Here is a 55529-nt window from a genome sequence, read left to right as displayed (position 1 = left end):
GCGATCGGACTCGTGGAGGTGGCCTCGGCGTCGTCCGTGGAATCGGTGGCGGCAGGAAACAATCCGTACGATCTTCCCCTGAAGCAGGCCATGTGGACCGTGGCCGGCGTGGCGATCATGCTGGTGCTGGCGCGCATGTCCGTGCGGCGGATCCGTTGGCTGGGCTGGCCGCTGCTGATCGGTTCCCTGTTTGCCCTGCTGCTGGTGTTCACGCCGCTGGGCATGTCCGTGAATGGCAACCGGAACTGGCTGAGCGTGGGAGGCTTTACCGCGCAGCCGTCCGAGTTCGCCAAGCTGTCGCTGATTGTTTGGGGTGCCGGGATCCTGGACCGGAAGCAGGCCCTGCTGGGGCAGTGGAAGCATGCGGTCATCCCGCTGGGACCGGCCGGAGCACTGATTATGGGCGTCGTGGCGCTGGGGCACGACCTTGGCACCACCATGATCATCATGATGATCCTTGCCGCCACCATGTTCTACGGCGGCGTGCGGATGAAGGTGTTCTCCGTGGCCGGCCTGATCTGCGCGGCGGGCGCCCTGGTACTCGCAGCCACCAGCGGCAACAGGATGGGCCGGATCTCCTCCTGGCTGGGCATGGGCTCCGACGAGGACGCGCAGGGCATGGGCTACCAGGCGCAGCACGGCGCCTACGCCCTGGCCTCCGGCAGCTGGTTCGGCGTGGGCCTGGGGCAGAGCCGGCAGAAATGGAACTGGATCCCGGAAGCCCACAACGACTTCATCTTCTCAATCCTCGGCGAGGAACTGGGCCTGGCCGGTTCGCTCCTGGTGCTGGGCCTGTTCGCCATCCTGGCCATTGCCGTGTTCAAGACCATTGCCCGCACCACGGACACGTTCTCGAGGACCGTGGCCTGCAGCGTGATCACGTGGATCCTGGGCCAGGCCGTGATCAACATCGCCATGGTCAGCGGGCTGCTGCCCGTGATCGGCGTGCCGCTTCCGTTCATCTCCTACGGCGGTTCAGCCATGGTCTCCTCCCTGGCCGGGATTGGGGTGATCCTTGCCGTGACCCGTCCGGAAGGAACTGTTCCCCCCGTGCGCCGCGGCGCCCGCCTGGGCCGGGCCCGCTCGCGCGGTGCCAGGCAGAACGGTGCCGGACAGAACCGTGGCGGGCAGAATGGTGCCGTGGCTGATCGTGCGGTGAAGCAGGTCCGGGAGCATGCCCACCAGCGCTAGTGCCGCCGGGAGCGTTCCCGCGGCGCCCATGACCGCCATCCGCTTCATCCTGGCCTTCGGGATCATCAGCGCGCTGATGGACATGGTGTACGAGGGCGCACGGAGTGTTACCGGCCCGTTCCTCGGTGCGCTGGGCGCGTCCGCACTCCTGGTCAGCGTGGTCACCGGCGCCGGGGAGGCTGTGGCCCTGGTCCTTCGCCTGGTGTTCGGGCGGCTGGCGGACAGGCCCGGGCTGCGGTGGGCACTGGCGATCAGCGGGTACGCGCTGACGGCCGTGTCCGTGCCGTTGCTGGGACTCACTGACGCGCTCTGGGTTGCCTGCCTCCTGGTCCTGGCGGAACGGCTGGGCAAGGCCGTCCGGAGCCCGGCGAAGGACACCATGCTGGCCGAGGCAGGTTCGGCGCTGGGCCAGGGCAAGGCGTTCGCACTGCACGAGGCGCTGGACCAGGTGGGAGCGCTGCTGGGGCCGCTGCTGGTGGGGGTGGCCCTGGCGTTGTCGGGCAGTTATGGTCCGGGGTTCCTGCTGCTTGCTGTTCCAGGCCTGGCGGCCATGCTGATTCTCTTCCGGCTGCGGCGAAGGGTCCCGGATCCGGCCGTTTACGAGGCGGCGGACGCATCACCGGCCACCGCGCTCCCTGCTCCTGGCGGACCCGGTCCCGCTTCCGTGAAGGCTGTTCCCATGCCCCGGCAGTACTGGCTGTATGCCGCGTTCAGCAGCCTGACCATGTTCGGCTATGCAACGTTCGGGCTGTTGTCCTTCCACCTGGTGGCCACCGGGCTCCTCCCGCCGGCGGTGGTCCCTGTCCTCTACGCCGCGGCCATGGGGGTGGACGCCGTGGCCGCCCTGGCCTCCGGTTGGCTCTTTGACCGGGTGGGGCTGAAAGTCCTTCTGGTCCTGCCCGTCCTGGCGGCTGCGGTGCCGTGGCTGGGCTTCAGCAACAACACGGCGCTCGCGGTCACGGGCGTGCTGGTGTGGGGAGCGGCCATGGGCGTCCAGGAAAGCACCATGCGGGCAGGCGTGGCGGGCCTGGCCCCGGCGGCACGGCGGGGGAGTGCCTATGGAATGTTCACTGCGTGCTACGGCCTCGCCTGGCTGGCCGGGAGCTTCCTCATCGGTGTGCTGTACGAGTACTCAATCCCTGCCCTGGCCATCACCGTCACGGCAGTGCAGGCAGCCGCCATGGTGATCTTCGCCGTCGTCCGTCCTCATGCCGTGCGCCCCGGGCTGCAGTCTTCGGGGAACGAACCTTCCTAGGCGACCGCTCCGGCGACCTCGGGGCATTCAGCGCAGCGGACGTCCGCAACCAGGGAACCGGCGTCGTCCTTTTGGAAGTGGGTGACGTGATTGGTGGTCCTGCCGCAGGTGGGGCAGAAGCTCTGGCTTTGTTTAGTCCACATGCATGAATAATACGGAACACCGTGATAAAGGAAAGATTGCCCACCTAAACCATGTGGATTTCCGCATGCCCGTGACCGGATCTTGACCAAAGCTGCTGGCGATTCTTCAGCGAACACTGAGTTTCGCCGCGTAGTTTGGGCGCATCAGGCAGTACGGAGGCAGGACGGAAGGAGCGCAGGACAATGACCATCACAGATTACATCGTGGCTCTCGGCGGCATGCTGGCTTCACTCGGATGTGCAGGACTCGTGGCGGCCGGACTTATCAAGGCGCGGTCGCGGCACCAGGCATAACTCCCGCGGACAACAAGGAAGCTCGCTGCAGTTCCTAGGCAATCGCCGGGGGTTCGAAACGGGTTCTGGGCGCACCACTGGGCATCGCCTTCAGGATGCCGTCTGCCACGCTGCGCACCTTCAGGTTGCGGTTCCGTGAGGTACCGGCGAGCCTGCTGAAGGCTTCGGCGTAGGAGCAGCGGTTTTGCGCCATCAGCACGCCGCAGGCAACGTCGATGCTGGTCCTGCTCTCCAGTACCTGCTTGAGGTTGTCACCCGCACGGATCACGCCGTGCACGTCGAGGGCCAGTTTCAGGCTCTGCGATGCCACATCGCCGAACCATGACGCGTCAGCGAGGATCCTGGCGGGGAAACCGTAGTCGGGTGGGCCCAGGAAAACCAGGGCCGCGGACGAGCCGGGCTGTAGTTCCAAGGGGAGGGCAAGGGCTGCGCCGAGGCCGTGCTCCAGTAACCGCTTCCGGTAGGCCTGCCAGCGTGCGCCTGCCTGGCCGATCACTGTCGGAGCGGCCAAGGCGGAGCCCAGTGCCGTGGGGCCGTCCACGTGCTCGTCCTCCGAGGCTGCAAGGGCGGCGGTGCCCGCCGTGCTTCCGGCCGTGACGGTACAGGACCGTTGCCGGTGCAGCACGGCTGCGCACTCAACCGCCGTGCCCGAAGTGTTGCTCATCCAGCGGGCCGCTGCGCCGGCGAGTTTTTGCAGGGACTCTGCCTCGCCGTCGGCCCCTGTCACTAAATCCAGCAGGAACCCTTGCCGGTCGGGCCCCTTATTATCTGCCGGGCCAAAAGCCACCCTGCACCCCCATCTGCGATTGCCCCGTGGCCGTACTGCCTTGGGGGTTGCACAAAAACCTATTGGGCCCGCGCGGCAGCGGCACGAGTAGCCGGTACTCTACTTTTCCTGCAGGCCCTCCGCGGGTACCCGTTCGGCCGTTGACCCGTGGAGCCACCGCCGCGGCAAGTGGGCTACGATGGGTTTGTTAGACGGCCAAGCAAGTAGGATATCGAAGGAATTCGCATGAACCCGCACGGTGCAAGCGAAGGCAACTGGTACCCACCCCGCGAGGGCGCGCAGCCCGGTGCTGTTGACGTCATTAACGCCCTTAGGGAGTTCCGGACCTCTGAAAGTGCCATGAGAAGGCGCACCCGCTCCTCCGCCGCGATGGGGGAGACCGACCTGTTGGCGCTTCGGTACCTGATCGATGCGGAAGCTGCCGGCGTTGGCATCCGCCCCACCCAACTTGCGGCCCGCCTGGGCATCACCTCCGCGTCCATGACCAGCCTCGTTGACCGCCTGGTGGCAGCCGGCCATGTGACGCGCGAGCCCCACCCCTCCGACCGGCGGGCTGTCATCATCCGGCCCACGCCCGGTGCCGACGAGGAGGTGCGGCACAACCTTAACCAGATGCACAAGCGCATGCTTGAGGCCGCCGAGTCGCTTTCGGTGGAGGAGATCAAAGCGGTGATGCACTTCCTGGGTTGCATGCGCGAGGCTGTGGATGCGGTGATACCCGGTGACGTGGTGGGCTTGCGCTAGACAAGCGGCTAATCCTAGTTAGACTAGCTACATTGTTTAGAAACTATCGGATGGCGGATCGCATGACTGCAGTACTTGAACCTCAGGCAGCGGGACAACGGATCCACGTCCAGGCCGATGACGTATTTCAACTCCAGCCGACTGAACCCAGTGCGTTCGATGAATCCCCGGTGTCCGCGCTGCTGGACGGTCCGGCGCCGGCCATTGACCTTGACGGTCCGGCCGCACCCTTCCATTGCGGCGTGGCAATGACCTCCGGCCCGGTTCCGATCGCGTCCCTGGGGTGGGCGCCGCTTGAGCTCGGTGCATCGGAATGGTCCTGTACCTGCGGCTACACGGAGGACGGCAGCCCGGCCGGCGACCCCCTGGAAGCAGTCCGGCTGGCTTCGGCACGGGTGGAGAGCCTTCAGTGGGAGCTCGACGCTGCGCAGGAGCAGTTCGGGAATGCAGTCAGGAACGCCTCGAAGCACGGCGCGGGGGAGGGGGCCCTGGGCAGGGCTGCCGGCCTGAGCGCGGTGGAGCTCCGGGAATTCCTGGATGGCGGATCACCGCTGATGTAAGTTTTGGGCCCCGCGGGGGCCCGGGGGCTCCGCACAGCCCCGAAGTGCAGCCATCCGTCTGTTCAGATGCAGCTGCACTTCGGGTTGTTGGAGCGGTGGAAGAAGTGGTTGGCGGCCTGCTCTGGCCCGAAGCGTGGGCGCGGCGAGCGGCCGGGAGTCCTATGCGGCGAGGCGGGACGGCGCGGTGCGTGGATGTCGGCGGTCGGCCAGCACGCTGATGGTGCATGGTGCCTGGTCCGGATCGATCATTGCTGGCAGCTGCCCGCTCTCGGAAGCGGCGTGGAGCATATCCAGCGCTTCCGGATCCACCCAGGCGCTGGAGATATCGAGCTCCAGGTCCAGGCCTCCCCTGAGGGAGTTGGCGCGCTTTGCCACTACGTAGAGGGCGTTGATGCTGTGGATGGTGATATGCCCCTTTGCAATCACCTGGGCCTTGCTGTGGTCCAGATCGATCCGGACCACGATGTTCAGCTTAGAGTTCAAGATGTAAAGCCTTCCCCGGCATTGGCTGCGACGCTGCAGCTTCTTGCATGGCCTGTTTGCTTAAGCCTCAATTAGATTAGGCAACCGATGTGATGTGCGCAACACGGTGACGTTTATTACATCGACCGCAGTTTCCTATCACTTTGGGGTTCGCCAGTTGGCAGCCCGGACCGCTGCTTGGCCGTGGCCCGCCAAGCAATGAAACAATCGGACGGGGTGATCAGGGCACGCACAGAAACTACTGACCACACCACTCCTGCCCGCGCAGCCCGCGGACGCACCGCAGTACCGCCACCGAAGGACACGCAATGAGCAAAGAACAGCTGATCATCATCGGCTCCGGCCCCTCCGGCTACACCGCCGCCATCTACGCCGCCCGTGCCGGACTGAACCCCCTGGTCCTGGCCGGTTCCGTCACCGCCGGCGGCGCGCTGATGAACACCACCGAGGTGGAAAACTTCCCGGGTTTCCCGGCCGGCGTCCAGGGCCCCGAACTGATGGATGGGCTGCAGCAGCAGGCGGAAAAGTTCGGCGCGCGCATTGAGTACGACGACGCCACGTCCGTCGACCTGAAAGGTCCCGTCAAGCGCGTGGTCACCGGCGGCGGGGAGACCTACGAGGCCCAGGCCGTCATCCTGGCCACCGGCTCCGCCTACAAGGAACTCGGCCTGCCGGAGGAGAAGAAGTTCAGCGGGCACGGCGTCTCCTGGTGCGCCACCTGCGACGGATTCTTCTTCCGCGAGCAGGACATCATTGTGGTGGGCGGCGGCGACTCCGCCATGGAGGAGGCAACCTTCCTGACCCGCTTCGGAAAGTCCGTCACCGTCGTCGTCCGCAAGGGCGAACTGCGCGCCTCCCGCATCATGGCGCAGCGCGCCAAGGACAACCCCAAGATCCGCTTCGCCTGGAACTCCGCCGTCACCGCCATTCACGGCGACGGCAAAGTCAGCGGCGTCACCCTGACGGACACCCGCACCGGTGAGACCCGGCACCAGGACGCCACCGGCATCTTCGTGGCCATCGGCCACCTGCCGCGCACGGAACTCGTGGCAGGCCAAGTGGACCTGGACGACGAAGGCTACATCAAGGTGGACGCGCCCACCACGTGCACCAACCGGCCCGGCGTCTTCGCCTGCGGCGATGCCGTGGACCACCGCTACCGGCAGGCCATCACCGCCGCCGGCACCGGCTGCGCCGCTGCCCTGGACGCCGAACGCTTCCTGGCCGCGCTTGAGGATGCCGCAAGCATCGCCACGGCGCTGGTGGAGGAGCCGACCCACAGCTGAACAGTGTGCAGCGGGAACGCTCCCCAGGTCAGACGACTTCGGGGAGCCTTCCCGTTAATACGGAAACGGGGGCCGATGACCAGCGCTCGCGTTCCGGCTCGTACGAGATCACCATGGACGCGTCGCTTTCGCGCGCCTCGTCGATGGCCAGCAGCAGGGCGTCCTCCATGTGCCTGGCATATTCCAACCGCTCGGGCAGCGAACCCTGCAGCCCGCCGTCGTCAATCAGTACGTGGCCCTTGCCGTCCACGATGACCTTCAGTGAATACCCGCGGTCCTCGTGCAGGGACCCCCGGGTGGATGAAATCTCGGTGACTCGGTCTGACCGGACCAGCCCGTTGCCCAGCGTGCGGATCCATACTTCACCCATGAACTGACCTCCCCTTGGATTGGGACGCGCTTCAGCACCCCATAAGGCGAACGCTACTCCTCGCCGGGCCCTTTGTGACCCCCACAATTTTGGGGAGCCTGCCATGGAATGTGACATATGGCCGGCAAGTAAAGTTATGGTGGGTGCCTTGCTTTCGGCTGGGTTCGGCTGACTTGAGAAGGACAATATGTGGTCAAAACTGGATACGTATCTCTTTCCGCTCCAGCCCTCTGCCCAATGTCCTTCGGGGACCTTTAAATTGCACGTCCCCTCCGGAAAGATGGAGTGGTCCGAAGGCATGTACGGCATCCACGGGCTCAAGAAGGGCGATGTGGTGCCTACCTGGGAACTGTTCATGGCCCACAAGCACCCGCTGGACCGGGAGCCGGTCCGTGCCCTCTGGACGAACCTCCTGGACGGCGGAGGCCAAGGGGCCCTGCTCCACCGGGTCATAGACGCCCGGGGCAGGGAACGGCGTGTCTTCTCCGCGGTCCAGGCCGTTGCAGAGCCGTCGGGGCAGGTGGAGTATGTCCGCGGACTCATGGTGGACGTGACCCAGAGCCTGCGCATCGAATCCCAGCACGCGGCGGAGGAAGCGATCGAAGGTGCGTACGGGCACAAGGCCCTCATTGAGCAGGCCAAAGGCATCGTCATGGCTCTGCGGGGTGTGGACGGCCAGGCGGCCTTCCAGGTCCTGGCCACGAGAAGCCAGCACGCCAACACCAAGCTGCATATCGTCGCAGAGGAACTGGTCAACGCGGCCGCGGACGGCAAGGCCGCCGAACTACTGGCCGGTTACTGAGCCCGGCTCTGGGGACCTTCGGCACTTCCGGGCAGGCTACCCTCCGGGCCACGCTGGTGGGCATGGCGGACAGGACCATCAGCCGCAGCGGCAGCATTGGCTCTGCCATAGTCAACGCCCTGCTGCTGTACGGGATCAACGTCTGGCCCGGGTGGCGGGTGCTGCCGTTCCTGACGGCGGACATGCCCCGCGCCCTGGACCTCATCAATGCCTCCTTGATCGCGGGCATCATCGTGAACCTGGTCTGCGCGGTGATTCGTGCCAGGGCACTGCTGGCACTGGGAAACCTGGTGGTCATGGGCGTCGGCGTGGCCGCCATGATGCGTCTCTGGGAGGTATTCCCGTTCGACTTCGGCACCAGCTGGTCCGGCTGGCCCGTTGTGGTAAGGGTGCTCCTGGTTCTTGGGATCGTGGGCTCGGTCATCGGCGCCATTGTTGAGCTGGTCAACCTGTTCCGTGCCCTTGCCGGGCTCGAGTCGCGGGCCCGCTAAGACACCGGAGGCGCCGCGGACAGCCGGCCATGCGGGGGTGCGGATCGGGCGGTCATAGGATAAATCTGATGACTTCCCCGGATGACCCCGAGCCCTTCAACCTGCGCAGCATTGCGGTGGCCGCCTTCGGCCCCACACTGCTTTTCGGAATCGGGCAGGGCGCCATCCTCCCGGTGGTGGCACTGTCTGCCCGCGACCTGGGCGCCTCGGTGGCGGTGGCAGCCCTGATCGTCACCCTGATCGGGCTGGGGTCCTGGTTCTTCAACCTGCCCGCCTCCCTGGTGACCCTGCGCTTCGGCGAACGCTGGTCCATCGTGGGCGCCGCCGTCGCCGCCGGCCTGGCCCTGGCCACCGCCGCCACTTCCTCCCTCGCCCCGAACGGACTATGGCTCCTCGCCGTGGCGATGACCGTCGTCGGGATGTCCGGCGCGGTCTTTGGCCTGGCGCGGCAAAAGTACCTCACCGAGGCCGTGCCGGTGGCATTCCGCGCCCGCGCGCTGTCCACGCTGGGCGGCGTGAACCGGATCGGTGTGTTCATTGGCCCCTTTGCGGGGGCAGCGGTGATGCAGTTCTTCGGCATCGCCGGCGCCTACTGGGTGGGGGTGGTGGCCATGGCGGCCGCCGCGCTGCTGTCCCTGACCATCCCGGACCTTACGACGCCGGAGGTCCGCCTGGGTGCGGACGCAGGCCCCCAGCCCACGCTCCGCAGCGTCGCGGTGTCCCATGCCGGCGTGTTCCTTTCGCTGGGGATGGGCATCCTGCTGCTCAGCGCCTTGCGGTCCTCCCGGCAGGTGGTGATCCCGCTCTGGTCCGACCACCTGGGCATGGATGCCACCTCAGCGTCCCTGATCTACGGGCTGTCCGGCGCCATCGACATGCTGGTGTTCTACCCGGCGGGAAAACTCATGGACCGCAAGGGCCGGCAGTGGGTGGCGGTTCCATCCACGCTGCTCATGGGGACAGCGCTGCTCCTCATTCCGCTGACCGGCTCCTTTGTGGGGCTGCTGCTGGCTGCGCTGCTGATCGGGTTTGGCAATGGCATCAGTTCCGGGCTGGTGATGACCCTGGGCGCCGACTTCTCACCGGACCGCGGCCGGGGACAGTTCCTGGGCCTCTGGCGATTCATGGCGGACGCAGGCTCCACCGGGGGACCGGTGCTCCTCTCCGGGGTGACGGCCCTCGCCTCCCTGGGTCCTGGGATCGCCGCCACGGGCGTCCTGGGCTTCGCCGCGGCGGCCGTGTTCGCCGTCGTGATTCCCCGCCTGAAGCACCGCCGCAACTACTGAGGCGTGTTTGCGGGCCCGGTTGGTGGGTAGGCGCCCCGCCGAGGTTATTCTCGACTCATGAGTGATCCCGGCGCCGCTGCCCGCATCAGTCCGCTGCAGAAGGCTGTGTGGTGGGCGCAGGACTATGTGTACGCCGCGGGCTGGCAGGTCCGCGGGTTCCTCTCGCGCGTGCAGCCGGCGTCCTTCCGCAACGGCACCCGCCCGCCTGTGGTGATCATCCCCGGCGTGTACGAAAACTGGCAGTTCATGATGCCGCTCATCCAGGCCATCCACGACGCCGGGCATCCGGTGCATGTGGTCACGGTGCTCCAGCGCAACAAACTGAAGGTGCCGGACGCCGCCAAACTGGTGGCACAGCACCTGGAGGAGGCGGGGCTGCGCGATGCCATCCTGGTGGCGCACAGCAAGGGCGGCCTGATCGGCAAGTACACCATGCTGTCCCTGGATCCCGAGCACCGGATCGACCGGATGATCGCTGTGTGCTCGCCCTTTTCCGGCTCGCGTTACGCCCGGTACATGCTGCTGCCCAGCCTCCGGATCTTCTCGCCGCGGAACGCCCTGACCCTCCAGATGTCCCGCGAGCTGGCCATCAACAGCCGCATCACGTCGCTCTACGGACCGTTCGATCCGCACATTCCGGAGGGGAGCGTCCTGCCCGGGGCCACCAACATCGAGCTGCCGGTGGCCGGGCATTTCCGCATCCTCGGCGACCCCGCGACCGCCCGCATCATTGTGGAGCAGCTGAACCTTCCGGCCTGACGTCCCCGGGCAGTTGCGTTGTCCCTGATCCGCGTGGCGCTTTGGCGGCGATGCACCGGGCTATGAAGGCTGCGTCCCTGCCCACGCCGTGCACCATGGAGGATGCCAGCGACTGCTGGAACGTGGCTCCCAGGAAGTACAGTCCCGCCTGGGCTTTGGCCACCCCGCGGGCGTCGTCCGGCTCGCCTTCCGGGCCGAACACGGGCAGGTCAATCCACGCCAGGTCCGGCCGGAAGCCGGTGCACCAGATGACGTTGGCGATGTCCGGTGTCCGTCCGTCCGCCAGCAGTGGCCGGCCGTCCCGGACGCCTTCCGTCCTGGGGACGCGTTCGACGCCGGCACGCACCAGGTCCCGGTTCTTCACCCTGACCAGTGGCCCGCTGTGGGCAAGGATCTGCGGGCGGGCCTTCCGGCCGGCGGGAGTGTTGAGGTTGAGGACGTGGGAGAACGCGAAGAAGACAACGAGGGTGAGGGGTCGGGCCGCCACGGCGTCGATGGGCCAGGGGATCTCGCCGGGGTGCCGGCCGGAGAGGTAGGTTGTGCGGCTGCGGGCAAGCTCCAGGGCGATGTCCGCGCCGGAGTTGCCGGCCCCAACCACCAGGACGGGGCCCGGCGCGAGGTCCTTCGGGTTCTTGTAGCTTCCCGCCGTGAGTTGCTTGATGTCCGGGGTGAGCTGCCGTGCGAAGGCCGGCACCTTGGGTGTTCTGTCCCAGCCGGGTGCCACCACCACGTTGTCGGCTTCCAGGTATAGGCCGCCGGCTTCGATGGCGAAGCTGTTTCCATTGTGGCTGAGGCGGTTGACCCGAACGTTGTTCCGGACCGGCAGCTCAAACTTCTCCGCGTAGCTGCTGAGATACTCGGCAAACTCTTCACGCGACGGGTATGACCAGGGCGGGGCAGGGTAGCGGCTTCCGGGAAGGGCATCGTACCGGGCAGGGGTGAAGAGCCTGAGGGAATCCCAGCGGGTGCGCCAACTGTCTCCGGTCCGTGGGTTCTCATCGAGGATGACGAACGAACGCTTGGCGCGGGACAAGTGGTGGCCCATGGCCAGGCCTGCCTGGCCGCCGCCGATCACCACGGTGTCGAAGTGCTCTGACATGATGCCCTGCCCTTCCGTCCCCAGTTCCGCTGCGTTGACGCCGTGCGTTGCTGTCCGGGGCTTCCTGCTACAATTCATCCGAATAGTGTTCGGATGAATTAAGGCTAGGCCCGGCGATGAGTGAAGTCAATGCCCCCGCACGCCGCTACCACTCGCCCCGGCGGAAGGAGCAGGCGGCCGCCACCCGCGACGCCGTGCTGGCCGCGGCCCGCGAGCTCTTTGTGGGGGAGGGGTACCGGGCCACTACCGTGGCGGGCATTGCGCGTAGGGCCGGAGTCGCCGTCGACACCATCTATGCGACCATCGGTCGGAAGCCGGACCTGCTGCGGGAGGTGGTGGAAACGGCCATCTCGGGCACCGGCCAGGCCGTGCCCGCTGAACAACGGGACTACGTGGTCCGCCTGCGGGAGGCGAAGGCAGCGTCCGAGAAAATCTCGATCTACGCCCACGCGCTGGCCGGCATCCAGCCCCGCCTGGCGCCGGTCTATTTGGCGCTGCGCGACGCCGCCGGCACTGATCCCGACTGCGCTGCGCTGTGGACCGAGATTTCCGACCGCCGGGCCGCAAACATGCTGCTGTTTGTTAGGGACCTCGCCGCCACCGGGGAGTTGCGAACGGACCGCCCCGCGGCCGAACTTGCCGATGCGGTCTGGAGCATGAATGGGCCCGAGTACTGGGTGCTCCTGGTGGACCAGCGGGGGTGGGGTCCCCTGCAGTTCGCTGAGTGGCTGGCCGATGCCTGGTGCAGGCTGCTCCTGGCAGGGGACCGGTCCTAGGGGGCTGCCCGACGGCTAGGAATCAGCAGGCCCAAGGCGGCCTGTGTGGGCGGCCTGCTCATCCACGCCGGGGTTCTCCCGGCGGGGTTCCTTCAGCTCGATGAAGAGGCAGTGGGTCGGGGAAGAGCCGGTGTTCGTGCCGGAATGTTCCTGCGCGTCGAGCCAGCGTGCCTGTCCCGCCTGCAGTTCTACGTCCGCTTCCCGGTCCCCTGACCGGAGGCGGCGGGCGAAGGAACTGAGTGTGACCATCACGCTGTCAGGGTGGGAATGGGTGCCGGTGGTGTCTCCAGGACCGTCGCTGTACTCGAGGACGCGGACCCGGTCGTTTTCGAAGACGAGCCGGTAGTGCTGCGGATTCACTGCAATGGGATCGGCCACGGGGAACCCCTATGTGAGTCTTTTATGGGTCATCCGTACCATAACGGTACGTCTGTATCATAAGTCCTGTGTCCGTACGCCACAATGAAAAATATCTGGAGACCGGCAGGACCCGGCAGAAGTCGCGCACCCGGGATGAACTGGTCTCCTCGCTCCGGGACCTCTTGAAGGACGGGCAGGATCCGTCGGTTGCCGAAGTCGCCGCCATTGCCGGGATTTCGCGGACGACTGCCTACCGGTACTTCCCGGACAAGGAAGCCCTCCTGCACGCGGCCCTCCCAGAGACCGGGTTGACGTCGCTGCTTGGTGAGGAGCCGCCGTCGGACGTCCGTGCCCGCCTGGTGCGCACCCTGGACGCGCACTTCGAGTTCATCCGGGCCTGGGAACCGCAGTTGCGGGCATCGCTGCGGCTGTCCCTTACCCCGGGGACCGCCCGCCCCACTCTTCGCGGGGGCCGGGCTGTGGGCTGGTACCGCGACGCCCTGTCTCCGCTGGAAGCCGCCGGATCCGGGATCGACATCGCCGCCCTTGCCGTGCGGCTCCGTGCGGTTGCCGGGATTGAACCCTACGTCTGGCTGCGGGATGTGGCGGGTCTCCGGCCGGACCAGGCGTTCAGTGCCATGCGTGCCAACGCCCTGGACATTCTTGACGCCGAGATGGGCCGGCAACAGTAGCTGCCGCGGTGCCCCGGCAGGCGAGGCGCCAAGATGGCCATTTGGGATATAAGCGCAGGTCAGCCAGGTGTTGAACTTTCAAATAACTTGATCTTTTGTTGATGTTTTTCCTCCCCGCTTCCTGAGGTTGGCCCGGCAAAGTGGTCCTCAGTTAGATCACCGCACACCAACCAAGTCTGAGGGGACACATCATGAAGAACAGCACTCTGATCAAGGGCACCGCTGCCATCGCCGTGGGCGCAGCACTGCTGCTGGGCGGCGGCGGAACCCTGGCCGCTTGGAACGCGGCCGACGCCGCGGCTCCCGGTACGATCAGCTCCGGTGATTTGAACGTCAAAGCAAGCACTGGAAAATGGATTGACCGTGCGGGCAACGTTATCAACAACATCGGTGCCTACCGTGTGGTTCCGGGCGATAAGTTGACTTACACGCAGGACCTGACGGTTACGCTCATTGGCGACAAGATGGCCGCAAACATTGTAGTCAGCGGTGCTAATGCCGCTAACAACTTCACCCCGGCCAATGTGACAATTACCGGTCCTGCCCTCAAAGTCGGTGGCGCGGTTGTCGCAAATCCCCTTACAGCCACCAGCGGAACCTCAACCAGGACTGTCACGGCTACTACGACCTTTGAATTCAAGGCGACCACCTCGGATCGAAACGATGTCAACACCAGCTACAACCTGGGAGATGTTAGCTACACGCTGACCCAGGTCGTGTCGGCCCCTGGACTGGCTGACCCCACCCCCCAGCCGTAGTCCCATGCAGGCGGGTGGCAGGTGAAAAGCCACCACCCGCCTGAATAATTAGGCGACAGGACCATAACCAGGAGGGACCATGCGCACCAAGCGCAGGCTGCAGGCGGCGGCACTGACCGCCCTGGCAGTGGTCCTGGGCCTGTTCACAGTGCAGGGAACCTATGCACTGTGGAGTGCGGCGGCGTCGGCCTCCCCGGGGACCATCACGTCCGCATCGTTCGATATGGCCCTCCAGGCGGTCAACACAGGTGCGACGACCAACATGACCCTCTCGGACGGGAAACCGGCAACTTTGACCCTGTCGCCGGCGGGGGTCCTCGGGCCGGGCACATCGGTTTACGGGGGCTTGGTGGTCACCAACAACACCAATGCCGGCGGCCAATTCAACACCGCCATCACCGCAAGCCAACCGAGCGTGGCGAACCTCAACGGGGGAGCCCTTGCCACCTACATCATCGTCAACGCAAAGGTGGCAGCGTCACCCACCGAATGCAGCTCCGCCACCGGCTACACGGCGATTGGTGCGGCCGGCCTCGTCTCGCCCACAGTCGCCAAGGCAGGGTCAACCGTCTTCTGTTTCCAGGTCAGCCTCGTGTCCGGCACCCCATCAACAGTGAACGGACAACCACTGAAAGGACAAGCAGTGACTATCCAAACCACGCTCAGCGCGCGTCAGCTCTGCGGGGTACCCAATGTCTGCTGCCCTGACCGAACGCCTGCTCGGCGGCGCAGCTGAACCCTCAAAGCAGTGGACCGGGACTGCGGTAACCACCTCAGCAAGAGGAAGCAAACGCAAAGCCGCCTGGGCCGCCGTCGGACGCTTCCTGAGCATGGCCGCCATGCTGGTGGCACTGTTCGCCGCCGTGGTGCTGATTGTGGTGCCGGTGGCGACGGGTTCGCACACCTACACGATCCTGACCAAGTCCATGGCGCAGAAGTATCCGCCCGGCACCTTCATGGTGATGAAGCCGGTGCCGTTTGAAGAGCTCAAGTACGGCGACGTCATCACGTTCCAGCTGTACTCCGGCCGGCCGGAGGTGGAAACACACCGGATTGTGGGCTTCGGTTCCACCCAGCAGGGCGAAAAGACGCTGATCACCAAGGGCGATAACAACGGTGCCATCGATGCCAACCCCGTCCGCGCCATCCAGGTCAAGGGCATGCTGTTCTACGCCGTCCCGTATGTGGGTTTCGTGGCAAACTTCCTGGGGAACTCCGACCGGGGGACGTGGACCGTCATCGCAGCCGTCGCCTTGATCGGCTACGGGGCCATCACGGTGTACAAGTCCGTTCGCAAGACCCGCAAGCGCGATATCCCGGCTGCCGAGGCTGGGTAAATGGCACGGTTCCGGGACCTCCCAGGTGCGGCGCTCGCCGTCGGGGCCTTCGTGCTCACGGTGCTGCTGGGTGTTGGCGGCGCCTCGGCGTCGGCACTCTGGCAACAGGGCGCGACGGCAACGATGACGGTTACTGCCTCCGGAACCTGGCCGCCACCCGTGTTCAACACCCCCGTCTGCAGCAACGTAGACAACGCGAACAAGTACGTATCCCTGGCCTACTCGGGATTCTCCGAGGCTCCAACGAAACTCACCTTCTCGGCAGCCGGAACCGACGGGGTCTACGGGGCAAGTTCGGACCTGGCTGGCCCCTTCGGTACTTCCGGGAGCGTATCGCTCTTTGGAGACTCCGCGATCTTCACCCAGGTCACCACCACCCCGGCGACGGTCAGGATCGTGGCCACGTTCGCAGGCGGTGCCCAGGCCACCGCATACGTGAAGGTGAGCCTGGAGATCGGCACGGCAAACAAGAAGATCTACTGTGCCTGAGCTTTCCACCCGCCAGCTTGGCGGAAGAAGGTGCCGCTGCATCCCCCCATGCAGTGGCACCGTCTCCTGCCGAGCTGGCAATTTGGGTGTTTGGGGAGGATGCGGGTCGCGGATGCATCTCCGCGTCGAGGGGACCGGGCGCGCCGGGGACGGATATCGGGCCGGGGGCCAGCGGAAGGTGTGTGCCGCCGTCGTGCCTTCCCTCGTGTCCGTACGCCGGTGGAGTGGGGCGATCCGTACACTGGCACCATGTCATGCCGAATCAGTGAACTGGTCCTGAACTGCGACGACCCGGAACTGCTTGCGCGGTTCTGGAGTGACGTCCTTGGTTATGTCGAGCTGGACAGGGAGGACGGGATGATTGAGATCGGTCCGGCCGACGCCGGGTTCGGAGGTCTTCAGCCCACGATGATCCTGAGTGCCAGCAGCAACCCGCGGGTGGGGCGGCTTCCCCTGCACATCGACGTCAACCCGGTGGACCGGGACCAGGACGCCGAACTGGAACGGCTGCTGGCCCTTGGTGCCCGGCCGGCCGACGTGGGGCAGACCGGGGACGAACAGTGGCACGTCCTGCAGGACCCCGAAGGAAACGAATTCTGCCTCCTGCGCAAGCGCCTCGATCCCTGAGGCAGGACGGGCCCGCGCTGAAACGGAAAGGGCGGGAGGGGAGTGCCGGGCGGCGCCCACTTCAAAACGCCGCCCTGGCACCTGCAACTATTCACCGCGCCGATCAAGCTGCGGGACGCCAATGCATCAAGGTTGCCGCAAGACTTCCCGGCAGGACGCCTGATCGTGCCAACGCGGGGGCGCCATCTCAAAGGCGTTCCTCCGTAGAGCGCAATGTGCCTGACTGCGGGACACGGGCCGGGCGTGCCCGCCCACAGGAGTCCGGGGCCCACCAATAACTTAGGGCCCATCACCCTTACGGGCCGGGCGCGGAACCGCTACATTGTAGCTACGCTTGCGGGCGCTTACCATCCGAGCCTGTCTGCTACAAGGGGGATCGACGTGGAACTCTTCAGCGACAAACCCGCGCTGGCCGCGGCCGCCCTCACCCGGCTCGTCGCCGCGGATGCCCGGAGCCAGGGCAGCCCCGCGGGCCGCCTCCAGGCCTACCTCAGTGACCTCGTGGTGCGTAACGGACCCAGCATCGTTGAGCAGCTGGCCATTGAGCTGGCACGCCAGCACCTGGCCACGCTGGACCGCCTGGCCCAGGCCACCGGCAAACCCGCTGCACGGTACCTGGACGAACTGGAACTCGCCGCGGCCATGCAGGAAAGCATCGGCCGTGACAGTGCCCAGCTGGACACCACCGATCCCGGGGAGGGCAACTGACACGTGTGCCCGGTGGGGGAGGAGGCGCCCGGGTGGGCGTTTACCCCCTGGGCGCCCCCTGCCGCCGTGCGGCGTACGCGAACAGGGACGTGGTGGCCACCGTGGCCAGGTATCCCGCGATCACGATCAGCGAGATGCCGGCCCAGAAGTAGTTGGTGGTGCTGGTTTCCTGCCACGGGCTGGGCGCAATCCGGATGAGTGAATACACCGCAACCCCGGCCGAACCCAGCCCGATCAGCACCGGCAGCGTGAGCCAGATCCGGGCCGAGCCGAGGTGGTCGCCGAACCCGTCCCACTCGTTCCAGGACCCGCGCCGGAGGATCAGCCAGCCCGCCGGAATCATGAAGGCCCCCACCAGCAGGAACGCCGCTACCACGTCCGCGGGCCGGTGCCACTGGTTGATCAGGGTGGACACCCCGGACGCTATGGCAAAGGAGCCGCCAACGAAGCCGGCCATGGGTCGCCAGCGCGGCGACGCCATGAGGAACACCGCGGCGGCAGCGGACGCCGCCAGCGTGGTGTGGCCGGAAGGCAACGAGTTCAGTTCCAGGGTCAGCACGCCTTTGTCCGGGCGCGGCGGCAGCAGGTCCTTGAGCACCTGGGTCGCCACGTTCGCGCCAATGCACGCGGCCACGGCAATCCCGGCCTCCGCCCAGTGCCGCCGGATCACGGTGACAAACAGGACCACGACGGCGGCCATCACCAGGGAGATGGTGGGCAGCCAGTCAAGGAACTGGGTGGCGGCCTTGCCCGCGGGCCCGTGGATCTCCACCGCTTCCACCAGCGCGGACTCATCGATGAACTGGCCCGTGGTGGTCTGGACGAAGAAGTAATAGGTGGCAACCAGCCCGGCAATGCACGCCACCGTGGACAGCACAAACAGGAACGCCGAGCCCGGGGCAGGCCGTGCCGGAGTCCTGATGGAGAGTTGCCGTGAGGAAGTCATCGCGATTAAGGGTGACACAAAAAGCTGGAAGGCCGCTCAGGCGGTGGGCTTGACAGGGTCCAGCCGCGGGACGGCGGCGGCGGCCACCAGCAGTGCCAGCGCGCCCAGCCCGAACGGCAGGGCGGTGGCTGTGGCAATGGCGCCCACCAGCAGTGGTCCGCCGGCGTCGCCCAGTTCGCGCCCCAGCTCGGCCGAGCCCATGGTCCGGCCCATCCGCTCCGGCGGCGTGGTGTCCGCCAGGTGCGCGAACCCCAGCGGGGTGGCAACGCCGATGCCCGAGCCAACCAGTGCAGCCGCAAGGAAGATGGTGACCACTCCCGGGGCGGCCGCCACCAAAGCGATGCCCGCGGCAATCAGCAGCAGGCCCGTCGTCGTGCCCTTGTTGTCGGTGACGGCGTGCCGGTCCCGCAGACGGCCGATCCACGGCTGGGTGAGCACCGAGCCCAGTGCCACCACGCTCACTGCCGCCGTGCCGGCGAAGGCGTCCAGGCCGTGGCGGGTGGCCAGCGCGGGGAGGAAGCCGACGGCGGCACCCAGGGCACCCGTCGAGGCGGCAAGCACCAGCGTGGGGACCAGGAAACGGCGCTCGCCCACCTGCCGGGCCAGGTCCATCACGGTATACCGCTTGCGCGGCAGCGGCGCCAGGTGCGGCACCGACACCAGCACCCAGACGGCCGTGGCCGCCGCCAGCGCTGACAGCGTGCCGAACAGCAGGGAGAACCCGCCGGCCAGGATCAGGCCGGCGCCCAGCGGCGGCCCAATGATGTAGCCAAGGCTCTTCCAGGACCCGTACCGGCCAAAGTAGGTCCCGGCCTTTCCGCCGCGGGCCATCCTTGCCACCATGGCGGACGACGACGGCGAGAAGGCCGACGCTGCGGCCCCCTGTCCCAGCCGGGCCAGGGCCAGGATGAACGGATCGGCGGCGCCGAGGCCAATCAGCGACAGTGCCGCGAAGGCGAACAGGCCGCCGACGATGACAGGTTTGGCGCCGATGCGGTCGCTGAGGGCGCCGAAGACCGGCTTGAGGAACACCTCCGCCACGTCGTAGAGGGCCAGCAGGATACCGAGGTTCAGCAGGGTCAGGCCGATGTTTTCGCTCTGCGCGCCCAGCGCCGCCGCGATGCTGTGGGCGCCGAAAGCCGTGACGAAGCCCGCCGCATACAGCGGTGCCGTCGACGAGCGGGTGGCCTGCGCGCCTGGCACGGATCTGTCGGGGGTCATAGCTGGGACTTTAGTACCTTCACAAAGTTGTGAAAACTTCTAAGACTTGGACCATGAATACCGTTGTCCAAACAGTGGGGTTGCACAAACACTTCGGCCACGTCAGGGCCCTCGACGGGTTGGACCTGGAAGTCCAGCGCGGGGAGATCCACGGATTCCTTGGCCCGAACGGCGCGGGAAAGTCCACCACCCTGCGCGTCCTCCTGGGCCTGGCGCGGGCAACCTCCGGCTCTGCCACCGTCCTGGGATACGAGCCCTGGACCCAGGCCGTGGAACTGCACCGCCGCCTGGCCTACGTGCCCGGCGACGTCCGGCTCTGGCCCAACCTCTCCGGCGGTGAAACCATCGACCTGCTCTCGCGGCTGCGCGGCGGCGCGGCGGACGGTGCCGCGTACCGCCGGCGGAAGGACCACCTGTGCCAGGTGTTCGACTTTGATCCGGCGAAGAAGGGCCGCGCCTACTCCAAGGGCAACCGGCAGAAGGTTGCGCTGATCGCCGCCCTCGCCACCGAAGCCGAGCTCTACCTGCTGGACGAGCCCACCAGCGGCCTTGACCCGCTCATGGAGGAAGTGTTCCGCCGGGAGCTGCTCGCCGCCGTCGACCGCGGGGCCACCGTGCTGCTGTCCAGCCACATCCTCTCCGAGGTGGAGGTGCTGTGCCAGCGCGTGAGCATCATCCGGGCAGGCAGGATTGTCGACGGCGGCACGCTGGACTCGCTGCGGCACCTCACCAGGTCGGAAGTTTCCTTCGCCGCGGACGGGCTGGACCCGGAGGCCCTGGCCCGGCTGGGTGCGGTGCATGACCTGGCGCTCGACGCCGGACGGGTCCGGTTCAGCGCGGACTCGGACCGGATCGCAGAGGTCCTTCCCGCCCTGGGCGCCCTGGGCGTGCAAGGTTTGACGATCGTCCCGCCGTCCCTGGAAGAGCTCTTCCTGCGGCACTACGGGGATACTTCGCTGGGCGCTGAAACCGGGGCCGAAACGCCTTCCGAATCCACCCACGGCTCCCGGCGGCACCTGCTGGGCGCGAGGGGGCGGAGCTGACATGGGCGTCCTCCTGGTCCTCTGGGGCCAGCGGATCCGCCGGGACCGCTGGCAGCTGCTGAGCTGGGTGGTGGCTATCGGTGCGTTTGCCATGTTCGCGGCCGCCGCCGTCACCCAGACCTACGGCAACGTGGCGAGCCGGACCGAGATCCTGCAGGTGGCCATTGCCACGCCCGCCATCCTGATGCTGCGCGGCCTGCCCCGGGGCGCAGACCAGGGCGCCTTCACGTTCTTCCTGATCTACGCGTTCATCGCCCTGCTGGCAGGCCTGATGAGCACCTTCCTGGCGGTACGCCACTCCCGGGCCGACGAGGAAAGCGGCGGCGCGGAAATGGTGGCCGCCACACCTGCCGGACGGCTGCTGCCCAACACCGCCACCCTGCTGCACGGCATCACGGCCAACATCCTGGTGGCGCTCGCAGTCTTTGCCGGGTTCATGTCGCAGGGCCTGGAGCCCCAGGGTTCCCTGCTCGCCGGCGCCGCGACGGGCGCCGTCGGCTTCGCTTTCCTGGGCGTGGGGCTGCTGGTGGCCCAGTTCATGGGGACTTCCGGCGGAGCGAACGGCGTCTCCGCCGCGCTGGTGGTCCTGGCCTACGTCCTGCGCGGGATCGGGGACGCCACGGGGACGCCCGGCGCCAGCGGGACCACGATGACCGAAGGGGCGGCCAGCTGGTTCTCACCCATCGGCTGGGGCCAGCAGACCTTTGCGTACTCGGGCAACCGTGGCTGGCCGTTGCTGCTGCCGGTGGGGCTGGGCGCAGGCTGCCTCGCGGGGGCGTGGCTCCTCTTGGGCACGCGCGACAGCGGGGCCAGCGTCTGGGAAGCGCTGCCGGGACGGGCAGCCGCCCGGCGGGGCCTGAGCAGTCCGGTGGCCCTTGCCCTGCGGCTGCAGGCGGGATCCATCATCGGTTGGGGCTTCAGCGGCCTGGCCCTGGGCCTGCTGGCGGGGTCGCTCGGAAAGGCGATTGCCGCCGTCGACACCCCGGACACCAACATCACGGCGATGCTGCGCGCGATGCTCCAGTCGCAGGGAACCTCACTCACCCAGCTCATGGTGTCGGTGCTGTTCTCCATGGCCGGGGTCCTGGCTGCCGCGTGCGCCCTGCAGGCGGTGATCAGGCTGCGGCAGGAGGAAGCGGCAGGGACCGCTGAACTCCTGCTGTCCGCCCCGGTGGGACGGGTCCGGTGGCTGGCCGGCTACCTGCTGCTCGGCGGGGCCGCCGTGGTGCTGGTGGTGGGCCTGGCCGGAGTGGGCGCGTGGGCCACTCTCACCGGCACCGGCGATGAATCCATGCCTGCCGACGCCCTCTGGCAGACCGCCGCCGCCCAGCTGCCGGCGGCACTGATCTACCTGTCGGTTCCGGCACTGGTGTTTGTCCTGTGGCCCGCCGCCACCATCGCCGCCAGCTGGGCCTTGCTGGCCCTTGGGGTGATGCTGGGAATCTTCGGGGCCATGCTGGGCATTGACCAAAGCCTGCGCGACCTCTCGCCGTTCGCCCACACACCAGTGCCCCGCGGCGACGCGACGGACTGGAGCGGAGCATGGTGGATGCTGTTGATTTCCGCCATTGCCGCCGCGCTGGCCGTTGCGGTGATGCGGCGGCGGGAGGTGGGTTCGGCATGAGCGCCGGCCCTGAGGTGGCAGCTGCCAGGGACACGCTGGCCACCGCGGCGTCCACCGCCGCCGCGGCCGAACGGACTGCGGCCGCGTTCGCCGCAGCAGGGTTCCCCAAGATGCCCGCCAGGACGCTGCTGGCGCTGGTGTCCTCCGAACAGGGGAGCCTCACGGCCGCCGAACTCGCGGACCGGCTGGGCGCCAGCGCCGCCGCGGTATCCGGCGCCGTCCGGTACCTGCAGACCGTGGGCTTTGTGCACCGGATCTCGCAGCCCGGCAGCCGCCGCGACCTCTATGCCCTGCACGAGGACGAGTGGTACGTGGTGTCCATGCGCAACAGTCCCGTCTACGAGAAGCTCGCGGCACTGACCGATGCGACAGCGGAAACACTCCCGGAGGGCTCCCCGGCACGCGCCAGGGTGGCCGAGATGGCCAGGTTCTACCGCTTCCTGAAAGCGCGGATGCCGGCACTTTTGGACGAATGGGAGCGCGAGCGGGAGGGGGAGCGGTGACCATCATCGACAACGCCGTCTACGTGAACGGGCTGCGCACCGAGGACCCGGAAGACCTTGACGAGACGTACTTCCTGCTCCGCCAGCGCGAGGGGATGGCGTGGATCGGCCTCTACCGGCCGGACGCGGAAGAACTGCAGTCCGTGGGCGAGGAATTCGACCTCAACGCCCTGGCCATCGAGGACGCGCTCGCCGGCCACCAGCGGGCCAAGCTGGAGCATTACGGGGAGTGCCTGTTCCTGGTCCTCCGGCCGGCCCGGTACCGGGATGACGTCGAGAAGGTGGACTTCGGCGAGATCCACGTCTTTGTCGGCGATGAGTACGTGGTCACCGTCCGGCATGCCGAGTCGCCGGACCTGGCCAAGGTCCGCCGGCGCATGGAGGCCATGCCGGAGTTCCTGGCTCTGGGACCCGATGCCGTGCTGTACGGCATCCTGGACCAGGTGGTGGACGAATACGAGCCCGTAGTGGCCGGCCTGGAAAACGACATTGACGAAATCGAGGACGACCTCTTCGGCGCAGACCCCGATGTGTCCCGCAGGATCTACGAGTTGTCCCGCCAGGTCATCACCTTCCAGCGGGCCACGAGTCCCCTCGCGGGAATCCTGCAGGCCCTCATGGCCGGAACCCCGGACCGCGATCAGGCCACCGAACTCAGGGACCATTACCGGGACGTCCTGGACCACGTCATCCGGCTCAACGAACGGGTGGCTTCGTTCCGCGCCTTGCTCCAGAACGCGCTCGCCGTCAACGCCGCCCTGGTGGCGCAGCGGCAAAATGACGAGATGCAGCGCATGACCGAGTCCAGCTTTGAACAGAACGAGCAGGTCAAGCGCATCTCCTCCTGGGCCGCCATCCTGTTCGCCCCCACCCTGGTGGCATCCATCTACGGCATGAATTTTGCCAACATGCCCGAGCTGGCCTGGACCTACGGCTACCCGTATGCGCTGGGCCTGATGGTGGCCATGGGCCTGGTCCTCTACCTGGCGTTCAAGCACAACAAGTGGATCTGAGCCGCCTTTCCTGAAACGGACTTCCCAGATTCATGCCCTACCATGGGCTACGAATCCTAAGCTTGCTTAGTAGTGGGGGGCTTGGCAGCCGATCTCGAGCGGAGAAGACCGGATGAGCAAGGCCGAAACCACCGTGCCACCCCAGGTTGAGGGCACGGCCCCTGGCGCAGCACCCAGGTCCCTCCTGCGCCGTTTCAGTTCACTCCTCGGCCCCGGCCTGGTGACCGGTGCCGCGGACGATGACCCATCGGGGATTGCCACCTATGCAAAGGCCGGCGCCACCTTCTCCAACGGCATGCTGTGGACCGCGCCGGTGGTCCTGCCCATGATGATGGCGGTCCAGGAGATCTGCGACCGTACCGCGCTGGCTACCGGCGAAAGCCTGGGCAGGCTGGCCCGGCGCAAGTTCACCCGCCGCCCGCGGGTGGTGATCGCCGTGCTCATCATCGCCCTGCTGGTGGGCAACATCCTCAATGCCGCAGCGGACCTCATGGCAATCGGACAGGGCATGCAAATGCTTGGTGCCGGCCCTGACCACCTCTGGAGTGCTGTAGCGGGAATCGGGATTGCCGTGGCGCTCATCAGCGGTTCGTTTGCTTTCATTGCGAGGGTCTTCAAATGGCTGTGCCTCACCCTGCTGGCGTACGTCGCGGTGCTGTTCGTGGCCAACGTGGATTGGCCCGACGTCCTTGAAGGCATGCTGGGCATGAAGTTCAGTTTCGCCCCTGAATACCTTGGCCTGGTGGTTGCCGTGCTGGGCACCACCATCTCGCCGTACCTGTTCTTCTGGCAGAGCGCCCACCGGGTCCAGGAACTGCGGGCCGAGGACCACGGCGGTGACGAGGCCGTGGGCCTGAAGGACCGGCCGGACGCTGCCGCCGCCGCCCACACCCTCCGGAAGGCCCGGGCCGACGTCTTCATCGGCATGGTCTTCTCGGTCCTGGTGATGTTCTCCATCATGGCGGCCACGGCAGCAACCCTGGGCAGGGACGGCACCGAGGTGACTACGGCAGCCGACGTGGCCAAGGCGCTGGACCCTGTTGTGGGGCCGGCCGCCACCATCCTGTTCGCCGCCGGGTTCATCGGCACCGGCATCCTCGGCGTTCCGGTACTCGCAGCCTCCGGGGCAGCGGGGCTGGCCGGCCTGCTCGGCAGGGATTGGGGCCTGGACCTCAGCCCGCGGCGCGCCCCCTTGTTCTACACGCTGCTGGGGGTGGGCATTGTGGCCGGCGTCCTCATCAGCTTCTTCTCCTCCGACCCCATCGGACTCCTGGTCTTCAGCGCCACCGTCAACGGCATTGCCGCCGCCCCGTTTCTGGTGGTCACCATGCTGATCTCACGGGACAAAGCCATCATGGGCGAGTACCGCAACGGCAGGCTCGCAGCCACGCTGGGCTGGTTCACCGCCGCAGTCATGGTGGTGGCAGGCGCCGTGGGCGTCTGGACGACCCTCACCGGAGCGTAGCCCGACCGCCTCACGGTACTGCCGCCGTCGTACCCGCCCCTTTGAAACCCGTACCGCGACCCTACTGACCGATCCAACGAAAGGAACAACAGCATGGACCACAACGAAGCGCCGTTGCTGGACGCACTGGACAGCTATCACAAGTTGGACCGCTACGGCTTCACCCCGCCCGGCCACCGGCAGGGCCGCGGCGCGGATCCCCGCGTCCGGGACATTCTCGGGGCCGACACCTTCCGCGCGGACGTCCTCGCCTCGGCAGGGCTGGACGACCGCTCCTCTTCCGGCGGATACCTGAAGAAGGCAGAGCAGCTGATGGCTGATGCCGTGGGCGCCGACCAGGCCTTCTTCTCCACCTGCGGCAGCTCGTTGTCCGTAAAGGCAGCCGTCATTGCCGTGGCCGCCGGCAAAGGTGATTTGCTGGTCAGCCGCGATGCCCACAAATCCATCACGGCCGGACTGGTGTTCTCCGGCATCCAGCCGCGCTGGATCCGCCCGCGCTGGGACCCCAACCTGCATATTGCCCACCCGCCGTCACCTGCGGATGTGGAGGAGATGTGGGAACGCTACCCGGACGCGGCCGGCGCCCTGATCGTCAGCCCCACGCCTTACGGCACCTGCGCGGACATCGCCGCCATCGCGAAGATCTGCCACGACCGCGGGAAGCCCCTGATCGTTGATGAGGCCTGGGGTGCACACCTGCCGTTCCACGCGGACCTGCCCACCTGGGCAATGAGCGCCGGAGCCGACGTCTGCGTGGTGTCGGTGCACAAGATGGGGGCCGGTTTTGAGCAGGGTTCCGTCTACCACGTCCAGGGGGACCTGGTGGACGCCGCGCACCTGTCCCAGTGCGCGGACCTGCTGATGACCACCAGCCCCAACGCCATCCTGTACTCGGCCATCGACGGCTGGCGCCGCCAGATGGTGCAGCACGGGACAGAACTCCTTGGCAATGCCCTGGGCCTGGCCAGGAGGCTGCGCAGCGACATCGACGCGCTCCCCGGGATCCATGTGCTCGAGGACGAGCTCCTCGCCGAGGAATCCTCGCACGACCTGGACCGGCTGCAGATCCTCATGGACCTTTCGGGACTGGGGATCAGCGGCTACCAGGCGGCGGACTGGCTGCGGGAAAACTGCCGGATCGACATGGGGCTCAGCGACCACCGCCGCATCATGGCCACCATGTCCATGGCCGACGACGACGCCTCGGCGGAGCGGCTGCTGGGGGCGTTGCGGGCCCTTATCGACGCCGCCCCGTCACTTCCGGCCCCGCCGGAGGTTTCCGTGCCCTCGCCGTCGGACCTGGAACTGGAAACGGTTGCCCTTCCCCGGGACGCCTTCTTCGGTCCCCGCGAGGATGTGCCCGCCCGGGAAGCTGTGGGACGGGTCGCTGCCGAGCAGATCACGCCCTACCCGCCCGGCATCCCGGTGGTTGTTCCCGGCGAAAGGATCAACGAAGCCGTCATTGAGTACCTGGAATCGGGGCTAAAGGCCGGGATGGTCCTGCCCGATCCCGCCGACCCGTCGCTGGGCACCATCCGGGTGGTGCGGGAGTGACCAGGCCGTACCCGGCCTGCGGCGTACAGTAAACGGCATGCCCAACCCCGGTCTCCCGCCCGCTCCTGCCAACCCGCCCCAAGCAGTTCCCCCGCTGGCGGAACTGCTGGCCGGAGCACGCGTGGTCAGCCTGCCCATGCGGGTGAAGTTCCGCGGGATCATGCAGCGCGAATCCCTCCTGCTCCAGGGTCCCGCGGGCTGGGGCGAGTTCTGCCCGTTCCCGGAGTACGGCGACGCCGAAGCCTCCCGCTGGCTGGCTGCCGCCATCGAGGCGGGGTGGCAGGGTTTCCCGGCCCCGCTGCGGACGTCGGTTCCGGTCAATGCCACGGTCCCTGCCGTCGCCGCCCACCGGGTGCCGGACGTGCTGGCACGGTTCGGGCGGGTGGACGCCGTCAAGGTCAAGGTGGCCGAGCAGGGGCAGTCACTGGACGACGACGTTGCGCGGCTTCACGCCGTCCGCGCCGCTTTGCCGGATGCCGCCGTCCGCGTGGATGCCAACGGCGGGTGGGATGTTCCGGGCGCCGTGGAGGCACTGACGCGGCTGGCGCCGGTGGGGCTCGAGTACGCAGAGCAGCCGGTGCCGTCCATCGAGGGCCTGGCCGAGGTCCGGACCCGGCTCCGTGACGCGGGAACCCCGGTGCTGATTGCCGCGGACGAGAGTGTCCGCAAGGAGACCGACCCCCTCCGCGTGGCCCGGGCGGGTGCGGCGGACCTGATCGTGGTCAAGGTGGCACCGCTTGGGGGAGTGCGGCGCGCCCTGGACATCGTGGCACAGGCCGGACTTCCCGCCGTCGTCAGTTCCGCACTGGACACCTCCGTGGGCATCCGGGCCGGGCTGGCGCTGGCCGCCGCCCTGCCGGACCTGCCGTACGCCTGCGGCCTGGGCACGGTGTCGCTGTTCGAATCGGATATCACGCTGGACCCCTTGGTGGCCGACGACGGCGCCATCCGCCTCCGCGACGTGGCCGCCGACGCCGGGCTGCTGGAGCGGTTTGCGGCTCCCGCTGAGCGGAGGGACTGGTGGCTGGACCGGCTCCGCCGCGTCCACGCCCTCCTCACCCCGTCGATTGCCGAGTAGGTAGGGTGTCGCCGTGCGCGGGGAGAAGCTGACAATGCGGGTGGGCTGGCTCTGCCTTGCTGCCGTCAGCGCCGGCATCCTGGTGTTCGGTGTGGTGGTTGCCCTGTTTCCGCCGGCCGGAGATGCCGGTCTGTACCGGGCGGACGGGCTGGCTTCGGCGGGACTGGGCCTTTTCGGTGTGCTGATCGTGCTGGTGCCCTTCCGGCGGCGCGAACGGTGGGCCTGGTACGCGCTCTGGTTCTACCCGTTCTTCTGGGCGGCACATCTCATAGGAAACCTCCCTCCGGGCGACGACCACATCCACCAGGTGCTCTTCATCGCCCTTTCGCTGACCGGGCTCCTGCTGCCCGCCCGCGCCTTCTTCCCGGCACGGAGCAGCCAATGAGGGATTTGGCAACGTTCCTGCAGGTCACGGGCGATTAACCCGAACTTCATCAAATGGATGGGTTCCGGTAGGAAGGGGCTGGAAGGGTGGGCGGGCACCCCAAAAGACATTCCTTCGGAAGGTTCCCCATGTCTGAAACTGCCCGCAAGTTCACCCTCCTGCCCATGCTCGGCCATACCAAGGGCAAGCGCAGCCCTGTCACCTGTGCGCTCAAGTGCGACAACGCCTGCGCCGGCGACGTCTGCAATACCAGCTCCAACAGCTACTTCCGCGACATCGCCTCCGCCACCATGTCCCGCCGCGCCGCCCTGGGCCTTGGCGCCGCCGGTGCGCTCGCCGTCGCCCTCGGTTCAGCCGTGAGCTCCGCTGAACCTGCCTCCGCCGCGGGCCTGTCCAAGGCCGCCAAGGAAGGCTTCGGAAACTCCAAGCTTCAGTTCACGGCCATCAAGCCGGTCGACAAGGCCGTCGACGCCTTCACCGTGCCGGAGGGCTTCACCTGGCAGCCGATCATCCGCTGGGGCGACCCGCTGTTCAGCGATTCCCCCGAGTTCGACCTGAACAACCAGACGGCCGCGGCCCAGGCCCGCCAGTTCGGCTACAACAACGACTACACGGACATCGTGGAGATCCCGGGCAGCAAGGGCCGCCGCGCGGTGTTGTTCACCAACCACGAGTACACCAACGAAAACATCATGGTGCCGGCCGGCTATGACCCCGTGGAAACCCGTGCCATCGGCCGCGCCGCCCACGGCCTGGCTGTGGTGGAGCTGGAGCGCAAGAACACCACCAAGCCGTGGAGCTACGTCAAGGGCGCGCCGCTGAACCGCCGCTACCTCTCTGACACCACCTACGAACTGACCGGCCCCGTTGCCGGCTCGGCGCTGGTGAAAACCGTGGCCGACCCGTCCGGCCGCGCCATCAAGGGCACGTTCGGCAACTGCTCCGGCGGCACCACCCCCTGGGGCACCATCCTCTCCGGCGAGGAAAACTTCAACGGCTACTTCGTCGCCGGCGGCACGTCAGCCGGCGACAAGCGCTACGGCCTCACCGCCAAGCCCACCGCACGCAAGTGGGAACTCGATGACCCCCGCTTCGACACGCGCAATGCCGGGTACGAGAACGAGGCCAACCGCTTCGGCTGGATCGTCGAAGTCGACCCGTTCGATCCCACATCCACCCCCAAGAAGCGCTCCGCCATGGGCCGCTTCAAGCACGAGGGCGCCAACGTGATCGTGGCCGAATCCGGCCACGTGGTGGCGTACATGGGCGACGACGAGAAGTTCGACTACCTCTACAAGTTCGTCTCCAAGGGCAAGTACGTGGAAGGCGACCGCAGGAACAACATGAACCTGCTCTCCGAGGGCGACCTCTACGTTGCCAGGTTCACCGGCAACTCGCCCGCCGCGGAGATCACCGGGACCGGGGCGCTTCCGTCCGACGGCGCGTTTGACGGGACCGGCGAATGGCTGCCCCTGGTGGTCGGCGGAAAGTCGGCAGTCCCCGGCATGTCCGTCGAAGAGGTCCTGGTGTACACCCGCCTGGCCGCGGACAAAGTGGGCCCCACCAAGATGGACCGTTGCGAGGACGTCCAGCCCAGCCTGCACACCGGCAAGGTCTACGTGGTCTGCACCAACAACTCCGACCGCGGCACCGGCACCAAGGAAGGCGCCACGGAGGTCAACCCGCGCACGCAGAACCGCGACGGCCACATCGTGGAAATCACCGAAACCGGCGACCAGACCTCCACGAAGTTCAACTGGACCCTCCTGATGGTCTGCGGCGATCCGGCGCAGGGCGACGTCACCTACTTCTCCGGCTACCCGGCGGACAAGGTCTCGCCCATCTCCTGCCCGGACAATGTGGCGTTCGACTCCGTGGGCAACCTCTGGATCTCCACCGACGGCGCCCCCTCCGGCATCGGCTACAACGACGGCCTCTTCAAGGTCACCCTGGACGGCGCCGAGCGCGGCAAGGTGGAGCAGTTCCTTTCCGTTCCCCGCGACGCCGAAACCTGCGGCCCGGTCATCCACGATGACGAGCGCACCGTGTTCGTCTCCGTGCAGCACCCGGGCGAGGAAGGCACCTTCGAGGCGCCGCACTCGTTCTTCCCGGACTACGTCCCGGCAGGCACGACGCCGGCCCCCGGCCAGGTGCGCGCGCCCCGTCCCTCAGTGGTCCAGGTGTTCCGCGGCTAACCCCCGCCCACCCTGGACGCGCCATCACCTTTGGCCGTCTTTCCGGGGGCGCGCCATCACCTTTGGTGGCTTTTCCGGGGACGCGCCATCACCTTCGGCCGCTTTTCCATCAACGCCCGCTCACCTTCTGCCCCTTCCGGCGGAACGGTGGGCGGGCGTTCCGGGGTTAAACGCAGGCCTTACCCAGCTGCCGCGGAAGCGCTCCATGTGATGCTTGACACGTGTTAGGTCGGTCATCTACAGTTCCTAACACGTGTTAGGAAGGAAATGACATGACCGGAGCCATAAACGGGCACCTGCGGGACATCTCCCGCCGTACCGCCCTTGGTGCCCTCGGCGCGGGAATCATCGGAGCAACCGTGGCGTCGTGGCCGCGGCTCTCCGGAACGGACATTCCGGGCCGCGGAGACAACAGCCTCAGCATCGCCATCATGGGCACCGCCGCGGACGCCGCCGCCCGCCAGCGCGCCATCGACGCATTCACCCGCCTCCACCCGGACATCCGGGTCAAGGTCCAGGCCATCCAGGCCGTGGACTGGAAAGACTTCTTCACCAAGATCCTCACCATGGTGGCCGCGGGCACGCCGCCGGACGTGGTGTACGTAGCCACCGAGGGCGCCCAGCTGTTCGCCGAAAAGCTGGCCCACCCGCTGGACGAATACATCCGCCGCGACGCCGCGGACATGCGCGAATTCTTCGATGATGTCCACCCCAGCCTGGTGGAAGCCTTCATGTACAAGGGCAGCCTGTACCAGCTCCCCATGGACTGGAACGCGGCCAACATGTACTACAATACCGCCGCCTTCGCGCAGGCAGGCCTGGACCGGCCGGCTGACGACTGGACCCACATCGATTTCCGCAACAGCCTCGCCGCGATGCGCAAGGCCCGGACCTCTGACTTCACGCCTTACTACTGGACCAACCGGCTCTTCGGCGGCGTGGTGCCGTGGCTCTACGCCAATGACACCAGCTTCCTCAAGGAGACCAGGTCCGCGGGCGGCGACTGGCTCTGGGACGGCTTCTACGCCAACGACCCCTCCCGCAGCCTCCGCTCCGGCGGTTACCAGTGGCTGGAACCGAACGCCAACGACGACCGCGTGTTCGAGTCCTTCGACTACCTCCGGGGCCTGGTTAAGGACGGACTGGGCGTCCGGCCGGAAGAAGGCGGCGGCAGTTCCCTGGTGGGCCTGTTCGCCTCCAACCGCATTGGAACCACTCCCGCCGGCGGCTACTGGGTGCAGGGGCTGCACGAGGCCGGCATGGGCGCCAACGACTTCGACGTCCAGTTCTTCCCGCGCTGGAAGACCCAGCGCCACCAGTTTGGCACCGCCGGCTACGCGATCATGAAGACCGCCAAGGACAAGGACGCCGCCTGGGAATGGATCAAGTTCAGCTCCAGCCGCGAGGCAATGGAACTGATCTTCCCCAACCCGATCACCACGCCGGCGCGCCGCTCCATGGTCAACGAACAGCTGTACGCCGGCAAGGGCCCCGCCCACTGGAAGGTCTTCTACGACACCCTGGACCGGTTCCCCACCACGGGCCCCATCCCGGCACCACCCCAGCAGGCCGCCGTCGAAACGGCCCTGATGAAGAACGTATCCCTTGCCGTCAGCGGGGACGAGCAGCAGCTCAAGCAGGCCCTCGCATCCATGCAGCGCGACCTTGAACTTGCCCTGAGGAGGCAGTCATGAGCACCACCACCCCGCCCCGGGAACGGCCCGAGCGGGCGGCCGGCCGGGCAAGTACGACGACGGCCCGCACCAGCGGCGTCGGCGGCACCAGCGGTGCCTACAACGCCGGAGGCCGCAGCGGAGCCAGGCACAACCAGCGCTGGCTGGCCTGGATCTTCCTGGCACCCACCATCCTGGGCATGGGCCTGTTCACCCTGGTCCCCATCGTGGCCTCGGTTGTCTTGGCCTTCTTCCGCTGGGACATCATCTCGGCCCCCAGCTTTGTGGGCTTCGACAACTTCTCGGAGGTGGTCCAGGACCCCACCGTGCGGGTGTCCTTCCTGAACACCATCGTGTTCGTGGTGGTGGCGGTGGCACTGCAGTTGGGCCTGGCCCTGGCACTGGCGGTTATGGTGCAGGAGAAGATGCCGGCGTGGCTGCGGGTGTTCTTCCGGTCCGCGTTCTTCTTCCCGCTGATCCTGTCCGCCGCCTCGGTGTCCATCTTCATGCGGTACCTCTTCAACGAACAGTTCGGCGTAGTCAACTGGTTCCTGTCCCTGGTGGGCATCCCCGCCGTTCCCTGGCTGACCACCCCGGGCGGATCGGCCGCCGTCGTGATCCTGGTGTACGTCTGGCAGAACTTCGGTTTCTCCTTCCTCCTGTTCATCGGGGGCCTGGCCTCCATTCCCGTCGAGACATACGAGGCTGCCGCGATCGACGGCGCCACCGGCTGGCGCAAGCACCTCCACGTGACGTTGCCGCTGCTGAGCCCCACCACCCTCGTCGCCTCCGTCATGGCCATCATCAGCGCCCTGCAGGTCTTCGACCAGCCCTACGTCCTGACCCGCGGCGGTCCCGGCGACTCCACCCGCACCGCCGTCATGGTGATTTTCGAATCGGCGTTCCAGCGGCTCGAATTCGGCCAGGCGTCCGCGATCGGCGTGCTGCTCACGCTGATCATCATGGCCATCACGGCCGCACAGTTCCGGCTCAGCAAACGATTCGTCTTCTACCAGTAAGGCCAGCCATGACAACCACAACTGACCACGGCCTGGCCGGACATTCACCCCGGCTCTCCCAAGGCCTTCCCGTCACCACGCCCAACCGGAAGAAGTTCAACTGGAGCTTCGCCGTCCGGACCCTCCTGCTGCTGCTCGCGGCCGCCCTCACGCTCGGTCCGGTGCTCTGGACGCTGTCCACGTCGCTGCGGTCGCCGTCGGAATCGTTCAAGCTGCCGCCGTCGTTCATACCCTGGAACCCGGACTTCACCTCGTACGGGGAGGTATTCAAGCAGCTGAATATCTTCCTGCTGGTCCTCAACAGCGCCCTGGTCACCGGAATAATCGCGGTGGGCCAGATGGTCTCCGCCGCCTTGGCCGGCTACGCGTTCGCGCACCTGAAATTCCGCGGACGCGCGGCGCTGTTCTCGATCGTGCTGGCCACGATGATGGTACCCGTGCAGGTGACGATCGTCCCCGTCTTCATGCTGATCCGCGGCATGGGCCTGTCCGACACCCTGCTCGCCCTGATCCTCCCCGCCATCCCGACGGCATTCGGCACGTTCCTGATGCGCCAGTACTTCATGGGGCTGCCGGCCGAACTCGCCGAAGCCGCCTCGATCGACGGCGCCAGCCCGTGGCGGACATTCCGTTCCGTGTACGCGCCGCTGGCGATGCCCGGCATGGCGATCGTGGGAATCCTCGCGTTCAACTTCCACTGGAACGAGTTCTTCCGCCCGCTCATCCTCACCATTTCCGAACAGAACTTCACGCTTCCCTTGGGTCTCGTGTCGCTTCAGGGAAACCTGGGCACCGGCAGCATCTCGGTGGTCCTGGCGGGCGTAGTCCTGTCCATGATCCCCGCGCTGGTGGTCTTCATCTTCGGCCAACGCGCCCTGCAGGACGGCCTCACGGCCGGAACCGGCAAGTAAACCTCCTTCCCTCCAGCCCGAAAGGCCGTTCCATGACCTCCCCGGACCTCGCCGCCGTCCACCCCGGCACCGTCACCTTCGACGACGTTGCCGCCGCCCACCCCGACCCCGCCTTCCCCCGCTTCCACCCGCGCCCCGGTCAGGGCTGGATCAACGACCCCAACGGCATCAGCTTCGTCAATGGCCGGTACCACGTCTTCTTCCAGTACAACCCGGACTCGGCCCGGCACCACCGGATCGCCTGGGGACATGTGAGCTCGGCGGACCTGGTCCGCTGGGAGGAGCACCCCGTGGCGCTTCGCCCGCAGGACGGCGGCCCCGACGAGTACGGCTGCTGGACCGGGGTGGTCACGGACGACGACGGTGTTCCCACCGCTGCGTACTCCGGCGTCCGCGGCGACGGGGGCCACTCACAGGTGGTCATCGCCCGCGGCTCGGAGGACCTTATCCACTGGGAGCAGGCAGGCCACGTGGCCGCCACCATGCCCGCCGACGGACAGGTCACCGCCGTGCGGGACCCGTTCATTTTCCGCTTCAACGGCAAGCGGTACGCCATGCAGGGCGCCGGACTGGCCAACGGGCACGCCGCCCTGCTGCTCTACACCGTGGACGACCTGGCCGACTGGAAGTACCAGGGCATCTGGCTGACCTCGGAGAACCCGGTTGCCGCTACGTTCACCCCGGCCGAGATCTGGGAATGCCCGCAGCTGGTGCAGGTGCCCGACAACGATGCCCCTGGCGGGGGCACATGGCTGATGATGTTCTCCCTCTGGCTCGCCGGCGACTCACACGAACACGCCAACGGGGTGGGCCACCTGATCGGATCGCTGGCCGAAGACCCCGCCACCGGGCTGCCCGTCTTCACGCCGCGGACCGGCGGAAAGTCCGATCTGGGCCGCGACTTCTACGCTCCGCAGGTGGTGTCCCTGGAAAACCGGGCCCTGCTGTGGGGATGGGCCAACGAAGGCCCGGGGCGGGACGGGCGCCGCGGCCGCAGCCAGGAAGAGATCGACGCCGCCGGGTGGGCCGGAGTCCTGACCTTCCCGCGCGAGCTGTCGATTGTGGACGGCGCCCTGGCGGTGCGCCCGGCCCCGGAAATTGATGCCTATCGCGGAGAGCTGCTCGCCGGCCAGGCATCCGGGACGGTGCGGTTGCCTGCCTTCGCCGAGGCTGTGGTCACCGCAGGAATGGGCGGTGCTGTGGAGCTGCTCCTGGTGGGGAACGGAAGCCGGCAGGTGGTCTTCAGCGGCAGCGTCGACGCGGGGGAGGAGCTGCGAATGTTCGTGGATGCCTCCCTGGTTGAGGTGTACCGTTCCGGGTCGGTGGCAACCACGCTGCGTGCTTACCCGGCTGTGGGGAAGGAGTGGCAACTGAGCCTTCCCGCAGGGGCAACGGCGGACGTCTGGAGCCTGGCCAGGCCCGCGTAGCCCCCTCCAAACCGGCCCGGCGGGTCCCGGCCGCGGCGTGGTCAGCGTCCGGCCGGGACCGGGCCGGTGGATTCCCTGACCACCAACCGGCAGGGAACCATCGTTTCCCCCGCGGTGCCGGAGACGGCGGCGGCAGCCGGGCCGTCGTCGTCGGACGTTCCCTCCGGTGCCGACCCCACCTCGGCGAGCAGCGACGCCATGGCGGCGGCTCCCATCTCCCGGAGCGGCAGGGCCATGGTGCTCAGCGCCGGGACCATGGCCTTCGCGATGCGGAACTCGTCGTCGTACCCCATGACGGACACGTCCTGCGGGACGCTCAGGCCCAGCCGGTAGCAGGCCAGCACCACACCGATAGCCAGGCGGTCGTTGGCGCACAGGATGGCGGTGGGCCGGGCGGCCGGTTTCACGCCTTCGAGGAGTTTCATGGCGCCGTGGAAGCCGGCGTCGATGTCCCAGCCCACCTGGATGACGCGGTCCTCGTTGACAGGCATCCCCGCGCCGCTGAAGGCCGCCCGGTAGCCCTCGATCCGGCGGGGCGCCGCGGGCGTCAGGGAGTCGCCGGCGAGGAACGCGATGTCCCGGTGGCCCAGCGACATTACGTGCTCCGCGGCTTCCTGGCCGCCGCGCACTTCGTCAGGAATCACGGCCGGAAGCCCTGCCTCCGGCCGGTCATCGAAGCAGTTGGCAAGGATCGACGGGACGCGGGCCATGTTTGCGGGCACATGCAGCGGCCGCAGGCCCACGGTCACGTACATCAGGCCGTCCACCTGGCGGTCCAGCAGGGTTTCCACGGCGCTCTCGTCGCGGGACTCGTCCAGCTCGGTGTCCATCACCACGGTCACGAATCCGTGTTCCCGGGCCACCGCATCCGCGCCGGCAATGATGTTGCCGTCAAAGGGGCTGGTGACCACCTGGTCGGACACGATGCCGATGACCCGCGACTGCTGGTTGCGCAGGCTCAGGGCGATCTTGTTGGGGGAGTAGTTGAGCGCTGCCGCCGCTTCCCGGATCCGCTGCTGGCTTTCCAGGGCTACGTTTCCGTCGCCGCGTCCGTTCAGCACGAGCGACACGGCACTGCGCGAAACGCCCGCCAGCTTGGCGACGTCGAGGGCGGTGGCCTTGCGCTTCATGGTGGTCCTTCGGATGCTGGGATCTCTTGCTTGGGTGAAGTTTACCTAACTCGTGTGAGCTTCCGCTCTCCCGACGCCCCATCACCTCTAGCTCCCTTTTCGGCGACGCCCCATCACCTTTAGCCCCCTTTTCGGGAACGCCCCATCACCTTTCGGGCCTATCAAGGCAGGAGGTGATGGGGCGTGTGGTGGATTGGGGCTGGAGGTGATGGGGCGTGTGGTGGATTGGGGCTGGAGGTGATGGGGCGTGTGGTGGATTGGGGCTGGAGGTGATGGGGCGTTGGAGGGTGGCAAACTGGGTTGGTGACTTCGTTGAACGAACCAACCCCGGACACCCCCGGGCTGAGCAGCCCTGACGCCCCCGACGCTGAGCTGAGTGCGCTCGCTGCGGCGAGGATCGCCGTCGACGTCCTGCTCGACGGCGGCGTGCGGCACGTGGTGGTATCGCCGGGTTCGCGGTCGGCCCCCATGGCATACGCCCTCGCCGAAGCCTCCGCCGCGGGCCGGGTGGACCTGCTGGTCCGCATCGATGAGCGTTCCGCAGGATTCACCGCGCTTGGCCTGGCCCTGTCCAGTGGCTCGCCCGCAGCCGTCCTGACCACGTCCGGAACCGCCGTCGGAAACCTCATGCCCGCGGTGATGGAAGCCAACCATGCCGCCGTCCCGCTGATCGTCCTGTCAGCAGACCGGCCCGATGAGCTGCGCGGAACGGGGGCCAACCAGACCACGGTGCAGCCGGACCTCTTTGGCGAGCACGTCCGGTTCGCCGCCGATGTTCCCGCCGGCAGCAACCCCGAGCGGGCCGTCCAGACCGGACTCTCCGCAGCCACCGGCGCCTTCCCGGACCTTGCGCCGGGCCCGGTCCAGCTCAACCTCGCGTTCCGCGACCCGCTGGTTCCGGCCCCCGGGGACCGGCTGCCCGACGCCGTGGAGCGGCAGCGCTACCGGGTGGGATCCGAGCCCCTGGTCATGAACCTGCCGGCGGCGCCGGACACCCTGCCCGAGCGGCGCACAGTGGTGCTCGCCGGGCACGACGCCGGTCCGGTTGCCGAAGCATTTGCCCGCGCCCACAACCTGCCGCTGCTCGCTGAGCCATCCTCCAACTCCCGCTTCGGTCCCAATGCCGTGGGCCCGTACCGGCTGCTGCTGGAGCACTTCCGGGCCGGTTCCGCGCAACCGATCGAACGCGTGGTGCTGTTCGGCCGGCCCACGCTGTCCCGTCCGGTGGCCGCGCTGCTGGCCAGTGCCGACGTCGAATCGGCCCTGTACCAGCCGGTTCCGGTCGCCTGGTACGAGCCCGGGCGCCGCACCGAGCTGCCGCTGGAAAACCTGGCGGACCTGGCCGAATTCGCCGGCCGCGGCAGTTCCACCTGGCTGGACACATGGTTGCTGGCCGGATCGGCCGCGCAGCACGCGCTGGACCGGGTGGTGTCCGCGGAGGCCGCCACCAACGGACCGTCCGTGGCGGCGCTGGTCTGGAAGCACTCACGCGGCCAGCTGCTGCTCGGTTCCTCCAACGGCATCCGCGACGTTGACCTCGCCGGCCTTCCCGCCGCGGATCCAGCCGCCATCGTGTACGCCAACCGGGGCCTGGCCGGCATCGACGGCACCATCTCCACCGCCACCGGTATCGCCCTCGGCGGCCGCCAGCAGACCACCGTCCTGCTGGGCGACGTGACCTTCCTGCATGACGCCGGCGGCCTCCTCCTCGGCGCTGGCGAAGAACAGCCGGACCTGCGGATCGTGGTCCTGAATGATTCCGGCGGCGCCATCTTCAGCCTGCTCGAGCACGGGGGAGTGGAGGAAGGCGGCCGCTACGGAGACGCCGTCGAACGCCTCTTCGGCACCCCGCACTCCGTGGACATCGCGGCACTCGCCGCAGCGTACGGCGTCGGGCATTCCCTGGTCAGTACGACGGCGGGACTCGCCGAGGCGCTGGGCCGGCCTGTGCAGGGGCGCAGCATCGTTGAGGTCCGCACGGACCGGCGGGCGCTGCGGGAGCTCCACGCCCGGATCAAGGAAGCAGTTTCTGCCGCCGTGGAGGCAGTGCTCTCCGGGCAGTAGCTGCCGACGCGCACATTACCCCACGACGCGGAAATGCCCTGCCTCTGCCGGAATACCGGCGGCGACAGGGCATTTGCGTGTCGAAAGTGAGGAACCGTGTCAGAGCACGCGGCCCAGGAACTCCTTGGTGCGCGCATGCTGCGGGTTGGCGATGATCTCGCGGGGATCGCCCGACTCCACCACCACACCGCCGTCCATGAAGGTCAGCGTGTCACCCACCTCGCGGGCGAAGCCGATCTCGTGGGTCACCACGATCATGGTCATGCCGGACTTGGCCAGGTCCTTCATCACGTTCAGGACATCGCCCACCAGCTCCGGGTCCAGGGCGGACGTGGGCTCGTCGAACAGCATGAGTTCCGGGTCCATGGCCAGGGCCCGGGCGATGGCTACGCGCTGCTGCTGGCCACCGGAGAGCTGGGAGGGGTAGTGGCCGGAACGGTCCGCCAGCCCTACGCGGTCCAGCAGTTCCAGCGCACGCTTCTGGGCGGCAGCCTTGGACTGGCCCTTCACGTGCACCGGCGCTTCCATGACGTTCTGCAGCGCGGTCTTGTGGGGGAACAGGTTAAACCGCTGGAACACCATGCCGATTTCGCGGCGCTGGGCGGCGATTTCCTTGGTCTTGAGGTCGTGGAGCTTGCCGTTGACCTCGCGGTAGCCGATCAGCTGGCCACCCACGGAGATCCGGCCGGCGCTGATGCTCTCCAGAAGGTTCACGCAGCGCAGCATGGTGGACTTGCCGGAACCCGACGGCCCGATCACCACCGACACTTCGCCCTGGTTCACGGTCATGTCGATGCCCCGGAGTACATGGTGGTGCCCGTAGTACTTGTGGAGGCCCTCGATCTTGACCAGCGGCTTCTCTGCTGTGACGGTCATCGTGCACTCTCCTCGGGGAAGTCCGTTTCTATTGACCGTCCGCCGTCCTGGCTCAGGGCCACGCGGGCCGACTTGGCCACTGGCTTGCCCGCCGGCGCGAGATTGTCGACGCCCTTGCCGTAGTACGCCTCAATGTAGTGCTGTCCCACCATCAGGATGCTGGTGATCACCAGGTACCAAATGGCGGCCACGATCAGCAACGGAACCGGGAGGTAGGTCCGGTTGGCCAGGGCGTTGGTGGCGAAGGTGAGGTCCAAGGTGAACGGCACGGCCAGGACCAGCGAGGTGGTCTTCAGCATGCCGATGGTTTCGTTGCCCGTGGGCGGAACAATGACGCGCATGGCCTGCGGCAGGATGATCCGCCACATGATCTTCGCCTTGCCCATGCCCAATGCCTCGGCCGCCTCCATCTGCCCGCGGTCAACGGATTTCAGGCCCGCGCGGAAAATTTCCGCGAGGTAGGCCGATTCGTTCAGGCCGAGGCCGAGGATGGCTGCCACGGTGGCGTTGATGACTGCCGCGGTGTCCAGGCTGAAGAGCTCGGGTCCGAACGGCACGCCCGCGCTGATCTTGGGGTACAGAACCGAAATCAGGCCCCACAGCACCAGCTGGGTGTAGACGGGTGTTCCACGGAAGAACCACACCCACACCCAGCTGGACCAGCGGAACACAGGGTTGTCAGACTGGCGCATGAACGCCAGCAGGATGGCCAGGACGATGGCCAGGACCATGGAGGTGACCGTCAGCAGAAGCGTCCAGCCCACGCCCTGGACCACCTTGACGTCCAGGATGTAGGTGCCCACCACATCCCAGCGGAAGTTGGGGTTGGTAAACAGGCTCTGCAGGAACAGAACGACCAGCGCCAGGATGATGAACGCGCTGATCCATCGGCCCGGGTGCCGCACCGGCACGGCTTTGTTCAGTACCGGTGCGTCGTCCTTATGCTGGCCGTCCATGTGCACACCTGACTTGTCGTCGGTAACGCGAAAACTCAAGACTTGACCGCCGGGTTGACCTCGGACTTGGTGATGGCGCCTTCAGAGTTGCCCCAGCCGTCCAGGATCTTCTTGTAGGAGCCGTCTTCCATCAGCTTGGTGACGGTCTTCTGGATGACCTCTGCCCAGGCGGTGTCAGCCTTCGCCACGGCGATGCCCTGCGGAGCGGAGTCGTAGACGTCGCCCAGCTTCTCCAGCTGGCCGTTGGTCTGGGTCAGGGCGTAGCCGATGATGGGGGAGTCGGCAGCCATGGCGTCGATGCTGCCGTTCACCAGGCGGGTGGTGACATCCGTCTGGTTCTTCAGGGTGACGATGTCGATGGGCTTCTTGCCGTCAGCAACACATTTCTTGTTGCGGTCGGCCAGGTCCGGATCTTCCTGGACGGTGCCGGTCTGCACACCGATGGACTTGCCGCACACGTCGTCCAGGGAGAACTTGTTGGGGTTGCCCTTCTTCACGGCCCAGGCGGTGCCTGCGTTGAAGTAGCTGACCATGTTCACTGCGCCCAAACGCTCCGGGTTGATGGTGAACGAGGAGATGCCCAGATCGTACTTGGGGCCGAGGGCCGGAAGGATGCCGGTGAACTCTGCGGTCTGGACCTGGACCTTGAGTCCCAGGGTGGCGCCGATGGCCTTGGCGATGTCCACGTCGTAGCCGACGGGTGTCTGGCCGTCCGTACCGAGGAATTCGGCGGGGGCGTAGCTGGTGTCGGAGCCGACCGTGATGGTGCCCTTCGACTTGATGGCGTCCGGAACCATGGCGGCCAGGGCGTCGTCCTTCTTGACGGTGGTGGGATCAAAGCTGGCGCTGGCGCTGCCCGACGGGGTGGCCGCGCTCGAGGGACCCGTTTCCGAGGCGTTGGTGCATGCTGAGAGGGCCAGGGCGCTGATGGCGATCATAGTGGCGGCGGTCAGCTTGGAAGTGCCCAGGAGGGTACGGGGAGTCTGCATTTCTTACCTTTTGTTGCAGGGGCTATGAGGTACTAACGCGGCTTATAGTGTAACGCTCAACAAGAGAGGTACGTCACACGCAACTAAGTTTCACTATTGGATAACTGTAACGGTGACAAAATCAAGCCTTCCAGAGCAGCAGTCGTCTGTCATCCCAGACTCCTTACCCAGGAGGGCGCAAAAAGAACGTCAGCTCTTGATGCCCAGGGACTCCAGCATCGGCCGGAATTTGGCCCAGGTCTCGGCCAGTTCGGCCTCCGGCTGCGAGCCGTCAACAATGCCGCAGCCGGCATACAGCCGCACGGTTTCGGGGGACTCGATGACCGCGCCGCGCAGGGCGATGCCCCACTCTCCGTTGCCGGCCGCGTCCAGCCAGCCCACTGGCCCGGCGTACGGCCCGCGGTCCAGGTGCTCCAGCTTGCGGATCAGTTCACCGGCCACCAGTGTGGGCGTCCCGCAGACCGCGGCGGTGGGGTGCAGCGCATTGATCAGGGCAAGGCAGGTGGGCACGTGGCCTTCCACCTCGGTGAGCTCGGCCTTGACGTCGGAGGCCAGGTGCCAGACGTTGGGCAGCTCCAGGATGAAGGGTTCATCATGGGCATTCATCGCCTCGGAGAACGGCGCCAGCTGCTTGGTCAGCGACTGGATGGCGATCTCATGCTCATGCCGTTGCTTCTCCGAGCCGGCCAGGACGCGTGTGGCGTAGTCCATCGGCGGGCCGTCCTCGCCGTGCGCATCGCGGCGGTCCAGGGTGCCGGCCAGCACGCGGGCCTGGGCGGTCCGACCCTCCACCTGGATCAGCATTTCGGGCGTGGCCCCTACCAGGCCGTCCACGCCATAGGTCCAGCATTCCCGGTACCTGGCGGCGAGCTCGCGGAGCACGTCTGCGGCATGTACGCCGGAAGGAATAGTTGCCACGACGTCCCGGGCCAGCACCAGCTTTTCCAGTGCGCCTGTGCGGATTTCGGCAACACCGGCGGCCACGGCCTCCATCCAGGCTTCCTCGCTGAGCGAGCCGGTGTGCAGCGTTGCGCCGGCTGCCAGTGGGAGGGGGCGGACGACGGCGCCGCGCGCCTGGCCGGGCACGTTACCAACCGACGCGTCCCCGGCTGGGTCCGCTGCCGGCGTCGTGCCTTCAATGGCGGAGGCAGCGTCGGAACCGCCGCCCAGCCAGCGGTCCAGCGCGGCGAGGGCCGTCTCTTCGGTGAGCGGGCCGCCGTCGAAGGTCAGCTGGGTGAGCCATGCCTGGTTGTCCCGCACGCCCACCACGATCTCCGGCACGATCAGCCGTGACTCGTGGGCTGACGTCTTGGAGAAGGCAAAGGAGCCAAAAGCCACGGGACCGGTGCCGGGCAACTCCACGGAATCCGCCACATCGGCCTCCAGGACCAGGTGCCGCCACCAGATGTCCGCCTCAAGGAACCGGTCAGGCCCCGTGGCGGTGAAGCGTGCGATCTCGCCGAAACCGGCCAGCCCGGCTTCGCGGCGGGTCCAGCAGAGGACATCGTCCCGGACCAGAAACGAAGGCAGTCCCCCGGGGAATGCTTTGCCATCCAGGGGGACCGTCAGGGTGCGGAACGTGCTCGTCATGATGGATCAACAGTACCCCCGACAGTAATTCACAGTACTTCGCAGTAACTTTCCGCTCCTTGCCACGTCGAATCCGTACTGGTCAGCACCGTCAGGAACATTTGAGACAATGTCATGGTGAACCGAGCATCCTTGGATAAGCGTCCGGACGAAGTAGCCACGATGTTTGACGACGTCGCACCTAAATACGACGTCGTCAACGATGTCCTCTCCATGGGGCAGACCCGCCGCTGGCGGAAGATCGTGGTGGATGCCATGGAAGTCTCCAAGGGCCAGCGGGTCCTGGACCTCGCGGCCGGAACCGGTACCTCCAGCGAACCGTATGCCGACGCCGGCATAGACGTGGTGGCCTGCGATTTCTCCCTGGGCATGCTCAAGGTGGGCAAGCGCCGCCGCCCTGACATCGACTTCATTGCCGGTGACGCCACCAACCTGCCGTTCGCCGACAACACGTTTGACGCCACCACCATCTCCTTCGGCCTCCGCAACGTCAACGAGCCCAAGAAGGCGCTGGCCGAGATGCTGCGCGTGACCAAGCCCGGCGGTCGCCTGGTCATCGCCGAGTTCTCACAGCCGGTGGTTCCGCTGTGGCGCACCATGTACACCGAATACCTGATGCGCGCCCTGCCGGCCATCGCCGTCAAGGTCGCGTCCAACCCGGACGCATACGTCTACCTCGCCGAATCCATCCGCGCCTGGCCGGACCAGGACCACTTGGCCGCATGGCTGCAGGAGAGCGGCTGGGAGAAGGTCACCTACCGCAACCTCACCGGCGGCATCGTGGCCGTGCACCGCGCGTTCAAGCCTGCCGATTCCTCGCCCGACGGCGCTGCTGCCGCCATCGCTGCGCACAAGGGCCCGGTGGCCAAGCTGCGCCGCAACACCGTTCGCTGACCTGTGAAGGTACTGATTGTCGGCGCCGGTCCGGCCGGATCCACCGCCGCGTACTACCTTGCCAAGGCCGGCCTCGAGGTCACAGTCCTGGAAAAGACGCAGTTCCCGCGCGAGAAGGTCTGCGGTGACGGGCTGACACCACGTGCCGTCCGCGAGATCCAGAAGCTCGGCCTGCCGCACCCGGAGAACGATGGCTGGCGCCGGAACAAGGGCCTCCGCCTGATCGCCGGCGGCCGCACCATCGAGCTGCCCTGGCCCGAGGTGTCCGACTTTCCGCAGTACGGGCTGATCCGCACGCGCCTGGGCTTCGACGAGGAACTGGCGCGGCACGCGGAGGCCGCGGGGGCCACCATCCTCGAGCGGCACAGCGTCACCGAGGCCCTGCGGGAAGACGCCGGCCGGGTCACGGGCGTCCGCGCAGCGCTCCTGGACGAGTCCGGACGCAAGACGGGGGAGACGCGCGAGTTCAGTGCCGACGTCGTCCTCGCTGCCGACGGCAACTCCACCCGCACCGCCGTGTCCCTCGGGATCCAGAAGCGGGACGACCGCCCGCTGGGCGTCGCCGTCCGCACCTACTTCACCTCCCCGCGCACCGACGACGACTGGATGGAAGGCTGGCTGGAACTCCCCGGCCGCGACGGCAAGCTGCTGCCCGGCTACGGCTGGGTGTTCGGCGTGGGCGACGGGACCTCCAACGTGGGCCTGGGCATCCTGAACTCCTCCAAGGAATTCGGCAAGCTCGATTACAAGCAGGTCCTCCGCGAATGGACCGCCGGGATGCCCGCCGACTGGGGCTTCACGCCGGAGAACCAGGTGGGCGAAATCCGCGGCGCCGCCCTCCCCATGGGCTTCAACCGCACCCCGCACTACTCGCCCGGCCTGCTCCTGCTGGGCGACGCCGGCGGCATGGTCTCGCCCTTCAACGGCGAGGGCATCTCCTACGCCATGGAGTCCGCGCGCTTCGCCGCCGAGTTCATCATCGACGCCTCCTCACGCACGGCTGCTTCAGGCGGAACGTACGACGCCGATGGGCACCTTGCGCGGTACGCGGACCATGTGCGGAACCAGTGGGGCTCGCACTTCACGCTTGGGCGGGCCTTCGCCGCGCTGATCGGGAAGCCTGCCGTCATGAAGCTTGCACTGCGCACGGGCATGCCCATCCCGGTGCTGATGCGGTTCGCGGTCCGGCTCCTTGCCAACCTCACAGATCCCGCCGCGAAGGGCTTCGAGGACCGGGTGATCCGCGTCCTGGAATCACTGGTTCCGGCCACATCCAATACCCCGTCAGCTCCGAACCAGCGGTATCCGCAACAAAAAGTTAGGGTTAACCCGTGACCAACTCCGCAGACCATAGCTGGACGCACGCCGGGCACGGCCTGCCGGACTCCGAACCCAGCCTCAACACCACCGCCATCGCCACGGGACTTCAGCTCCCTGCAGGCTTTGCGGCCATCGCGGGGGACGCCGAGCTGGGCCCGGCCATCACCAACAACCTGGCCAAGGTGGAGAAGAAGCTCCGCGAAGCCATCGCCAACTCGGATCCCCTCGCTGACGCGACGTCGCGCCACCTGGTGGAAGCCGGCGGCAAGCGGATCCGTCCGCTGCTGACCCTGCTCTGTGCCCACCTCGGTGACGCGTCCCTGCCCGCCGTGGTGCAGGCCGCCGTCGTGGTGGAACTGACGCACCTGGCAACCCTGTACCACGACGACGTCATGGACTCGGCTCCCTTCCGCCGCGGCGCCCCCACGGCGCACGAAGTGTGGGGCAACTCCGTCGCCGTCCTGACCGGGGATCTGATTTTTGCCCGGGCCTCCATCCTGGTGTCCGAGCTCGGAGGCCGCGCACTCGGCATCCAGGCGCGCACCTTCGAACGGCTGTGCCTGGGCCAGCTGCACGAGACCGTCGGTCCGCGGCCGGACGAGGATCCGGTGGCGCACTACCTGTCCGTCATCGCCGACAAGACCGGTTCGCTGGTGGCCGCCTCCGGCCAGTTCGGTGCCATCTTCTCCGGCGCCGACGAGGCCTACGAGGACGTCCTGGTGGAGTACGGCGAGAAGGTGGGCGTGGCCTTCCAGCTCGCCGATGACGTTATCGATGTCACCGGGGTGAAGGTCAAGTCCGGCAAGTCCCCGGGAACTGACCTGCGCGAAGGGGTACCCACCCTGCCGGTGCTGCTCCTGCGCAAGGCTGCCGTTGATGGCGACCAGTCCGCCGTCGACCTCCTGAAGCTGATTGACGGCGACCTGTCCTCCGACGAGGCGCTGGCTGCCGCCGTGGCCGGACTGCGCGAGCACCCTGTCACCGCCGAGTCCTGGGTGGTGGCGCGGCAGTGGGCCAAGGAAGCCATTGACGCCCTGGCTCCACTGCCCGAGGGCGTTGTCAAGGAGTCGCTGTCCAACTTCGCGCTGGCTGTGGTGGACCGCGCCAGCTGATTACTGTCCCTTAGGAGCCCGGTACCTCTGGTTGATTCAGCCGCAGAGGTGCCGCGCTTCTTCGTGGTGCCGAATCGGCTGTGGCAGCCGGGGTTAACGGGATAGCCCCGGTCCTCAACAACCGAAGCTGCTGTGAACCGGGGCTATCTCTCCGTTCGCATCAGACCCGCCGGAGGCGTTTAGCGGATCCGTGAATAGCTTATGACAGGTTTGTCATAAGACGCAAGTCCTCTGTAACTGTTTGTGTCAAAGAGTTTTCCGTGAGCTCCGCCGGCTGTGGATGCGTCCTCGCTCAATTGCGTGATTTATAGCTGGCCACGAAGCTCCGCACCCCTTCAGCACGGGGGACAGACCGCCTGCGCAGCCCAGAAATCACGCAATTGCGTCAGCGACTCTGGTGGATTTATCCACATGGACAGAATCCTCTGCTTCGTCGCGGGCTGCGCACGGACACGATGAGGGATGGACATCTGCGACTACCTGGCCAGGCGCGGGGGAGCAGCCCGCTCTCTTGAACTGCAAAGGGCCGGCTTTACGCGGACCCGGGTGGGACAGGCTGTGGCGCTGGGCGTTGTGGTCAGAACCGGGCGCGGTGTCTATGCGCTGCCCGGCGACGGACGGGTGGCAGGGGCTCTGGCAGCGGGCGGGCGGCTCACGTGTGTGTCCGCCGCCCCCTTCTACCGGCTGTGGACTCTCAACGGCCCAACAGGCCTGCACTTAAGCCGGAGCCACCCCACCCATACGTCCGGAGTCGTCGACCACGGCCGGCCCAAGCATCCGCGGCATCCCTGGCTGCCCGTGCTGGGGCTCGCCGATGTGCTTCTTCATGCCGTGCACTGCCTGCCGGAGCTGGAGGCGCTGGTGATGGTGCAGTCGGCTGTGGGCGCCGGTGACATCTCGCGCGATTTCCTCTACGCGCGCTGCCAGGGACGCCGCAACGGGCGCGCCAGGGCGGTGCTGGACCTGGTGATTCCCCGCGCGGACTCCGTGCTGGAGGTACTCGCAAATGTCCATTTCGCGCGGGCCGTACTACGGGTTCGGCGGCATGTCTACATTGCCGGAGTTGGAGAGGTGGATTTCCTGGTCGAGGAGTGCCTGGTGGTGGAGACGGATGGCTCAACGCATTTCGAGCCGAAGTCCATCAAGCGGGACCAGCGGCGCAACAACCGGAGCATAGTTGGGGGCTACCTGGTGTTGCGCTACTACTATGAGGACGTTATCCACCGGCCCGAGGCCATGGTCGCGGAGGTTCAGGCGGTGCTGCGGGTGTGGCGGAGGCCAGCGAACACCAGGCTTGGCGGCCCGTTTGCGTGATTTATGGGCTGTTAACCGGCGAGTGCCCCTGCAAACGCAGGGGCACATCTCAAGGTCCAGTCCATAAGTGACGCATTTACGTCAACGGCGGACGGGGAGCCCTTACTCTTCCTCTTCGTCCTCGAACGCCCACTCGAACATGTCGAAGACGAACTCGGAGAAGGTGCCTTCCTCGGACTTCCACTGCCCGCGGGCATTGTTGCGGCGGTACACGATGGGGTCCGGGACGCTGAGGTCGCCCACCCGGAAGCCCCAGGTGAACGCTTCCTCTTCGTCTTCGAGGAACATGAGGAAGCCTTCGTCGTCGACCTCGAGCTCTTCGGGGTCCCAGAAGTAGTGGTAGGCCTCCATGAGGTCCTCGCAGCCGCCCAGTGCAAGGTAGAACTCGCGCAGGACCAGGGGGATCTCGAATTGGTGCTCCGCGAGGGCCTTGTCCAGTTCCTCGGGCGTCAGGCCATCCGCTTCCTGCCATTCGTCCTCGAGATACTTTGGAACAAGCGCGCGGAACTTCTCGAGGAACATGTCAGTCATGCTCATATCCTAGCTAATCGCGACGCTCCCAAAATGACATGGAAGCGAACGTCACAACCCTGAATCGCTTGCCCTGCGCTGCCAGCCGCGGACGGCAAGCGGCGCCTGCCAGGAGCGGCGCCAGGCAAGGACGCGGAACGTGAAAACCAGGGCGGCAATGCCGGCTGCGGTCAGCACGTTGAACACGCCAAGAACCCACAGCACCGCCGTCAGCGAGGACCCCACGAAGGCCGGCAGTGCGTAGATGTCCTTGGGGTTGAACAGTTCGGGCACCTCGTTGGCCGTGATGTCCCGGAGCAGGCCGCCGCCCACCGCCGTCGTCACCCCCAGCAGCACGGAAGCCACCGGGTTCAGGCCGGTGGCCAGCGCCTTGAGCGTGCCGGTCATGCAGAAGAGGGCCAGGCCGGCGGCGTCGAACAGGACCAGCAGCGACGTGTAGCGCTGGACGCTGGAGAACAGGAAGAACACCAGCACCGTGGCCAGCAGCGGCGGCGCCAGATACGCCGGGTTGGTGAACGCCGCCGGAACGATGACAAGGATGACATCGCGGATCACACCGCCGCCCAGGCCCACCAGGGAGGCCAGAAGCAGGGATCCCACAATGTCGATCTGCTTCCGCGCCGCCAGCAGCGAGCCCGATACCGCGAAGAAGAACACGCCCAGCAGGTCCAGCCAGACCGGGGAGTTGTCAAAGGCGAATGTCATGGGGCGTCCCGGTATTTCAAAGAGGGCGGACAGGGCGGCTCCAACGTTACGCTAGCCCCTATGAACAGCCCCATCATGATCGCCTGTGCCCATGGGACGTCCAACACACAGGGGGCCGCGGAGGTCAACGCCCTGCGCGCTGCCATCGCGGAACTGCGGCCGGGCCTTGATGTCCGGGAAGCCTATGTGGACGTCCAGCAGCCGGATCTGGTGGATGTGGTGGCCGGCCTGCCGGACGGGGAGGCTGCCGTGGTGGTGCCGCTTCTGCTGAGCGTTGGCTACCACGTGAAGGTTGACATCGCCCGGGCCGTGAAGAGCCGGCCGGGCAGTGCCGCCGCAGCGCCGCTTGGACCGGACCCGCGCCTCGCGGCCCTGCTGGACCAGCGGCTGCGGGAGGCCGGCACTACCGACAATGACGTCATTGTCCTGGCGGCGGCGGGTTCATCCAACCCAAACGCCGCAGTGAGCGTCGAGGAGCTGCTGGGCCAGCTGCGGGCATTGCGGTCCAACCGGATGGTGGCCGCCTACGGTGCCTCCGCCCAGCCGTCGGTGCCCGACGCCGTCGCCATGCTCCGCGAAGAGCTCGCCGGGGGTGCCGGGGCGGGGGAGTCCGCCGGAGCGGTCGACGTCGGAGGCCGGGTGGTGATTGCCTCGTATCTCCTGGCGCCGGGCTTCTTCCACGACCAGCTGGCGAAGGCGGGTGCCGACGTCGTGACCCAGCCCCTGCTGCCATCCCCGACACTCGCGGAGATCGCGCTCGACAGGTACGACGCCGCCGTCGCCGCCATGAACGAAACGCCTGCGGAAGCACCCGTGGCGGCCCCCGCCGAAGCCCCGGACAAGGCTCCTGCCGATGCACAGCAGGGTGGGTTCTTCAAGGCCCTCCAGCGTTTCGTGACGAAATATTTCCCTAGGTGACTTAGCGTTTCCGGGCCTTTGTGACGGTATTCGGCGCCGCCCTACAGTCGATGCATGACTGATACAGCTCTAGCCGGAGCGTCGGCGGACTCCGCTGCCCCCAAGCGCCCCGCCCGCCCGTCCCGCCCCGCTGCGAAGCCGCATGGCCAGTGGAAAGTGGACGGCAAGACGCCGCTGAATGCCAACGAAACCTGGAAGCAGGAAGACGACGGCCTAAACGTCCGCGAGCGTATCGAGACCATCTACGCCAAGGAAGGCTTCGACGCCATCCCCGGCCAGGACCTGCACGGCCGTTTCCGCTGGTGGGGCCTGTACACCCAGCGCAAGCAGGGGATCGACGGCGGCAAGACCGCCACCCTGGAACCGCACGAGCTCGAAGACAAGTACTTCATGCTGCGCGTGCGTATTGACGGCGGAGCCCTCACCACCGAGCAGCTGCGCGTCATCGGCCAGATCTCCGTGGACTTTGCACGGGACTCAGCCGACCTGACCGACCGCCAGAACATCCAGCTGCACTGGATCCGGGTCGAAGACATCCCGGAGATCTGGAACCGCCTGGAGTCCGTGGGCCTGTCCACCACTGAAGCCTGCGGCGACGTGCCCCGCGTCATCCTGGGTTCGCCCGTGGCCGGCATCGCCAAGGACGAGATCATCGACCCCACCCCGCTCATCGCCGAGCTGGGGGAGCGGTTCATCGGCAACCCGTTGCTGTCCAACCTGCCGCGCAAGTACAAGACCGCGATCACCGGCCACCCCAGCCAGGACGTGGTACATGAGATCAACGACTGCGCGTTCGTGGGCATTGAACACCCCGAGCTCGGCGCCGGCTACGACCTCTGGGTGGGCGGCGCGCTGTCCACCAACCCGATGCTCGGCAAGCGCCTCGGTGCGTTTGTGAAGCCGGACCAGGCCGCGGACGTGTGGCTGGGCGTGACCAGCATCTTCCGTGACTACGGTTACCGCCGCATGCGCACCAAGGCCCGCCTGAAGTTCCTGCTGGCCGACTGGGGTCCGGAGAAGTTCCGCCAGATCCTCGAGGACGAATACCTGGGCTACAAGCTGGCCGACGGCCCCGCCGCGCCCAAGCCCGCCACCCCCGGCGACCACGTGGGCGTGCACGAGCAGAAGGACGGCAAGTTCTTCATCGGTGCCACCCCGATCGCAGGCCGCCTTTCCGGTTCCGGCCTGGTCAAGCTGGCGGACACGCTGGAGGCCCGCGGCTCCTACCGGCTGCGCACCACCCCGCACCAGAAGATCGTGGTGCTGGACGTCGAGAAGGACCAGGTGGAGCCGCTCATCGCCGAACTGGACGGCCTGGGCCTGTCCGCCCGCCCGTCCGTCTTCCGACGCGGCACCATTGCCTGCACCGGCATCGAATACTGCAAGCTGGCCATTGTCGAGACCAAGTACACGGCCGCCACCGCCGTCGCCGAACTTGAGCGCCGCCTGGCGGACCTCGCCGGCTCGGGCCAGCTGCCGCAGGCATTGTCGCTGCACATCAACGGCTGCCCCAACTCCTGCGCCCGCATCCAGACCGCGGACATCGGCCTCAAGGGCATGATGCTGCCAACGCCCGACGGCGACCCCTCCCCGGGTTTCCAGGTCCACCTGGGCGGCGGGCTGGCCAACAATGACCGCGAGGAAGCCGGGCTGGGACGCACCGTCCGCGGCCTGAAGGTTTACGTCAACGACCTGCCCGACTACGTGGAGCGCGTGGTCCGCCGGTTCGTGGCCGACCGCGCCGAAGGCCAGACCTTCGCCGAATGGGCCCACGCAGCAGATGAGGAGGCACTCCAGTAATGGCAAAGCATCTCGCACCCGCACCGGCCAAGCGGCCCCAGGAAGAGCTGAAGGCCCTGGCCGAGGCCGGCGCCGCCGAGCTCGGCTGGGACGCCCCCGCCCGCGATGTGATCGCCTGGGTGGAGCGTAACTTCGACCTGCCCGCCGTCGCGGTGGCCTGCTCCATGGCCGACGCCGTCCTGCCCGCCCTGGTCGCTGACCAGATGCCCGGCGTCGACGTCCTGTTCCTGGAGACCGGCTACCACTTCCCGGAAACCTACGCCACCCGTGACGAGGTGGCCGCGAACCTCCGCGTCAACGTGGTGGACGTCCTCCCGGAGACCACTGTGGAGCAGCAGGACCGGCTGCTGGGCAAGGACCTCTTCGCCCGTGACGCCGCCCAGTGCTGCGCCCTCCGCAAGGTGGCCCCGCTGCAGCGGACCCTCGCCGGCTACGAACTGTGGTTCACCGGGGTCCGCCGCGACGAAGCCCCCACCCGCACCAACACGCCGCTGGTCACCTGGGATGAGAAGAACGGCCTGGTCAAGGTCAACCCCATGGCAGCGTGGACGTTCGACCAGTTGGTCCAGTACTCGGACGACAACCTTTTGCCCGTTAACCCGCTGCTTTCCCAGGGGTACCCCTCCATTGGCTGCCAGCCCTGCACCCGCAAGGTGGCGCCCGGCGAAGACCCCCGCGCCGGCCGCTGGGCAGGATCCGACAAGACAGAATGCGGACTACACGTATGAGCACTTCACTTACCGAGGAGACCCAGGTGACCGACGCCGCCGTATCCACGCGCCTGTCCAGCCTGGACACCCTCGAATCCGAAGCGATCCACATCATCCGCGAGGTTGTTGCCGAATTCGAGAAGCCCGCGCTGCTGTTCTCCGGCGGCAAGGACTCCGTGGTGATGCTGCACTTGGCAACCAAGGCCTTCTGGCCGGGTAAGGTCCCCTTCCCCGTGCTGCACGTGGACACCGGCCACAACTTCCCCGAGGTCATCGACTTCCGTGACCGGACCGTGGAGCGGTTGGGCCTGAAGCTGGTGGTGGGCTCCGTGCAGGAGTTCATCGACCGCGGCGAACTCGCCGAGCGCGCCGACGGCACCCGCAACCCACTGCAGACCGTCCCGCTGCTGGACGCCATCCAGCAGAACAAGTTCGACGCCGTGTTCGGCGGCGGCCGCCGCGATGAAGACAAGGCCCGCGCCAAGGAGCGCATCCTGAGCCTCCGCGACGAGTTCGGCCAGTGGGACCCGCGCAACCAGCGCCCCGAGCTGTGGAACCTGTACAACGGCCGCCACACCGTGGGCCAGCATGTCCGTGCGTTCCCCATCAGCAACTGGACCGAGCTGGACATCTGGCGGTACATCGAGCGCGAGAACATCGAGCTGCCCGGCCTGTACTACGCCCACCAGCGCGAAGTCTTCGCCCGTGACGGCATGTGGCGCGCAGTGGGCGAAGTGTCCCAGCCTCGCCCCGATGAGGAAGTCATCACCAAGACCGTCCGCTACCGCACCGTGGGGGACATGTCCTGCACCGGTGCCGTGGAGTCCAACGCCTTCACCGTGGCAGACGTCGTGGTCGAAGTTGCCGCCTCCACCCTGACCGAACGTGGCGCCACCCGCGCAGATGACCGCATCTCCGAGGCCGCCATGGAAGACCGCAAGAAGGACGGGTACTTCTAATGACCACCGAAGCAGTTCTCCCGGCGGACCTGGAAACAGCCCTGCCCACCACCCTCTTCCGCTTTGCCACGGCAGGATCGGTCGACGACGGCAAGTCCACGTTGGTGGGCCGCCTCCTCCACGATTCGAAGGCCATCCTGGCTGACCAGCTCGACGCCGTGGCCCGCACCTCCGCGGACCGCGGGTTCGGCGGGGACAAGGGCGGCATCGACCTGGCCCTGCTGACCGACGGTCTCCGCGCCGAGCGCGAACAGGGCATCACCATCGACGTGGCCTACCGCTACTTCGCCACCGACCAGCGCAGCTTCATCCTGGCCGACTGCCCCGGGCACGTGCAGTACACCAAGAACACGGTGACGGGCGCGTCCACTGCGGATGCCGTCGTCGTCCTCATTGACGCACGCAAGGGTGTGCTGGAGCAGACCCGCCGCCACCTGTCCGTGCTGCAGCTGCTGCGCGTTGCGCACGTGATTGTGGCCGTGAACAAGATCGACCTGGTGGACTTCAGCGAGTCCGTGTTCCGCGACATCGAAGCCGACGTGCAGCAGGTGGGCCGCGAACTGGGCCTGGGCTCGGACGGAATCAGCGACCTGCTGGTCATCCCGGTGTCCGCGCTCGACGGCGACAATGTGGTGGACCGCTCGGAGCGCACCCCCTGGTACACCGGCCCCGCGCTGCTGGAGGTCCTCGAGACCCTCCCCGCCGCCGATGAGCTCGAGAGCCACCTGGAGAGCTTCCGCTTCCCCGTGCAGCTGGTCATCCGGCCGCAGGGCGCCCTGGCTCCCGACGCCGTCGCCGCCGGCCTGGACGTGGAAGCGTACCGCGACTACCGCGCGTACGCCGGCCAGATCACCGAAGGTTCGGTGAAGGTGGGGGACCAGGTGTCCGTGCTGACGCCGGGCCAGTCGCCGCGGACCACCGCCGTGGTGGGTATCGACTTCGCCGGCTCCTCCCTGCAGGAAGCCGCCGCCCCGCAGTCCGTGGCCATCCGCCTGGCGGACGAGTTCGACGTCGCCCGCGGTGACACGATCGCCGCCGCCGGAACGGTCCGCGAAGCCTCCGCCGACCTCTACGCCGCCCTGTGCTGGCTGTCCCCGAAGCCGCTCCGCGAGGGCCAGAAGGTCCTGGTCAAGCACGGCACCCGCACCGTCCAGGCGATGGTCCGCAGCGTCTCCGGCAAGCTGGACCTGGCTACCTTCAAGCTTGAGGGTGCCTCCAGCCTGGAGCTCAACGACATCGGGCACGCGCAGCTCCGCCTGGCCGCCCCGCTGCCGCTGGAGAACTACCTGCACCACCGCCGCACGGGCGCGTTCCTGGTGATCGACCCGCTCGATGGCAACACCCTCGCCGCGGGGCTGGTCAAGGACCACCCGGGCGACCACGAGGACGAGCGTTACAGCATCTAGTTCCGCCCAGATCGCTGAAACCCTGCGGGGCCGCCGTAATTTTACGGCGGCCCCGCAGTCTTTCCGGCGATTTCGAGGGCCTGCGGTAATCCGCACAATAACCCGCAGAGGTTCCCCCCGAACCTTTCGTGGCCGCGGGTGGCATGGGAAGCTCAGGGATCGCTTCGCCGGTGCCGCGATTCCAGGTTCCGGCCTGTTCGTTGAGGGGGACACGATGCCTGCCATCCACCGGTGGAACACCAAAGCCGCCATCCGCTTCGCACGCGACGCCCGCGAGTGGGGAATTCGCCCGCGCCGAGCGCTGATCATCGCTTTGCTGCCGTTGGGCATCGCCCTCGCAACCGCGGCCACCGTCCTGCACCCGCCACTGTTCATCTGGCTCCTTGATGAGGACTCCCTGGTCGAGTGGCTCCAGTTCTTCTCACTGGTGGCTGCAGGCATCTTCCTGCCCCTCCTGGCCTTCCGCCTCTCCAGAACCGGGCACAAGATCATGGCATTGCTTTACGGCGTGGTCGCCGCCGGCGTCTGGTTCCTGGCCGGGGAGGAGATCTCCTGGGGACAACGCATCTTCGGCTGGCAGACACCGGAAGAAATGGAAGCGATCAACCGCCAAGGCGAGACCACCGTGCACAACATCGGCGGGGTGCAGGAACTGGTACCCGCAGCCATGCTGCTGGCAAGCCTTTACGGCGCGTGTGCTCCCTTGGTGTGGAACGCCGTCCGCGGCCGCTGGAAGCACCTGGAATCTGCACACCTGCTGGTTCCGCCGCTGTGCGTGGTGCCGGCCTTCGGGCTGGCGGCGGCCTACGGGACTGCCCCGGGTTTTGTTGACTCCTTGACCTAGCGAGCTTGTGCTCGTGGAAGGATGTTGACCATGCCCACGGCTTATGGGGCGGAGTTC

56 protein-coding genes (1 of these 56 running past the window's edge) are annotated in these 55529 nt (G+C 67.1%); 41 read left to right on the top strand and 15 right to left on the bottom strand.

The window, feature by feature from the left end:
* Positions 1–1191 carry the 3' portion of a putative lipid II flippase FtsW gene (ftsW, locus tag AB0280_RS19310; RefSeq protein WP_366368390.1) on the top strand. Its footprint begins 135 nt before the window's first position, so the window shows 1191 of its 1326 coding nt (coding positions 136–1326); the start codon falls outside the window, past its left edge; its stop codon occupies positions 1189–1191.
* Complete coding sequence (locus AB0280_RS19305) at positions 1175–2446, top strand: MFS transporter (protein WP_366368389.1); 1272 nt, start codon at positions 1175–1177, stop codon at positions 2444–2446. The genes ftsW and AB0280_RS19305 overlap by 17 nt, the downstream gene beginning before the upstream one ends.
* Here AB0280_RS19305 and AB0280_RS19300 read toward each other — a convergent pair.
* Together AB0280_RS19300 and AB0280_RS19295 are read right to left on the bottom strand one after the other, a co-directional pair.
* Positions 2443–2589, bottom strand: coding sequence for a hypothetical protein (locus tag AB0280_RS19300; protein ID WP_159631085.1), 147 nt, complete (start codon positions 2587–2589; stop codon positions 2443–2445). The two genes, AB0280_RS19305 and AB0280_RS19300, sit on opposite strands and share 4 nt — an antisense overlap.
* 328 nt (positions 2590–2917) lie before the next feature.
* Positions 2918–3610 (bottom strand): ANTAR domain-containing protein, encoded by a 693-nt coding sequence (locus tag AB0280_RS19295; RefSeq protein WP_366368387.1) that lies wholly within the window; start codon positions 3608–3610, stop codon positions 2918–2920.
* Between the two features lie 285 nt (positions 3611–3895).
* On the opposite strand from AB0280_RS19295, the gene AB0280_RS19290 reads away from it, so the two are divergent.
* Entirely contained in the window at positions 3896–4414 is a 519-nt protein-coding gene (locus tag AB0280_RS19290; RefSeq protein ID WP_366368385.1) for a MarR family winged helix-turn-helix transcriptional regulator, read from the top strand.
* A gap of 62 nt (positions 4415–4476) precedes the next feature.
* Positions 4477–4974, top strand: a complete 498-nt coding sequence (locus AB0280_RS19285) for a hypothetical protein (protein WP_366368384.1) — start codon at positions 4477–4479, stop codon at positions 4972–4974.
* 159 nt (positions 4975–5133) lie between these two features.
* Here the strand turns inward: AB0280_RS19285 and AB0280_RS19280 are convergent, their stop codons facing one another.
* Complete coding sequence (locus AB0280_RS19280) at positions 5134–5457, bottom strand: hypothetical protein (RefSeq protein WP_159631090.1); 324 nt, start codon at positions 5455–5457, stop codon at positions 5134–5136.
* Between the two features lie 308 nt (positions 5458–5765).
* Between AB0280_RS19280 and trxB the strand changes: the two genes are divergently transcribed.
* Entirely contained in the window at positions 5766–6743 is a 978-nt protein-coding gene (gene trxB, locus AB0280_RS19275) for a thioredoxin-disulfide reductase (RefSeq protein WP_366368382.1), read from the top strand.
* A 28-nt stretch (positions 6744–6771) separates the two neighbouring features.
* On the opposite strand, the gene AB0280_RS19270 is transcribed toward trxB, so the two are convergent.
* Positions 6772–7113, bottom strand: a complete 342-nt coding sequence (locus AB0280_RS19270; RefSeq protein ID WP_159631106.1) for a hypothetical protein — start codon at positions 7111–7113, stop codon at positions 6772–6774.
* 280 nt (positions 7114–7393) lie between these two features.
* On the opposite strand from AB0280_RS19270, the gene AB0280_RS19265 reads away from it, so the two are divergent.
* The 4 genes from AB0280_RS19265 (at position 7394) to AB0280_RS19250 (ending at position 10451) form a co-directional block, all read left to right on the top strand.
* Positions 7394–7915 (top strand): PAS and ANTAR domain-containing protein, encoded by a 522-nt coding sequence (locus tag AB0280_RS19265; protein WP_275179739.1) that lies wholly within the window; start codon positions 7394–7396, stop codon positions 7913–7915.
* 62 nt (positions 7916–7977) lie between these two features.
* Positions 7978–8406, top strand: coding sequence for a hypothetical protein (locus tag AB0280_RS19260; RefSeq protein ID WP_366368381.1), 429 nt, complete (start codon positions 7978–7980; stop codon positions 8404–8406).
* Positions 8407–8474: 68 nt separating this feature from the next.
* Positions 8475–9692 carry an MFS transporter gene (locus AB0280_RS19255; RefSeq protein ID WP_366368379.1) on the top strand — a complete coding sequence of 406 codons (1218 nt, stop codon included), beginning with the start codon at positions 8475–8477 and terminating at the stop codon, positions 9690–9692.
* Positions 9693–9749: 57 nt separating this feature from the next.
* Positions 9750–10451 (top strand): esterase/lipase family protein, encoded by a 702-nt coding sequence (locus AB0280_RS19250; protein WP_224026787.1) that lies wholly within the window; start codon positions 9750–9752, stop codon positions 10449–10451.
* Here AB0280_RS19250 and AB0280_RS19245 read toward each other — a convergent pair.
* Complete coding sequence (locus AB0280_RS19245) at positions 10420–11628, bottom strand: flavin-containing monooxygenase (RefSeq protein ID WP_366368378.1); 1209 nt, start codon at positions 11626–11628, stop codon at positions 10420–10422. The genes AB0280_RS19250 and AB0280_RS19245 overlap by 32 nt on opposite strands.
* A 38-nt stretch (positions 11629–11666) precedes the next feature.
* On the opposite strand from AB0280_RS19245, the gene AB0280_RS19240 reads away from it, so the two are divergent.
* Positions 11667–12326 (top strand): TetR/AcrR family transcriptional regulator, encoded by a 660-nt coding sequence (locus AB0280_RS19240; RefSeq protein ID WP_366368377.1) that lies wholly within the window; start codon positions 11667–11669, stop codon positions 12324–12326.
* A gap of 15 nt (positions 12327–12341) precedes the next feature.
* Here the strand turns inward: AB0280_RS19240 and AB0280_RS19235 are convergent, their stop codons facing one another.
* Complete coding sequence (locus tag AB0280_RS19235; protein WP_366368375.1) at positions 12342–12704, bottom strand: cytoplasmic protein; 363 nt, start codon at positions 12702–12704, stop codon at positions 12342–12344.
* A 68-nt stretch (positions 12705–12772) separates the two neighbouring features.
* Here AB0280_RS19235 and AB0280_RS19230 point away from each other — a divergent pair, with 68 nt between their 5' ends.
* The 7 genes from AB0280_RS19230 (at position 12773) to AB0280_RS19200 (ending at position 17297) form a co-directional block, all read left to right on the top strand.
* Entirely contained in the window at positions 12773–13378 is a 606-nt protein-coding gene (locus AB0280_RS19230; RefSeq protein WP_366368374.1) for a TetR/AcrR family transcriptional regulator, read from the top strand.
* Positions 13379–13569: 191 nt separating this feature from the next.
* Positions 13570–14136, top strand: a complete 567-nt coding sequence (locus AB0280_RS19225; RefSeq protein ID WP_366368372.1) for an alternate-type signal peptide domain-containing protein — start codon at positions 13570–13572, stop codon at positions 14134–14136.
* Between the two features lie 79 nt (positions 14137–14215).
* A complete protein-coding gene (locus AB0280_RS19220; protein ID WP_366368370.1) occupies positions 14216–14872 on the top strand; it encodes a hypothetical protein in 657 nt (218 codons plus the stop codon).
* Entirely contained in the window at positions 14829–15473 is a 645-nt protein-coding gene (locus AB0280_RS19215; protein ID WP_366368368.1) for a signal peptidase I, read from the top strand. Before AB0280_RS19220 ends, AB0280_RS19215 begins: the two co-directional genes overlap by 44 nt.
* A complete protein-coding gene (locus tag AB0280_RS19210; RefSeq protein WP_307492457.1) occupies positions 15474–15962 on the top strand; it encodes a hypothetical protein in 489 nt (162 codons plus the stop codon).
* A gap of 249 nt (positions 15963–16211) precedes the next feature.
* Positions 16212–16589, top strand: coding sequence for a VOC family protein (locus AB0280_RS19205; RefSeq protein ID WP_307492459.1), 378 nt, complete (start codon positions 16212–16214; stop codon positions 16587–16589).
* 381 nt (positions 16590–16970) lie between these two features.
* Positions 16971–17297, top strand: coding sequence for a hypothetical protein (locus tag AB0280_RS19200; protein ID WP_307492461.1), 327 nt, complete (start codon positions 16971–16973; stop codon positions 17295–17297).
* Positions 17298–17337: 40 nt separating this feature from the next.
* Here the strand turns inward: AB0280_RS19200 and AB0280_RS19195 are convergent, their stop codons facing one another.
* Together AB0280_RS19195 and AB0280_RS19190 are read right to left on the bottom strand one after the other, a co-directional pair.
* Positions 17338–18243 carry a phosphatase PAP2 family protein gene (locus AB0280_RS19195; RefSeq protein ID WP_366368367.1) on the bottom strand — a complete coding sequence of 302 codons (906 nt, stop codon included), beginning with the start codon at positions 18241–18243 and terminating at the stop codon, positions 17338–17340.
* 36 nt (positions 18244–18279) lie between these two features.
* Positions 18280–19464 carry an MFS transporter gene (locus AB0280_RS19190; RefSeq protein WP_366368365.1) on the bottom strand — a complete coding sequence of 395 codons (1185 nt, stop codon included), beginning with the start codon at positions 19462–19464 and terminating at the stop codon, positions 18280–18282.
* A gap of 53 nt (positions 19465–19517) precedes the next feature.
* Here AB0280_RS19190 and AB0280_RS19185 point away from each other — a divergent pair, with 53 nt between their 5' ends.
* The 13 genes from AB0280_RS19185 (at position 19518) to AB0280_RS19125 (ending at position 35354) form a co-directional block, all read left to right on the top strand.
* Positions 19518–20507, top strand: coding sequence for an ABC transporter ATP-binding protein (locus tag AB0280_RS19185; RefSeq protein WP_275179725.1), 990 nt, complete (start codon positions 19518–19520; stop codon positions 20505–20507).
* Position 20508: 1 nt separating this feature from the next.
* Complete coding sequence (locus AB0280_RS19180) at positions 20509–22131, top strand: ABC transporter permease (RefSeq protein WP_366368364.1); 1623 nt, start codon at positions 20509–20511, stop codon at positions 22129–22131.
* Positions 22128–22634, top strand: coding sequence for a GbsR/MarR family transcriptional regulator (locus AB0280_RS19175; protein ID WP_224026770.1), 507 nt, complete (start codon positions 22128–22130; stop codon positions 22632–22634). The genes AB0280_RS19180 and AB0280_RS19175 overlap by 4 nt, the downstream gene beginning before the upstream one ends.
* Positions 22631–23647: a magnesium/cobalt transporter CorA gene (corA, locus tag AB0280_RS19170; protein ID WP_159636203.1), complete on the top strand. Its 1017-nt coding sequence runs from the start codon at positions 22631–22633 to the stop codon at positions 23645–23647. Before AB0280_RS19175 ends, corA begins: the two co-directional genes overlap by 4 nt.
* A gap of 112 nt (positions 23648–23759) precedes the next feature.
* The gene (locus AB0280_RS19165) at positions 23760–25112 is read left to right on the top strand and encodes an Nramp family divalent metal transporter (protein ID WP_366368363.1); all 1353 of its coding nucleotides are present in this window, start codon (positions 23760–23762) and stop codon (positions 25110–25112) included.
* A gap of 93 nt (positions 25113–25205) precedes the next feature.
* Positions 25206–26666: an aminotransferase class I/II-fold pyridoxal phosphate-dependent enzyme gene (locus AB0280_RS19160; RefSeq protein WP_159636197.1), complete on the top strand. Its 1461-nt coding sequence runs from the start codon at positions 25206–25208 to the stop codon at positions 26664–26666.
* Positions 26667–26703: 37 nt separating this feature from the next.
* Positions 26704–27744 carry an o-succinylbenzoate synthase gene (locus AB0280_RS19155; RefSeq protein ID WP_275179722.1) on the top strand — a complete coding sequence of 347 codons (1041 nt, stop codon included), beginning with the start codon at positions 26704–26706 and terminating at the stop codon, positions 27742–27744.
* 13 nt (positions 27745–27757) lie between these two features.
* Complete coding sequence (locus tag AB0280_RS19150) at positions 27758–28129, top strand: hypothetical protein (RefSeq protein WP_366368361.1); 372 nt, start codon at positions 27758–27760, stop codon at positions 28127–28129.
* Between the two features lie 128 nt (positions 28130–28257).
* Entirely contained in the window at positions 28258–30324 is a 2067-nt protein-coding gene (locus AB0280_RS19145; RefSeq protein ID WP_366368359.1) for a PhoX family protein, read from the top strand.
* 272 nt (positions 30325–30596) lie between these two features.
* Positions 30597–32018 (top strand): extracellular solute-binding protein, encoded by a 1422-nt coding sequence (locus AB0280_RS19140; RefSeq protein WP_366368358.1) that lies wholly within the window; start codon positions 30597–30599, stop codon positions 32016–32018.
* Positions 32015–33016: a carbohydrate ABC transporter permease gene (locus AB0280_RS19135; protein WP_366368357.1), complete on the top strand. Its 1002-nt coding sequence runs from the start codon at positions 32015–32017 to the stop codon at positions 33014–33016. Before AB0280_RS19140 ends, AB0280_RS19135 begins: the two co-directional genes overlap by 4 nt.
* An 8-nt stretch (positions 33017–33024) precedes the next feature.
* Positions 33025–33927, top strand: a complete 903-nt coding sequence (locus AB0280_RS19130) for a carbohydrate ABC transporter permease (protein WP_366368356.1) — start codon at positions 33025–33027, stop codon at positions 33925–33927.
* Between the two features lie 32 nt (positions 33928–33959).
* Positions 33960–35354 (top strand): glycoside hydrolase family 32 protein, encoded by a 1395-nt coding sequence (locus AB0280_RS19125; RefSeq protein WP_366368355.1) that lies wholly within the window; start codon positions 33960–33962, stop codon positions 35352–35354.
* Between the two features lie 41 nt (positions 35355–35395).
* Here AB0280_RS19125 and AB0280_RS19120 read toward each other — a convergent pair whose 3' ends face one another.
* Positions 35396–36484 carry a LacI family DNA-binding transcriptional regulator gene (locus AB0280_RS19120; protein ID WP_366368353.1) on the bottom strand — a complete coding sequence of 363 codons (1089 nt, stop codon included), beginning with the start codon at positions 36482–36484 and terminating at the stop codon, positions 35396–35398.
* A 303-nt stretch (positions 36485–36787) separates the two neighbouring features.
* On the opposite strand from AB0280_RS19120, the gene menD reads away from it, so the two are divergent.
* Positions 36788–38548: a 2-succinyl-5-enolpyruvyl-6-hydroxy-3-cyclohexene-1-carboxylic-acid synthase gene (gene menD / locus AB0280_RS19115; RefSeq protein ID WP_425328628.1), complete on the top strand. Its 1761-nt coding sequence runs from the start codon at positions 36788–36790 to the stop codon at positions 38546–38548.
* A gap of 99 nt (positions 38549–38647) precedes the next feature.
* On the opposite strand, the gene AB0280_RS19110 is transcribed toward menD, so the two are convergent.
* From AB0280_RS19110 to AB0280_RS19095, 4 genes are all read right to left on the bottom strand, one after another.
* Positions 38648–39424 carry an amino acid ABC transporter ATP-binding protein gene (locus AB0280_RS19110; RefSeq protein ID WP_141182203.1) on the bottom strand — a complete coding sequence of 259 codons (777 nt, stop codon included), beginning with the start codon at positions 39422–39424 and terminating at the stop codon, positions 38648–38650.
* Entirely contained in the window at positions 39421–40380 is a 960-nt protein-coding gene (locus AB0280_RS19105) for an amino acid ABC transporter permease (protein WP_366368351.1), read from the bottom strand. The genes AB0280_RS19110 and AB0280_RS19105 overlap by 4 nt, the downstream gene beginning before the upstream one ends.
* A 35-nt stretch (positions 40381–40415) precedes the next feature.
* A complete protein-coding gene (locus tag AB0280_RS19100) occupies positions 40416–41369 on the bottom strand; it encodes an ABC transporter substrate-binding protein (protein ID WP_366368349.1) in 954 nt (317 codons plus the stop codon).
* Between the two features lie 189 nt (positions 41370–41558).
* Positions 41559–42959, bottom strand: a complete 1401-nt coding sequence (locus AB0280_RS19095; protein WP_366368348.1) for an isochorismate synthase — start codon at positions 42957–42959, stop codon at positions 41559–41561.
* A gap of 117 nt (positions 42960–43076) precedes the next feature.
* Between AB0280_RS19095 and AB0280_RS19090 the strand changes: the two genes are divergently transcribed.
* From AB0280_RS19090 to AB0280_RS19075, 4 genes are all read left to right on the top strand, one after another.
* Complete coding sequence (locus tag AB0280_RS19090) at positions 43077–43853, top strand: demethylmenaquinone methyltransferase (RefSeq protein WP_275179967.1); 777 nt, start codon at positions 43077–43079, stop codon at positions 43851–43853.
* A 3-nt stretch (positions 43854–43856) separates the two neighbouring features.
* On the top strand, positions 43857–45188 hold the full coding sequence (locus AB0280_RS19085) for a geranylgeranyl reductase family protein (RefSeq protein WP_366368346.1): 1332 nt from the start codon (positions 43857–43859) through the stop codon (positions 45186–45188).
* The gene (locus AB0280_RS19080) at positions 45185–46285 is read left to right on the top strand and encodes a polyprenyl synthetase family protein (RefSeq protein WP_159631146.1); all 1101 of its coding nucleotides are present in this window, start codon (positions 45185–45187) and stop codon (positions 46283–46285) included. The genes AB0280_RS19085 and AB0280_RS19080 overlap by 4 nt, the downstream gene beginning before the upstream one ends.
* A 462-nt stretch (positions 46286–46747) precedes the next feature.
* Positions 46748–47599, top strand: coding sequence for a DUF559 domain-containing protein (locus AB0280_RS19075; RefSeq protein ID WP_366368344.1), 852 nt, complete (start codon positions 46748–46750; stop codon positions 47597–47599).
* A 102-nt stretch (positions 47600–47701) separates the two neighbouring features.
* Here the strand turns inward: AB0280_RS19075 and AB0280_RS19070 are convergent, their stop codons facing one another.
* Both AB0280_RS19070 and AB0280_RS19065 read right to left on the bottom strand, forming a co-directional pair.
* A complete protein-coding gene (locus tag AB0280_RS19070; RefSeq protein ID WP_159631150.1) occupies positions 47702–48130 on the bottom strand; it encodes a hypothetical protein in 429 nt (142 codons plus the stop codon).
* Positions 48131–48181: 51 nt separating this feature from the next.
* Positions 48182–48835, bottom strand: a complete 654-nt coding sequence (locus AB0280_RS19065; RefSeq protein WP_224026756.1) for a trimeric intracellular cation channel family protein — start codon at positions 48833–48835, stop codon at positions 48182–48184.
* 60 nt (positions 48836–48895) lie between these two features.
* Between AB0280_RS19065 and AB0280_RS19060 the strand changes: the two genes are divergently transcribed.
* The 6 genes from AB0280_RS19060 (at position 48896) to AB0280_RS19035 (ending at position 55472) form a co-directional block, all read left to right on the top strand.
* Entirely contained in the window at positions 48896–49753 is an 858-nt protein-coding gene (locus AB0280_RS19060) for a sirohydrochlorin chelatase (RefSeq protein WP_275179712.1), read from the top strand.
* Positions 49754–49807: 54 nt separating this feature from the next.
* Positions 49808–51553, top strand: coding sequence for a nitrite/sulfite reductase (locus AB0280_RS19055; protein WP_307492504.1), 1746 nt, complete (start codon positions 49808–49810; stop codon positions 51551–51553).
* Positions 51553–52281: a phosphoadenylyl-sulfate reductase gene (locus AB0280_RS19050; RefSeq protein WP_224026753.1), complete on the top strand. Its 729-nt coding sequence runs from the start codon at positions 51553–51555 to the stop codon at positions 52279–52281. Before AB0280_RS19055 ends, AB0280_RS19050 begins: the two co-directional genes overlap by 1 nt.
* Positions 52278–53222, top strand: a complete 945-nt coding sequence (gene cysD, locus AB0280_RS19045) for a sulfate adenylyltransferase subunit CysD (RefSeq protein ID WP_366368342.1) — start codon at positions 52278–52280, stop codon at positions 53220–53222. Before AB0280_RS19050 ends, cysD begins: the two co-directional genes overlap by 4 nt.
* Positions 53222–54628, top strand: coding sequence for a sulfate adenylyltransferase subunit 1 (locus AB0280_RS19040; RefSeq protein ID WP_159631160.1), 1407 nt, complete (start codon positions 53222–53224; stop codon positions 54626–54628). The genes cysD and AB0280_RS19040 overlap by 1 nt, the downstream gene beginning before the upstream one ends.
* A 214-nt stretch (positions 54629–54842) precedes the next feature.
* Complete coding sequence (locus AB0280_RS19035) at positions 54843–55472, top strand: hypothetical protein (protein ID WP_366368339.1); 630 nt, start codon at positions 54843–54845, stop codon at positions 55470–55472.
* Positions 55473–55529 lie beyond the last annotated feature (57 nt).

The sequence above is a fragment of the Pseudarthrobacter sp. 902506025 genome, assembly GCF_040702325.1.
In the GTDB taxonomy this organism is placed as follows: domain Bacteria; phylum Actinomycetota; class Actinomycetes; order Actinomycetales; family Micrococcaceae; genus Arthrobacter.
Note: the sequence above shows the minus strand (reverse complement) of the source record. Positions and strands in the feature narration are given on the sequence as shown.

What these genes read in the sequence shown, in the direction of transcription:
- AB0280_RS19305 (WP_366368389.1), top strand. Translation starts at nt 1,175, where the DNA reads ATGCCCACCAGCGCTAGTGCCGCCGGGAGCGTTCCCGCGGCGCCCATG.
- AB0280_RS19300 (WP_159631085.1), bottom strand. Translation starts at nt 2,589, where the DNA reads ATGTGGACTAAACAAAGCCAGAGCTTCTGCCCCACCTGCGGCAGGACC.
- AB0280_RS19290 (WP_366368385.1), top strand. Translation starts at nt 3,896, where the DNA reads ATGAACCCGCACGGTGCAAGCGAAGGCAACTGGTACCCACCCCGCGAG.
- AB0280_RS19285 (WP_366368384.1), top strand. Translation starts at nt 4,477, where the DNA reads ATGACTGCAGTACTTGAACCTCAGGCAGCGGGACAACGGATCCACGTC.
- trxB (WP_366368382.1), top strand. Translation starts at nt 5,766, where the DNA reads ATGAGCAAAGAACAGCTGATCATCATCGGCTCCGGCCCCTCCGGCTAC.
- AB0280_RS19270 (WP_159631106.1), bottom strand. Translation starts at nt 7,113, where the DNA reads ATGGGTGAAGTATGGATCCGCACGCTGGGCAACGGGCTGGTCCGGTCA.
- AB0280_RS19265 (WP_275179739.1), top strand. Translation starts at nt 7,394, where the DNA reads ATGGAGTGGTCCGAAGGCATGTACGGCATCCACGGGCTCAAGAAGGGC.
- AB0280_RS19260 (WP_366368381.1), top strand. Translation starts at nt 7,978, where the DNA reads ATGGCGGACAGGACCATCAGCCGCAGCGGCAGCATTGGCTCTGCCATA.
- AB0280_RS19255 (WP_366368379.1), top strand. Translation starts at nt 8,475, where the DNA reads ATGACTTCCCCGGATGACCCCGAGCCCTTCAACCTGCGCAGCATTGCG.
- AB0280_RS19250 (WP_224026787.1), top strand. Translation starts at nt 9,750, where the DNA reads ATGAGTGATCCCGGCGCCGCTGCCCGCATCAGTCCGCTGCAGAAGGCT.
- AB0280_RS19245 (WP_366368378.1), bottom strand. Translation starts at nt 11,628, where the DNA reads ATGAATTGTAGCAGGAAGCCCCGGACAGCAACGCACGGCGTCAACGCA.
- AB0280_RS19240 (WP_366368377.1), top strand. Translation starts at nt 11,667, where the DNA reads ATGAGTGAAGTCAATGCCCCCGCACGCCGCTACCACTCGCCCCGGCGG.
- AB0280_RS19225 (WP_366368372.1), top strand. Translation starts at nt 13,570, where the DNA reads ATGAAGAACAGCACTCTGATCAAGGGCACCGCTGCCATCGCCGTGGGC.
- AB0280_RS19220 (WP_366368370.1), top strand. Translation starts at nt 14,216, where the DNA reads ATGCGCACCAAGCGCAGGCTGCAGGCGGCGGCACTGACCGCCCTGGCA.
- AB0280_RS19215 (WP_366368368.1), top strand. Translation starts at nt 14,829, where the DNA reads ATGTCTGCTGCCCTGACCGAACGCCTGCTCGGCGGCGCAGCTGAACCC.
- AB0280_RS19210 (WP_307492457.1), top strand. Translation starts at nt 15,474, where the DNA reads ATGGCACGGTTCCGGGACCTCCCAGGTGCGGCGCTCGCCGTCGGGGCC.
- AB0280_RS19205 (WP_307492459.1), top strand. Translation starts at nt 16,212, where the DNA reads ATGTCATGCCGAATCAGTGAACTGGTCCTGAACTGCGACGACCCGGAA.
- AB0280_RS19195 (WP_366368367.1), bottom strand. Translation starts at nt 18,243, where the DNA reads ATGACTTCCTCACGGCAACTCTCCATCAGGACTCCGGCACGGCCTGCC.
- AB0280_RS19190 (WP_366368365.1), bottom strand. Translation starts at nt 19,464, where the DNA reads ATGACCCCCGACAGATCCGTGCCAGGCGCGCAGGCCACCCGCTCGTCG.
- AB0280_RS19185 (WP_275179725.1), top strand. Translation starts at nt 19,518, where the DNA reads ATGAATACCGTTGTCCAAACAGTGGGGTTGCACAAACACTTCGGCCAC.
- AB0280_RS19180 (WP_366368364.1), top strand. Translation starts at nt 20,509, where the DNA reads ATGGGCGTCCTCCTGGTCCTCTGGGGCCAGCGGATCCGCCGGGACCGC.
- AB0280_RS19175 (WP_224026770.1), top strand. Translation starts at nt 22,128, where the DNA reads ATGAGCGCCGGCCCTGAGGTGGCAGCTGCCAGGGACACGCTGGCCACC.
- AB0280_RS19165 (WP_366368363.1), top strand. Translation starts at nt 23,760, where the DNA reads ATGAGCAAGGCCGAAACCACCGTGCCACCCCAGGTTGAGGGCACGGCC.
- AB0280_RS19160 (WP_159636197.1), top strand. Translation starts at nt 25,206, where the DNA reads ATGGACCACAACGAAGCGCCGTTGCTGGACGCACTGGACAGCTATCAC.
- AB0280_RS19155 (WP_275179722.1), top strand. Translation starts at nt 26,704, where the DNA reads ATGCCCAACCCCGGTCTCCCGCCCGCTCCTGCCAACCCGCCCCAAGCA.
- AB0280_RS19145 (WP_366368359.1), top strand. Translation starts at nt 28,258, where the DNA reads ATGTCTGAAACTGCCCGCAAGTTCACCCTCCTGCCCATGCTCGGCCAT.
- AB0280_RS19140 (WP_366368358.1), top strand. Translation starts at nt 30,597, where the DNA reads ATGACCGGAGCCATAAACGGGCACCTGCGGGACATCTCCCGCCGTACC.
- AB0280_RS19135 (WP_366368357.1), top strand. Translation starts at nt 32,015, where the DNA reads ATGAGCACCACCACCCCGCCCCGGGAACGGCCCGAGCGGGCGGCCGGC.
- AB0280_RS19130 (WP_366368356.1), top strand. Translation starts at nt 33,025, where the DNA reads ATGACAACCACAACTGACCACGGCCTGGCCGGACATTCACCCCGGCTC.
- AB0280_RS19125 (WP_366368355.1), top strand. Translation starts at nt 33,960, where the DNA reads ATGACCTCCCCGGACCTCGCCGCCGTCCACCCCGGCACCGTCACCTTC.
- AB0280_RS19120 (WP_366368353.1), bottom strand. Translation starts at nt 36,484, where the DNA reads ATGAAGCGCAAGGCCACCGCCCTCGACGTCGCCAAGCTGGCGGGCGTT.
- AB0280_RS19110 (WP_141182203.1), bottom strand. Translation starts at nt 39,424, where the DNA reads ATGACCGTCACAGCAGAGAAGCCGCTGGTCAAGATCGAGGGCCTCCAC.
- AB0280_RS19105 (WP_366368351.1), bottom strand. Translation starts at nt 40,380, where the DNA reads ATGGACGGCCAGCATAAGGACGACGCACCGGTACTGAACAAAGCCGTG.
- AB0280_RS19100 (WP_366368349.1), bottom strand. Translation starts at nt 41,369, where the DNA reads ATGCAGACTCCCCGTACCCTCCTGGGCACTTCCAAGCTGACCGCCGCC.
- AB0280_RS19095 (WP_366368348.1), bottom strand. Translation starts at nt 42,959, where the DNA reads ATGACGAGCACGTTCCGCACCCTGACGGTCCCCCTGGATGGCAAAGCA.
- AB0280_RS19075 (WP_366368344.1), top strand. Translation starts at nt 46,748, where the DNA reads ATGGACATCTGCGACTACCTGGCCAGGCGCGGGGGAGCAGCCCGCTCT.
- AB0280_RS19070 (WP_159631150.1), bottom strand. Translation starts at nt 48,130, where the DNA reads ATGACTGACATGTTCCTCGAGAAGTTCCGCGCGCTTGTTCCAAAGTAT.
- AB0280_RS19065 (WP_224026756.1), bottom strand. Translation starts at nt 48,835, where the DNA reads ATGACATTCGCCTTTGACAACTCCCCGGTCTGGCTGGACCTGCTGGGC.
- AB0280_RS19060 (WP_275179712.1), top strand. Translation starts at nt 48,896, where the DNA reads ATGAACAGCCCCATCATGATCGCCTGTGCCCATGGGACGTCCAACACA.
- AB0280_RS19055 (WP_307492504.1), top strand. Translation starts at nt 49,808, where the DNA reads ATGACTGATACAGCTCTAGCCGGAGCGTCGGCGGACTCCGCTGCCCCC.
- AB0280_RS19050 (WP_224026753.1), top strand. Translation starts at nt 51,553, where the DNA reads ATGGCAAAGCATCTCGCACCCGCACCGGCCAAGCGGCCCCAGGAAGAG.
- cysD (WP_366368342.1), top strand. Translation starts at nt 52,278, where the DNA reads ATGAGCACTTCACTTACCGAGGAGACCCAGGTGACCGACGCCGCCGTA.
- AB0280_RS19040 (WP_159631160.1), top strand. Translation starts at nt 53,222, where the DNA reads ATGACCACCGAAGCAGTTCTCCCGGCGGACCTGGAAACAGCCCTGCCC.
- AB0280_RS19035 (WP_366368339.1), top strand. Translation starts at nt 54,843, where the DNA reads ATGCCTGCCATCCACCGGTGGAACACCAAAGCCGCCATCCGCTTCGCA.